Source organism: Xylophilus sp. PBN-3R (genome assembly GCF_057747805.1).
In genome coordinates, this window is the sequence record NZ_CM173225.1 from 1,227,931 (window position 1) to 1,285,601 (window position 57,671).

Consider the following 57,671-nt stretch of genomic DNA (forward strand, 5'->3'; position numbering starts at 1 on the left):
TCACGCCGATGCTGAGGACTGCCAGCGTGTATTCGCCCTTGGTGGGAATGACCCGGTCATAGACCTGCATCGAGAAAAGCGATGTGACCAAGGCCAGCATGCCGATGAACGCAGACGCCAGGAAGGCTTCGGCCATGCTGGAGTGAAACTGGCGTAAAGACGAGAAAAGCACGGAGGTAAAAGTGTCGGGTTCGCGGCTTGTGTTGCGGGCGCCCACCTGATCCAGCAAGGCGTTGCCCAGGCGCAGTTCGACGCACCGGTTGCGCAAGGCTTCACTCGACACCTTGCGGCTGGCCGAAGGCGAGTCGAGGCGCCAGAGACCGTCGGGTTCTCGGTCGACCAGGACACCCCAGCCGTGGTCGGGCAGCCACACGACCAGCGGCAGGTTTGCGCGATCGGGAAGCAGATGGCGCACCGAGGGTTCATAACCGAGCGCTGCCATCAGCTTGTCCAGGACGGCAGGGCCCTCGCGGGCATCCACCTTGGCAAGGCTTTCACGCAGGCGCATGGAATCGACCACGATGCCGTGGTGGCGCATGGCGGCAACCAGAGACCACCGGAGGCTCTCGTTGGTCGGCGCGTGGATGGGTGAGTTTGGGGGCGGTTGCACGACGAGGCTTTCAGCGTGAAGAGGAGGCATCGGGTGCCGCGGGCAAGATCGACAGCGCAGTGGAGAGCCTCAGCACCGGGTCCGGTATGTCCGCGGTTTCGGCACGGACATCCCGCATCGCCGCGCTGACCGACGTCGTGGTGTCCTTCTGATCGACCGCTGTGTCCTGGGCGACCTGCACGTCGACGGACGCCGGGTCGACGCGCAGTTGGAGCCGGTACAGGGCAGCGGCCTGCGCCGCGTTGGCATCCACCAGGGAGTAGGCGTTTTGTGCCACCTCGCGAACCGCGTTCATCAGGTCGATCCAGGTCTTGCGACCGGCGGTGAACTGCCGTTCGTAGGATTCGAAGACACGTTGTGCGCCCAGCACGGCGGAATCGAGCGATTGCGCCCTCAGACCCGCGTCACGCAGGTTGTCGCGGTCGAGATCCAGCGATTGCCTGGCATCGATCCTCGCGGCTTCCGTGATCTGCTCCAACGCCAGGGCGCGTGCAGCCAGTGCGCTTTCTTCGGCGAGATTGGAAAACCCGGCGCCGGGTGAATAACGCAGGCCCAGATACACGGCGGAGTCCCGCTGCCCGTTCATGGCGTGGTCGAACCGCGCATAGATCTGCGGACGCGATTGCGCAATCTTCGCGTTGATTCTTTCGCGACCTTGCTTCAGCTCTTCTTGTGCCCTGAGAACCGTGGGTTGGCGATCGGCGGCGGCGTCCCAGTCGATCTGGCCGAGCAGGCGGAACTGCGCTTCCATCCTGCTGCGTGGGGGCATGGGCGGGGGTGGGGCGAACCTGGCTTCGAGTTGCGGCAGGCCGGTGAGGTTCTGCAGCCGCGTGATGGCGAGTTGAACACCGGTCTGTGCCTGCGTCAGTTCGACCTGGCCCTGAAGGATGCGCGAGCGGACCAGATCGAGATCGACCCGGGTGGACAGTTCTCCGCTGACACGACGCATCATCATCGCCTCGTGCATCTGCAGCCTTTTGAGCATGGCGTCTGCCACACGGATGCGTCCGTAACTCGACAACAGCGTGCCCCACGCGTCGATCAGTTGAAGCCCGACGGTCTGCCGTTGCGTTTCGAGTGCGGCGCCCGCGATGTCGGCCGCACGTTCTGCCACATGGACATTGGCCGCGGTGAGGCCGAAGTCCCATACGGTCTGCTCGACCCGCAACAGCTGGGTGGGTGTCTGGAGTCTGTTGGGTGCACCGGATTCGACCAGTGCGGACGGCGTCGGCCAGTATTGGCGGCGCGCCACGGTGACGTCTTCGTTGGCGGCATTGACGCCCTGGCGGGCCGCCCGAATAGTGGGGTGATTATCGGAGGCGGCCTGCAGCAACTCCGGCAAGGTCACGGCTCGGGCACCGGAGACGAGGCTGATGGATATTGTCAGCACCATGAGCCTGGAGTTCCGCCGAATATGCTTGCGCAGAGATTCCATCATGGGTGTTATTCGGAAGGGTTTCCCCCACTGGCGCGAAATACGCAATTTGACGACTGCCAAAGGTCGTCAATTGGTAATGGTCCCAGGATGTGTTTGGGAAGGTGCGAACCCACACGATGGTGGAATGAACCGGCCCACGTCTCTCAGGGGGCGGCATGCGCAATTGCCGGCCCCAATAGAAAATGCCCCGCATTGCGGGGCATTTCTTTTCCTACTTTTCTTTTACGCTGCAGCGCACCCGGTGCAAACGGCGGAAGGCTTCAGAAGCCTTCCGGGCTTGCCTGACCTGATGGGTCAGGCGGCGGCTTGAGCGGTAGCCAGGGCCTTGACCTTGGCGGCCAGGCGGCTCTTGTCGCGGGAGGCCTTGTTCTTGTGGAAGATGCCCTTGTCGGCAACGGTGTCGACCACGCTCTGGGCGCGGGCGAAGGCTTCTGCAGCCTTGACCTTGTCGCCGGCCAGAACTGCCTTTTCGACGTTCTTGACAGCGGTGCGGTACTTGGAACGCAGCGAGGTGTTCGCAGCGTTCAGCTTGATGTCCTGGCGGACGCGTTTACGGCCCGACGCGAGACGGGGGTTCTTTTTCTTCGGCTTGGTTGCCATGATGTATTCCTTGAGTTGTCTGAGGATGTTGCAGCGGAAAAGCCCTCGATTATAGCCCGACGGACAGACAGGTCCAAATCAGCGCTGGCGGCCGCTGGCGTCCCACTACACTCCCGGCCGTGTCCCTATTCAAATCCGCCTCCATCGTTTCCCTGCTGACCCTGGCCTCACGCATCACCGGCCTGGCCCGCGAACTGCTGATGGCCTCCGTCTTCGGGGTGTCCGCGATCACCGACGCTTTCAACGTCGCGTTCCGAATTCCAAACCTGTTCCGCCGCGTGTTCGGCGAAGGCGCCTTCAGCCAGGCATTCGTACCGGTGCTGGCTGCCACCCGGGTGGAGCGGGGAGACGCGGGCGCACAGGCATTGATCGATCACGTCGCCACCCTGCTGGCCTGGGTGCTGCTGCTGGTGTGCGTGGCCGGCGTGCTCGGCGCGCCGGTGATGGTATGGGCCATGGCCAGCGGCCTGAAGCAGACGCCCGAAGGATACGACTCGGCGATCCACATGACCCGCTGGATGTTCCCCTACATCGGCTTCATGTCGATGGTGGCGCTCGCGGGCGGCATATTGAATACCTGGAAACGTTTCGCCGTGCCGGCCGCGTCGCCGGTATTGCTGAACATGTGCCTCATCCTGTCCATCGTGTGGGGTGCGCCGTGGTTCAGGGACCATGGCATCGAGCCGATCTATGCGCAGTGCGTGGGTGTGATGGTCGGCGGCCTGCTGCAGCTGACGCTTCAGGTGCCGGCCCTGTTGCGCCTGGGCCTGTTGCCCCGCATCGGCCTGACCTGGCGGGCGATCCGCCAGGCCTGGGCCGATCCGACGACACGCGGCGTGGCGCGGCTGATGCTGCCCGCGCTGCTGGGCGTCAGCGTGGCGCAGGTGTCGCTGCTGATCAACACTCAGATCGCCTCGCATCTGGCGCCGGGCAGTGTCAGCTGGATCGTCTATGCCGACCGTCTGATGGAGTTTCCGACGGCCATGCTGGGCGTCGCGCTGGGCGTGGTGCTGATGCCGCAGTTGGCCGCGGCCCGCGCGGCCAAGGATGAGATCCGCTACTCCGACATGCTCGACTGGGGCCTGCGGATCGTGGTCGTGCTTTCGATTCCATGTGTGGTGGGACTGCTGGTTTTTGCGCGTCCGCTGGTAGCGGTGCTTTATCACTATGGCCTGTTCAGCGAACGGGATGTGCAGCAGACCACGGTCGCCCTGATGGGTTACGGCTGCGGGCTGCTGGGCATCGTGGCGGTGAAGGTGCTGGCGCCCGGGTTCTACGCCCGGCACGACATGCGCACGCCCATGCGTATCGCGGTGTGCGTGCTGATCCTCACGCAGATCCTCAATTACCTGCTGGTCCCGCACCTGCAGCACGCGGCGCTGACGCTCTCGATCGGCATCGGCGCCCTGATCAATGCGGCATGGCTCCTGACCGGCCTGATCCGGCGCGGCACCTACCGGCCGCTGCCGGGTTGGGGCCTGTATCTGCTGCAGGTTCTGGCGGCCAGCGCGGTGCTGGCGATCTTCCTGGTCTGGATGGCCAACCGCTTCGACTGGACGGCACTGCGCGCCGAGCCCGTGCGGCGAATGCTGCTGCTGGCCGGTGTGATGGTGGCGTCGGCCTTCCTGTATTTTTCAGCCGCCTGGCTGGCAGGACTGAAGCTGATGCGACTGCTGCGGCGTTGAACCGTTTTGCCAGCCCGCCACGACTTTTTCACACTTGACGCTCGCGCGGCCGCACCGCCAGAATGTTCCATGGAAATCCAATTTTCCGCCCCCTCTCCGTTGCAGTATTTCGCGGCCCTGGTGGGCGACGACGAAGACATCCCGTTGTTCGAGGCCGCCACCAGCCTGGCGCATGACGAATATCCTGACCTCGATGTGCAGCAGGTCATGGGTGACGTCGATCAGTTGCTGGCCCGCGTCAGGCGCCGCCTGCCTGCCGATGCGCCGGCCCTTCAGAGGCTGCGCATCCTGAACCAGTTCTTCTTCAACGAACTGGGTTTCGGCGGCAACATCAACAACTTCTACGACCCGGACAACAGCTACCTGAATGCGGTGCTGCGCACGCGGCGCGGCATTCCGATTTCGCTGGCGGTGCTGTGGATGGAGCTGGCCCACGGGCTGTCCCTGCATGTGCGCGGCGTGGCCTTCCCCGGGCATTTCATGGTGAAGATCAACCTGCCCAAGGGACAGGTGGTCATCGACCCCTTCAACGGGCATTCGCTTTCGCGCGATGAACTCAGTGAAAGGCTCGAGCCGTTCAAGCGCCGTGACGGAATGGTCGATGAATTCGAAGTTCCGCTCGGCCTCTATCTGCAGGCCGCCACATCGCGCGACATCCTCGCTCGTATGCTGCGCAACCTGAAGGAAATCCATCAGTCGCAACAGGATTGGCAACGCCTGACGGCGGTGCTGGACCGGCTGATCGTGCTGCTGCCTGAAGCATGGGCCGAATACCGCGACCGTGGCTTGGCCCTCGCCGAGCAGGCGCGTACCGCCGAGGCGGTGCAGGACCTCGAGGCCTATCTGGCCAACGCCACCGACGCGCTCGATCGTGACCTGGTGGCCGAGCGCCTGGCAGAGCTTCGGCGTGTCAGCTGAGCCTTGGTGGGTTCTTCACGAAAAAGTCTGCCTCCGCGCGGCATAAAATCGCGCTTTTCCTGTTTGTGACAGGCGCATGCCGCTTGCGGTACCGAACCCTTTGACTATTCAACCGATGCAGCAGATTGCGCTCGACATCGGCTTGCCGACTGTCCCCACGCTGGCCGGATTCTGGCCCGGCAGCAACGCCGACGTCTTGTCGCATCTGCGGCTGTGGGCCGAGTCGGCCAGCATTTCCACGCGCGCGCCGGTGCCGACCTACCTTTGGGGTGAGTCCGGTAGCGGCAAGACGCATTTGCTCAAGGCCGTCCAGGAAGCCCTGCACAGCCAGGGTTCGCGCTGTGGATTTTTGAGCGCCGCCGACCGCGATCCGCCCGAGTTCGACGAACGCTGGGATTGCGTGCTGATGGACGACGTTCAGCTGTACGACGCCACGCAGCAACATGCGGCATTTGCCTGGTTCGTCAACGCGCTCACGCCGTCGGACGCCCGGCCGCGCTGGGTGGTCGCGGCCGGCACCTTGCCGCCGGCCGACCTGCAACTGCGCGAAGACCTGCGCACCCGGCTCGGCTGGGGCCATGTTTTCCACGTGCAGGTGCCCAACGAAGCCGAACGCCGAGCGGTGCTGCGTCAGGCGGCGGACGCCCGCGGGCTGTTCCTGGGCGACGAGGTGATGGACTTCATGCTCAGCCGTTTCAGTCGCGACCTGGGCAGCCTGATGGAACTGCTGGAAAAGCTCGACAACTTCGCGCTGCGCACGCAGCGCGCCCTCACCATTCCGCTGGTTCGCGCCATGCTCGAATCCGAATGACACAACAAGAAGAAACCAAGACCGGCGTCCGACGCCGACTGGCCCTGTTCGACCTGGACCACACGCTGCTGCCGCTGGATTCCGATCATTCGTGGGGCGTGTTCACCACGACCCTCGGCTGGACCGACCAGGTCGAATTCAACCGCCGAAACGACGAGTTCTTCGCGCATTACCGCGCCGGCACGCTGGACATCCACGACTACGTGCGTTTCGCCACCGATGCGGTGCGCCTGCGCGGTGCCGAAGCCGCTGCCGCCGCCCACCTGCGTTTCATGGACGAGGTAATCCGTCCCGCCATCCTGCCTGCCGCGCAGGGCCTGGTGGAACGCCACCGTGCAGCGGGTGACCAGTTGATCATCGTCACCGCCACCAATGCCTTCGTCACCCGGCCCATCGCCGACGCCCTCGGCATCGACGAGTTGATCGCGGTCGACCTGGTGCGTGGCGACGACGGCTGGATCACCGGCGCCATCGACGGCATTCCGTCGGCGCGCGAAGGCAAGGTGGCCCGGATGGACGCCTGGCTGGCAGCGCACGGCCTGGGCTGGGACGATGTGGAAACCACTTTCTACAGCGACTCGCTCAACGACCTCGCGCTGCTCGAAAGGGTGGATCATCCGGTCGCCACCAACCCCGATGAGCGCCTGCGTGCGCTGGCCGCCGAGCGCGGCTGGCAAATCCTGGATCTTTTTTCGCAAGCTGACGCCTGACCTGGGCACACCATGATCAAGAAATTCATCGACAAACTCCTGGGCAAACCCTCCACCGGGTCCGCTGCGAAAAAACCGTCCTTCGGCAAACGCACCGAAGTGCCGCCGTCCGTCCACAAGATCGATCCGACGCTGGTCGACCGTCGTGCGGTCGACGTGGTTCGCACCCTGCAAGAGGCCGGCTTCGAAGCCTATGTGGTGGGCGGTGCGGTGCGCGACCTGCTGCTGGGCCTGCGGCCCAAGGACTTCGACGTTGCCACCACCGCCACGCCCGAGCAGGTCAAGGCGCTGTTCCGGCGCGCCTTCATCATCGGACGGCGTTTCCGCATCGTGCACGTGGTGTACGGCCGGGGCCGCGAACACGAAGTGATCGAGGTCTCGACCTTCCGCGCCTACCTCGACAACGCCGCCGCCGAACAGGTGGCCGGCAACGAACGCACCAGCAAAAGCGAACTGTCGGGCATGACCCATGCCGTCGATTCGACCGGCCGTGTGCTGCGCGACAACGTCTGGGGCCCGCAAGACGAGGACGCCACCCGCCGCGACTTCACCGTCAACGCCATGTACTACGACCCGCAGACGCAGATCTTGGTCGACTACCACGGCGGCATGAAAGACGCGCAAAAACGCACACTGCGCATGATCGGCGACCCGGCGACGCGTTACCGCGAAGACCCGGTGCGCATCATCCGCGCGGTGCGTTTCGCGGCCAAACTCAGCTCGCTGGGTTTCTCCATCGATCCCAAGACAGCCGCGCCGCTGGTCGCCTCGCAGGCGCTGTTGGCCGATGTGCCGCAAAGCCGCATGTTCGATGAAATGCTGAAGCTGCTGCAAACCGGCCATTCCATCGCCAGCATCGAGCAGCTGCGCAAGCTGGGGCTCGAGAAAGGCATCTATCCGCTGCTCGACATCGTGGTCAAACATGCCGACGAGCCCTTCATCAAGGCCGCGCTGCTCGACACCGACCGCCGTGTCGGCGAAGGCAAGCCGGTGGCGCCGTCTTTCCTGCTGGCCGCCGTGCTGTGGGAAGACGTGCGTTCGGTATGGCAACGCAAGACCGAGAAAGAGCGTGCCCATTCGGTGCCGGCGCTGCACGAAGCCATCGACGAAGTGTTCGACAAACGCATCGGCGACGTTTCGGGGCGCGGCAAGCTGGCCGCCGACATGCGCGAGATCTGGGTGATGCAGCCGCGCTTCGAGAAACGCACCGGCAGCGCACCTTTCGGCCTGGCCGAGCAGCCGCGGTTCCGTGCAGGTTTCGACTTCATGCGCCTGCGTTCGGACATCGGCGAGATCGACGAAGTGCTGGCCGACTGGTGGCAGGAATTCAGCACTGCCGACGACATGCGCCGGCAGGATCTGGTCGACCAGGTGCGCGACGAGCAGAAGAGCCGCCCGCGCCCCGCCCGTGCCGCCAGGCCGGCCGAAGGTGATGCGCCGCCGGCCCGCAAGCCGCGTGCACCGCGTGCCGCCACACCGGCACTTTCGGGTGACGAGGGCGAGGTGGGCGCGCAGGCGCAGTCACCGTCCGCCAACGAGCCGGAGACCGAGGGCGACTCTGCCGCTGCGCCTCGCAAGCGCCGCCGTCGCCGCAAGCCTTCCGGCGCAAGGGGTGAGGGCAGCGCCCAGGGCAATCAGGATGGCGGCGGCTCCGCCGAGTGATCAGCAGCCGGCGCCAGTCGATGGGGTTGTGACGGCCTACATCGGCATCGGCGCCAATCTGGGTGACGCAGCTGCGGCGGTGCGCACCGCTTTCCACGGACTCGCGGCCTTGCCTGCCACCACGCTGGTGCGGTGTTCGTCGCTGTACCGCAGCGCTCCTGTCGGCACCGACGGCCCGGAGTATTTCAACGCGGTGGCAGCCATTGCCACCCGTCTCGCGCCGCTGGATCTGCTGGCCGCACTGCAGCAGATCGAAAACGCCGCCGGTCGCACGCGGCCCTGGCGCTGGGCTCCCCGTACGCTCGACCTGGATCTGCTCTTCTACGGTGATGAGCAACTGGACCTGCCCACTCTCGTGGTGCCCCACCCCCGCATCCTGGAGCGCGCGTTCGTGCTGATGCCGCTCGCCGAACTGGCGCCCGACAGAGTTCCGGCCGCCGCGTTGGCCGCAGTTTCCGAGCAGGCCATCGAACGCCTCTGAGCCGGCCGGAAGGGCCTTTTCGTCCCTGCAGGTTTTCCCTCACATGTAACTTCTCGGCATGCTTTTTGCGGAGCCTGTCGGCGCTTGCCTACGTGGTGACAACGGTTTATCTGTCGGGAGTGTGTTGCGTTGCAGCAGACACTCGGTAACAGCCAATCAATGGCACAACAAGAGACCCCAGCAACCATGACATTGCGCGCCGCCGCCGACAGTTCCTCCGTGCCGCAAAAACGGACCCTGGCCCAGACGCCGGACCGTGCGTTGCATGCAGCGCCGCACCATCGCATCTTCGAGGCGCTTGGTGCGCATCTGTCGGAGCGGAAGGGCCAGGTCGGAGTCTCCTTCTGTGTCTGGGCGCCGAATGCGCGTGAAGTCGCGGTGATCGGCGACTTCAATGGGTGGCAGCCCCAGGCCATGCAGTCCCACCAAGACGGCAGCGGTAGGTGGAGTCTGTTCGTCGCAGGTGCGGCCGAAGGCGATTGCTACAAATATCGGGTCCAGCCACAACACGGCGAAGCGGTTGAAAAGGCCGACCCGATGGCGTTCGCAGCGGAATGCCCGCCCAGCACCGCGTCCCGTGTCGCATCGCTCGGCTACGAGTGGAACGACAGCGACTGGATGGCCGCCCGGGCGCGCCGGCAGGCAATGGACCAGCCGATGTCCATCTACGAAGTTCACCTGGGTTCGTGGCAACGTGCCGAGGATGGCACCTACCTGAATTACCGCGAAATCGGCAATCGGCTGGCGGCCCACTGCGAAGCGATGGGCTTCACCCACGTCGAACTGATGCCGGTCTCCGAACATCCTTTCTATGGCTCCTGGGGCTACCAGGTGTCAGGCTATTACGCAGCCACCGCCCGATATGGGTCTCCGCAAGACCTCATGGCGTTGGTTGATACGCTGCATCAGCGTGGCTTCGGTGTGCTGCTCGACTGGGTGCCCTCGCATTTCCCGTCCGATGCTCACAGCCTGGCTACTTTCGACGGCACCCATCTGTATGAACATCAGGACCCGCGCCTGGGATTCCATCCGCAGTGGAACAGCCTGATCTTCAATTACGGCCGCTATGAAGTGCGCGATTTCCTCATCGCGAACGCTTTGTTCTGGCTGCAGTACTACCACTTCGACGGCCTGCGGGTGGACGCAGTGGCGAGCATGCTGTACCTGGACTTCGCACGCGAGGACGGTCAGTGGTTGCCCAACGAACACGGCGGCAACCAGAACCTGCCGGCGGTGAAGTTCCTGCGGGAGCTCAACACGGCGGTTTACCGCGCTTTCCCCGACGTGCACATGATTGCCGAGGAGTCGTCCAGCTGGTCCGGCGTATCGCGCCCGGTCGAGATGGGCGGCCTGGGTTTCGGCATGAAATGGAACATGGGCTGGATGAACGACACGTTGCGTTATGTCGAGCGCGCCCACTTCTACCGCGAGTACCACCAGGACGAGCTGAAGTTCAGTTTCTGGTACGCCTTCAACGAGAACTTCGTGCTGCCGCTGTCTCACGACGAAGTCGTCTATGGCAAGGGCAGCCTCTATGAAAAGCAGCCCGGCGACGACTGGCAACGCGCTGCCGGCCTGCGCGGCATGCTCGGTTTCATGTGGGGCCACCCCGGCAAAAAGATGCTGTTCATGGGTGGTGAATTCGGCCAGGTGCAGGAATGGCACCACGAGCGCACCCTCGACTGGCACCTCTGGGCGCAGCCACAGCACGCTGGAATCGCCCGCTGGGTGGCCGACCTCAACCGCGCCTATCGGGCCCTGCCGGCGCTGTATCGCCATGATTTCGATGCCCGCGGTTTTTCATGGGCTCACCTCGGCCAGGAAAGCCGCACTGTGCTGGCCTTCTGGCGCCATCCAGGTGATGGTGACGGCAATGTACTGGTGCTCTGCAACATGACGCCTGCTCCCGTCGGCGGTTTGCAGGTCGGTGTCAACGGCAGCGGCTTCTGGCACGAAATCCTGAACAGCGATGCGGCGACCTACGGTGGAAGCGGCATTGGAAACCTGGGTGGCGTCCACGCCCAGGCACAAGCGTGTGGCGGTTTCAGCCACAGCCTGCAACTGACCTTGCCGCCGCTGGCGGTGGTGTTCCTGTCGGATCGACCCCTTCTCGCGATTTCCTGATTTTTCAACTTCCCAACTCACCCTGCTGCATTCGGAGACGGCCATGCCCAGCAACAAGAATGTTCTCGCTTTCGTGATGGCCGGTGGAGAAGGCTCGCGCCTTCACCCCCTGACCGCAGACCGCTGCAAACCTGCAGTGCCCTTCAACGGCAAGCACCGTGTCGTCGACTTCGTGCTTTCGAATCTCATCAACTCGGAGATCTTCTCGATCTACCTGCTGGTGCAGTACAAGAGCCAGTCGCTCATCGAACATGTGCGCACCGCCTGGACGCTGCCGCGTTTCGGCCCCGACCATTTCGTGACGGTGGTGCCGCCGCAGATGCGCAACGGTCCGGAATGGTTTCAGGGCACGGCCGACTCGGTCTACCAGAACATCCACCTGATCGAGAATTTCCAGCCCGAATACGTCTGCGTGTTCGGCGCCGATCACATCTATCGCATGGATGTGCGCCAGATGATCGAGTTCCACAAGGCCACCAACGCCGACGTGAGTGTGGCGACCCTGCCGGTCGCGCTGGAGCATTGCGACCAGTTCGGTGTGGTCGAGATCGACGAAAACCATCGCATCACCGATTTCAAGGAAAAGCCCAAGTCGGTCAAACCCATGCCTGGCAGCGACAAGTTTGCGCTGGCCTCGATGGGCAACTACATCTTCAAGGCAGATGTACTGCTGGCGGCATTGAAAAAGGCGCATGCCACCGGCGAAAGCGATTTCGGCAAACATATCCTGCCGAAGATGGTCGAGAGCCACAAACTGGTGGCCTACGACTTCGCCACCAACGAAATCCCGGGCACCGCACCGTTCGAGGAACATGGTTACTGGCGCGATGTCGGCACCATAGACGCGTACTTCGATGCCCATTTCGACACCCTCGGCGCGGCACCCAAATTCCGCATGACCAACCGGCAATGGCCGATCTATGCCAGCCCCGATCCGTCCGAATCGGCACAGATCGAAAACGGCGCCATCAACCGCTCCGTCGTGGGTTCCGGTTGCATCGTCGACGGTGCGATCCTCGACCATGCGATGCTGCGCCGCGCAGTCACCGTGCACCGTGATGCCAGGCTGGAACATTGCATCGTCATGGAGCGTTCGGTCATCGGGAAGGGTGCGCAGATCCGGCGCGCCATCGTCGACCAGGACAACCATATTCCACCGGGTGAACGCATCGGTCACGACCTGGAAAGCGACCGCAAACGTTTCCACGTGACCGACAGCGGCATCGTGGTGGTGCCGGCTGGCTACTTCTCGTCGGTGCAGCAACTGTCTTCTTCGCGCCTGACCGCCGATCCCGTTCCCAATTCCGAAGTCGCACAGGCCAAGACCGTGGCCGAGGCCCACCCATGAGCGCTGATCCATCGATGCCGGTTTCTTCCGAGCTGCTTTTTTCACGTGCCGAACGCGGCAGCGCCGTCCGCCTCGGCGCTCACTGGGACGGGCAGGGCACCAACTTCGCCCTGCATTCGGTGCCGGCCGAACGCATCGAGCTTTGTCTCTATGCCGCCGATGGCGCCACCGAAGTGGCCCGTGTCGACATGGCCGACCGCACCGGCGACACCTGGCATGTGTATCTTCGCGACTGCAAGCCCGGCACCCGCTACGGCTACCGCGTATACGGTGACTACAACCCTGAAGAGGGTCAGCGTTTCAACCCTTGCAAGCTGCTGATCGACCCCTATGCCCAGGCGCTCGACCGGCCGGTCGTCGGCAACCCTGGCCAATATGCATATGTGCTGGATGCGGAAGACCAGGACCTGACCATCGATGAAACCGACAATGGCACCGACATGCCCAAGTCGGTTGTGATCGACAACACCTTCGACTGGGGCGACGACAGGCACCCCAACGTGCCGTGGCACGAAACCATCTTCTACGAGGTGCATGTCAAGGGCTTCACCCAGCAGCACCCGGAGATCGGCGAACACGTGCGCGGCCGCTATGCCGGCATGGCATCGGACGCTGCGGTGGCCCACCTCAAGCGGCTGGGCATCACATCGGTTGAATTGCTTCCGGTGCACGCCTTCGTCGACGACGAGCGACTGGTGCAGGAAGACCTGCACAACTATTGGGGCTACAACACCATCGGCTTCCTTGCGCCCGAACCGCGATACGGCATGGAAGGCAATAGTCCGCAGGCCACCATCGACGAGTTCAAGGGCATGGTCAAGGCCCTGCATGCGCAAGGCATCGAGGTCATTCTCGACGTCGTCTACAACCATACGGCCGAAGGCAACCACCTCGGCCCGACACTGTCTTTCAAGGGCATCGACCACGCCGGTTACTACCGCCTGAGTCCGGAGGACCGTCGTTTCTGCGTCGATTACACCGGCACCGGGAACACGCTCGACAGCAGCAGCCCCGTCGTGCTGCGTCTGCTGATGGACAGCCTTCGTTACTGGGTCGAAGAGATGCATGTCGACGGCTTCCGGTTCGACCTGGCCTCCACGCTGGCTCGGGGTGCCAACGACTTCGACCAGCGCTCCGCCTTCTTCTCGGTGATCCAGCAAGATCCTGTGCTGGCCCGCGTCAAACTCATCGCCGAGCCGTGGGACATCGGCCCGACCGGTTATCAAGTGGGGGGGTTCCCTGCGCCCTGGGCGGAGTGGAACGGCAAATACCGCGATGCCATCCGCGACTTCTGGCGAGGCGAAGACGGTGCCTTGCCCGAATTCGCCGCCCGCATCTGCGGCTCGGCCGATGTCTTCGGCTGGTCGCGTCGCGGCCCGGGTGCCAGTGTGAACGTGGTGACGGTGCATGACGGCTTCACGCTGCACGACTTGGTCAGCTACAACGAAAAACACAACGACGCCAACCACGAGGACAACCGCGACGGCGAAAGCCACAACCGCAGCTGGAACTGTGGTGCGGAAGGCGACACCGATGACGCCGAGATCATCGCGCTGCGTGACCGCCAGAAACGCAATCTGCTGACCACCCTCTTCATGTCACAGGGCGTGCCCTTGCTGCTGGGCGGCGACGAGATGTCTCGCACCCAGGGCGGCAACAACAACGGGTATTGCCAGGACAGCGAGATTAGCTGGTTCGACTGGAACGAAGACCGGCGCAACGATCCGCTGGCCGCTTTCGTTCGTCGCCTCACCGCTTTCCGCAAGTCGCAACCGGTGCTTCGCCGTTCCCGGTTCTTCAGCGGCCAGGCAGACGAGACCGGCCGTCGCGACATCTGCTGGTTCAATGTCTGGGGCCACGAGATGACGCAGGAAGAATGGGACGCACCGGACGTGCGCATGGTCGCCGCATTGCTTGATGGCGGCCTGACCGGCGAGGTTGCGCAGGACGGCGGCGAGGTCACCGGCGATTCGGTGCTCATGTTGATCAACGCATCGCATGAGGAAGCCACGTTCACGGTGCCCGAAAGTGCCTCGGCACCCGGCGGCTGGACGGCGCGCATCGACACCGCCACGCTCGACGGCCAGCCGGTTTCGGGCGTCGACGAAGACGAGTCCGTGGCCGACATATCGCCCTGGCATGCGGGCGAACAGCATGTGTTGCCGGCGCATTCCATGGTGGTGCTCACGCAGTCCTGCTGCCCCTGATTCCGCTGCTTCGGTAACCGGGCGAGCCTGCTACCCGGTAGTCATTCAAAAAACGCAGATCACCGATGCAACAGAAAGTCCAAGCCAGCCATGTCTGGCCCATCGCCTTCGGCTCTTCCCTGATCGCCGAAGGTGGCGTGAGTTTTCGCCTCTGGGCACCCGAGGCCAGGCAGGTCGAACTGGTGGTGCACCGGCAGGGCACCCAGTCCGTCCACCCGGCTGAAAAGCAGAAAAAAGGCTGGTATGAGACCCGGCTGGCCGATGCCGGCGCGGGCACCCTCTACCAGTGGAAGATCAACGGCGAAACCACCGTGCCCGATCCGGCGTCGCGCTTCAATCCCGACGGCCCGCACGGCCCCAGCCAGGTGGTCGATCCCGAGCTTTTCGCCTGGGACACCGACTGGAAAGGACGGCCTTGGGCCGAGGTGGTGCTTTATGAAATGCACATCGGCACCTTCACCAGCGAAGGCACCTATGCGGCGGCCGAAGCCCGGCTCGACGAGCTGGTCGAAACCGGCATCACCGCCATCGAGCTGATGCCCCTGTCGGACTTTCCGGGCCGCTTCGGCTGGGGTTATGACGGTGTGCTGCCCTATGCGCCCCATGCACCATATGGCTCGCCGGACGAACTCAAGCACCTGATCCAGGCAGCACACCGCAAAGGGCTGATGGTGTTCCTGGACGTGGTCTACAACCACTTCGGCCCGGACGGCAACTACCTGGGGCTTTACGCGCCGCAGTTCTTTTCGAAGGTGCACACCAACCCGTGGGGCAACTCGCTCAATTTCGATCGGGCAGGCAGCGACACGGTGCGGGACTTCTTCGTGCAGAACGCGCTCTACTGGCTGCAGGAATACCGTTTCGACGGCCTGCGGCTGGATGCGATCCACGCCATCGTCGATGACAGCGCACTCGACGTCGTCGACGAACTTGCATTGAAGGTGCACCAGGCCATTACCGACCGCCATGTGCATCTGGTGCTGGAAAACGAGAACAATGGCTACCAGCGCCTGCCCGGCGACGGCCGTTACGACGCGCAGTGGAATGACGACTTCCACCATGTCATGTATGTCGCGCTGTCGGGTGATACCGCCGGTTATTACCAGGACTTCGGCAACCAGCCGGTCGCATTGCTGGCCCGCTCGCTGACCCACGGTTTTCTGTGGGAAGGCGCCCGCCGCAGTGCCGAGGGCGCACGGCTGAAATTGAAAGAGGCGCCGGCGCAACCGCTGGGTGCCATGGTCAACTTTCTCAACAACCACGACCAGAGCGGCAACCGCGCGTTCGGCGAACGATTCAACGAACTCGTGCCGGCCGAGTCGCTGCCCCTGGCCACCGCGCTGACCTTGCTGTCGCCGGCCGTGCCCATGCTGTTCGCGGGTGAGGAATACGGCGCCCGTTCGCCGTTCCTGTATTTCGCCGACTGGGAGGGAGACCTCCGGCAGGCGGTGTGCGAAGGGCGGCTGCGCGATTTCGGCCACTTTGCCAAACGCGCCGACGGCAGCACCGACGCTCCGCCGCCGCCCTGCGACGAGGCTACCTTCGCGGCCAGCCGGCTCGACTGGCAACATGCCGCCGCCGAAGATTCGCGTGCCTGGCGCAGCTTCGTCCAGCAGGCGCTGGCGGTACGCCGCCAGTGGTTCGTGCCCCGGCTCGACCGGTTGATCCAGGGTGCCCATGTGGCTCACATGCTCGACGAACGCACCTTCGTATTGCGCTGGCGTTATGAAGACGCCGAGACCATTGAGCTTCAGGTGCGGCTGGCCGACCGGTCGCTCGACGCTCCGGCGGCAGACGCCATGCCGTGGAAGCCGCTGGTCGAGCCGCAACTTATTTTTGCCACCGGCAACATGACGGAAACGTCGTGGGAGCCATGGTCGGCGCGCTGGATATTCGGCCGCGAAGTCGGCTGACGACCCCGCCAGAACACAACATCGAAAAAGGGATCCCGACGTGTCCGACAACCACCCCGCCGACGCCGGCTCCCACACCGCCACCGGCATCACCGACGACCGGCAGGCGCTGCATGCGCTGGCCGGCCAGGTCGGCCTGGCCGCCAGTTATCACGACTTCTTCGGCGCCACCCGCGACGTGCCGGACGAAACCCTGCGCAGCGCCCTGCATGCCATGGGCATTCCGGCGGCCGACGACGAACAGGTGCACAGTTCGCTGTCTTCGCACCAGGAATCCGGTGAACACCAGTCGCTGCCCTCGGTCATCGTGCTGCGCGAGGGCGCACCCGAACACGGCGTGGTGCTTTCACGCGGCACGCAGGACGGCAGCACCTGGCGCCTGACGCTGGAAGGCGGCGCGGTACAGGAACTCATCAGCCATACCGGCGGCAACGGCAAACCGTACGCGGTGCTGCCGCCCGGGCTGCCGCTGGGCTATCACCGGCTGGACGGTCCGACCGAGGACGGCGGTTATTGCGCGGTCATCGTCACCCCGGTCCGCTGCTGGATCCCGCCGCCGCTGCAGACCGGCGAGCGCTGGTGGGGGCCGTGCGTGCAGCTCTATGCCCTGCGTTCGGTGCGTAACTGGGGCATCGGCGATTTCAGCGACCTGCGCGTGCTGGTCGAGGCGATGGCGCAGCAGGGTGCGTCGTTCGTGGGCCTCAACCCGCTGCATGCTTTGTTCCCGCATCGGCCCGAGGTCGCCAGCCCGTACAGCCCGTCGAGCCGCAACATGCTCAACCCGGTGTACCTGGATGTCGAGGCGGTGGCCGAATACCGCGAATGCGACGCCGCCCGCCGCATGGTGGATGCAGAGGACTTCCAGCGTCGTCTGCAGCAGTTGCGGGCCACCGAAATGGTCGATTACGCCCAGGTGGCAGCGACCAAGGTCAGCGTGCTGGAACTGCTGTGGACCCATTTCCGTGAGCAGCACCTGACCCCGATCACCGCGCGCGGCGAGGCTTTCCACGCCTTCCTGTCCGCACGTGGCGAAGGGCTGCGCAGCCATGCGCTGTTCGAGGCCTTGCAGGCACATTTCTACGCGCTCGACCCGACCACCTGGGGCTGGCCTGCCTGGCCCGAGGCCTATCGCGCACCACAGGCCGAAGCGGTTGCGCAGTTCGCCCGCGAGAACGAGGAAAGGGTCGGTTTCTACGCCTGGCTGCAATGGCTGTGCGAACTGCAGCTGCAGGACGCCCAGCAGCGAGCGCTGTCCATCGGCATGGGCCTGGGCCTGTACCGCGACCTGGCCGTGGGCGTGAACGAAGGCGGCTCCGAAACCTGGACCGAACCCGCTTCCTATGCACTCGGCATGCATGTCGGTGCACCGCCGGACGCACTCAACGCGCTGGGCCAGAACTGGGGCCTGCCGCCGCTCAACCCGGCCCGCCTGATGGCAGGCCGCTACCAGCCCTTCATCGAGACTCTGCGTGCCAACATGCGCAACGCCGGCGCGCTGCGGCTGGACCATGTGATGGGCCTGATGCGCCTGTTCTGGATCTCGCCGGCCGGCGGTTCGTATGTGTCCTATCCGCTGGACGACCTGCTGGGTGTGCTGGCACTCGAAAGCCATCGCCACCGCTGCATGGTCATCGGCGAAGACCTGGGCAACGTGGCGCCGCGCATGCGCGAGGCCATGCATGAAAGGGCGCTGCTGTCGTACCGTCCCCTGTTCTTCGAGCGCACGGCCGACGGCGCCTTCCGGCCGCCGCAGGAATGGCCGCAGGAAGCGCTGGCCGTGGTCAGCACGCACGACCTGCCGACGCTGCGCGGTTTCTGGAGCGGCGACGACATCGAACTGCAGGCGAAACTCAAGCTCTATCCAAGCGCCGAGGTGCATGCCCAGCAGGTGCTGGCGCGCTCGGGGGACCGGGTGCAGCTGCTGCTGGCGCTTGACCGCGAAAACCTGCTGCCGCCCGGCGTCACGGTGCACAGCACCTCGCTGCCCGAAAGCACGCCCGCCTTCGCCGACGCGGTCTATGCCTTCCTGGCGCGCACACCCACGCTGCTGGTCGGTGTGCAACTGGAAGACGTCACCCAGCAACTGCTGCAGGTCAACGTGCCGGGCACGGGCGAAGACGTGTTCCCCAACTGGCGCCGCAAGCTGTCGGTGGAGGTCGACGACCTGGCAGCCGACGCCCGCCTGCTGTCGGTTGCCGCCGTACTGCGCCATCGCCGCTCCGGCCCGGCGCCGCGCCAGCTGCCCAGGCAGGGGGAACTGCCGGCGCTGGACACCGCGCGGGTGCCGCTGTCGACCTATCGGGTGCAGTTCCACGCCGGTTTCACTTTCGACCAGGCCACCGCTGTAGTGCCCTACCTGCATGCCATGGGCATCAGCCACCTCTATGCATCGCCCTACCTCAAGGCGCGTGGCGGCAGCACCCACGGCTACGACATCGTCGACCACAACGCACTCAACCCCGAGGTGGGCGACGAGGCGGCCTTCGACCGCATGTGCCAGACCCTGCGCGACCACGGCATGCGCCAGATGCTGGACATCGTGCCCAACCACATGGGCGTGCTGGAAGCCGACAACAGCTGGTGGCTCGACGTGCTCGAAAACGGCCCGGCCGCGGTGCATGCGGGTTTCTTCGACATCGAATGGGAACCCGCCGCCCCCGAGATGGCCGGCCGTGTGCTGTTGCCGGTGCTGGGTGACCACTACGGCCGGGTGCTGGAAGCCGGCGACCTGAAACTGGTCTTCGAACCAGAAGCCGGCGAGTTCTGGCTGCACTATTACGAACACCGTTTCCCTATCGACCCGCGCGACTATCCGTCGGTGCTCGCCGCATTGCCCATGCCGGCGCCGCTGGGCGAAGATCAGCGTGATGCGCAGGCGGTGGTGCAATCGCTGCTGCATGCCTTCGGCAACCTGCCGTCCCGCGACGACCTGAGCGAAGCCTGCCGCCAGGCCCGCGAGCGTGACCGTCCGCTGCACAAACGTTCGCTGGCCCGCCTGGCGCAGCGCCAGCCCTGGCTGGAAGCCTGGTTGCAGGCCTGCCTGAAGGTGATCAACGGCAACCCCGCGAACCCCGAAAGCTTCGATGCGCTGGACGCCCTGGTGCGACGACAAGCCTACCGGCTGGCGTATTGGCGAGTGGCGGGCGACGACATCAACTACCGCCGGTTCTTCGATGTGAACACCCTGGCCGGCATGCGCATGGAGCGACCGGAAGTGTTCGAGGCCACCCATCGCCGCATCCTGCGCTGGCTGCACAGCGACCGGGTGTCGGCGTTGCGCATCGACCATCCCGACGGCCTGTCAGACCCACGCGAATATTTCGAACGGTTGCAGGGCCGTTATGCCGCACAGGCCGACACGGCCGGCCGGCAACGGCGTGCGCTGTACCTGGTGGTCGAGAAGATCCTTGACATCGACGAAGACCTGCCTGCCGAATGGCCGGTGCACGGCGGCACCGGCTACCGTTTTTCGGGCCTGGTCAACGGGCTGTTCGTGCAGGGGGACAACGAGGCGCAGTTCGACAGCCTCTATCGCGACTTCAGCGGCGAACACGAACGTTTCGGCGACATCCTGTTCGACGCCAAGATCCATGTCATCGAAAACGGCCTGTCGAGCGAACTCGGCTGGCTGACCGAGACTCTCTACCGCATCACCCGCAGCGATCGGCGCACCTGCGACTTCACCCGCAACCGCCTCCGCCGCGCCCTGATGGTGGTGGCCGCCTGTCATCCGGTGTACCGCACCTATATCCGGGCGCAGGACGATGCGCCCAGCGCAGCCGACCGGGCGGTCATCGACCGCGCGACCACCTCGGCCCGCCGGCGCAGCGAGGGCGAAGAGCTGACCGTGATCGACCACCTGCGCCAGGTGCTGCTGCAGGCCTGCGAAATGGAGCAGGGCCCGCGCCGGGAAGCGGTCATGCGTTTCATCGCACGCTGGCAGCAATTCACCGCGCCGGTCACCGCCAAGGCGATGGAAGACACCGCTTTCTATCGCTACAACCGGCTCGTTTCGCTGAACGACGTGGGTGGCGACCCGCGCCGTTTCGGCACTTCGCCGGCCCATTTCCACGCGGTCAACTCGGACGATTCGGAACACAGGCCGCACTGGTTGCTGGGCACCTCGACCCACGACAGCAAACGTTCGGAAGACCTGCGCACCCGGCTCGACGTGCTGTCCGAAATCCCCGACGCCTGGGGCCAGGCCATCGAACGCTGGAGCAATTTCGCCGACTCGCTGCATGCGGTGGTCGACGGCGCGCCGGCCCCGAGCCGCAACGACGAATACCTGCTGTGGCAGACGCTGGTCGGCGCATGGCCGCTCAACGGGCTGAACGACGACAGCACCGAAGACCTGCGCGAACGAGTGCAGGCCTACATGCTCAAGGCGGTTCGCGAGGCCAAGCAGCACACCAGCTGGCTCAACCCGAGCGAGCCCTATGAAAAGGCGCTCGCCGCCTTCGTCGACGGCGTGCTGGACCGCGAATCCAGCCCGGGCCTGCTGGACGACATCGCGGCTTTCGTGGCGCATATCGCACCTTACGGATGCATCAACAGCCTGTCGCTGGTGGCGCTCAAGCTCACCTCGCCGGGCGTGCCCGACATCTACCACGGCTGCGAACAATGGAACTTCAGCCTGGTCGATCCGGACAACCGGCGGCCGGTGGATTTCACCCGGCTCGCCGACTCCCTGACCGGGCTGCAGGCGATGTACGCCAACGGTTTTCCGACGGTCGCCCAGTGGCAGGAACTGCGGCAAAACTGGACCGACGGCCGAATCAAGCAGCTGGTGACCTGGCGGCTGCTGCAACTGCGCCAGGCCCACCCAGAGGTGTTCCGTTCCGGCGGGTACCGGCCGCTGGAAGGCGAGGGCGCGCTTCGTTCCAGGATGGTGGCGTTTGCGCGCGGCCACGGTCTGAACGGCGTGATCACCGTCGCGGCACGCCTGCTGCGCGGAGCCACCGACCATCTTCCGCCGGATCCGCAGGGCATGGCGGCCCTGTGGCAGGGCACCTTGCTGCCGCTGCCGGCGGACGACGACGCGGTGTCGTGGGTGGACTGGTTCACCGGTGCGCCGGCGCGCCTGATGCCGTCGGGCTCCGGTGCGCCCTCGCTCGACGTGGGGCCGGCCTTGTCACTGCTGCCGGTGGCCGTGCTGGTGCCGGCGGCCTGGATCGGGGCAGATTGAGAACTTGTCCTGCGTGTCGGCATGGCGGCGGCGGGCATGATGGTTGCTCCGGCTGTCACGCCTGCATCCGTCCATTACGCCCCGATGAAGATACTGTTCGCCACTCCTGAATTCGCTCCCTGGGTCAAGACGGGCGGCCTGGGCGATGTCAGCGGGGCCCTGCCGGCTGCACTGGCCGCCCTGGGCCATGACGTCCATGTGCTGATACCGGCCTACGACAGTTTTGCGCTGCTGCCGGATCGCCGCGAAGTCATGCAATGGCCGGCCGCCGACGGTTGGCCGGCCGCCCGGCTCAGCACTGCGGTGCAGCCGGGCGGTGTCACCCTGCTGCTGCTCGAATGCCCCGAGCTCTATTCCCACGGCGGCGGTCCTTATATCGACAGCGTCGGCAACGACCATCCCTACAACGCCCGGCGCTTCGGTTTCCTGGCCTGGGTGGCGGCCAGGCTGGCCGGCCCCCAGTCGCCGTGGCGGGCCTGGCAGCCCGAGGTGCTGCACTGTCACGACTGGACACTGGGCCTGGCGCCCTTTTATCTCTACCTGGCGCGGCTGGCCGCCGGTTTCGACCTGCCTGCCGCGTCCAGCGTGATGACCATCCACAACCTGGCCTTCCAGGGCGTGTTCCCGATGTGGGATGCCGACATGCTGCAGATTCCGCCGCTTTACCGCGGCGTGCAGGGCGTCGAATACTGGGGCCAGATCTCCATGCTCAAGGCCGGCCTGTCGTTCTGCGATGCCATCACTACCGTCAGCCCGACCTATGCCCGCGAAATCTGCACCGAGTCGCTGGGCATGGGCCTGCACGGCGTGATGCAGGCGCGGGCCAGCCACCTGCGGGGCATCCTGAACGGCGTCGACACCGACATCTGGAATCCGTCCACCGACCCATTGCTGCCACAGAACTACAGCGCCGCCAGCCTTGGCGGCAAGGCGGCCTGCAAGGCCGCGCTGCAACGCGAGTTCGGCCTGACAGAGCGGCCCGACATCCTGCTGCTCTCGCTGGTCGGCAGGCTGACCGAACAGAAGGGCATCGACCTGGTGGTAGCCGCGCTGCCCTGGATTCTCGAACAAGGTGCACAGCTGGTGGTGTTGGGGCAGGGGGACCAGCGCCTGCAACGCGCGCTCACCGAAGCCGCCGCGGCGCATCCCACGCAGGTCAGCATCAACATCGGTTTTTCGGAAACCCAGGCCCACCGCATCGAGGCCGGCGCCGATGCCTTCCTCATGCCTTCGCGTTTCGAGCCCTGTGGACTGAATCAGATGTACAGCCAGCTCTACGGAACCGTGCCGCTGGTGCACGCCACCGGCGGATTGGCCGATTCGGTGACCGACCTGGCCGCCGGTGCAGACAGCGCGACCGGCGTAGTCATCGACCAGGCGACACCCGCCGCGCTGATGCTGGGCCTGCAACGGCTCAGCTCGGCATTCGCCGACAGGCAGGTATGGACGGCGCTGCAGCACAACGGCATGCGGGCCGGTTTCGGCTGGCAGGACAGCGCACGCGCCTATGACGCTCTCTATCGGGGATTACGGACCGATACCTGAGCGACAGCCGTTATTGATTCCCGCCTGCTGAAGGGACACTGTCCGACAAGGGACTCCATCCGGCCTGATCACGCTGCAGCGCTGAATCAACCAATCATGGAGTCATGCATGAGCGAAGAAGATTTCGACAAGGACAGCCGTCACGGTGAACCCAACCCTGTAGTCAATGCCCTGTCCAATGCGGTCGCGGCATTGCGGGCAGACGACGACCAACTGGCGGTGGCCAAGGCCTTCGACGGCTTGCACCCCAAGGCCATCGAGAAACTGGACGCGGCCGAGGCGCGCAGGCAACCCACCGCCGCCGATGCGGTCAGGGCCTTGCTGGAACAACAGGGCCGGCCGACCGACCCGACCCTGCTGGTGCCTGGCGTCCGCCACCGCGACGCCACGGTGCGCGGTGCGACCGGTGAGCTGCCCGCACGAATCTTCACGCCGGAAGGTCAGGGCCCGTTTCCGCTGATCGTCTATTTCCACGGCGGCGGCTGGGTGATCGCCGACAAGAACGTCTACGACGCCGGCGCCCGCGGCCTGGCGAAGGAAGCGCACGCGGTGGTGGTGTCCGTCGATTACCGGCAGGCCCCCGAATTCAAGTTTCCTGCGGCCTGGGAGGACGCCGTGGCGGCCTACCAGTTCGTGGTGGAGAACGCAGCCACCTTCGATGGCGATCCATCGCGTGTGGCGCTGGCCGGCGAAAGCGCGGGCGGCAATCTGGCCGTTGCGACCGCCATCGCGGCACGCGACGCCGGGCTGCCCTTGCCGGTCCATGTGCTGTCGGTCTACCCGGTCGCCCAGACCAGCCTGAATACCGAGTCTTACATCGAGAACGCCATCGCCAAGCCGCTGAACCGCGCCATGGTCAAGTGGTTCGTCGACCATTTGGTGCGTTCGGAGGACGATCTTCAGGACACCCGCTTGCAACTCATCGAGGCGGACCTGCGCGGCCTGCCGCCGGTCACCATCATCAACGCCCGCCTCGACCCCCTGCGCAGCGACGGAGCCAAGCTGAACGATGCACTCGAAGATGCCGGCGTTGAGGTCGAACGCCGCGAATACGAAGGCGTGGCGCACGAGTTCTTCGGTGGCGCCGCGGTGCTGAAGAAGGCACGCGATGCGCAGGCGTTTGCCGGCGAGCGCCTGCGAGAGGCATTCGTCACATCGCGCTGACCACTTGAAATCGGCCTGCGGGACGCCAGTTGGACCGCAGGAGATTTCAAAGTCATGCGAACCGACAAACTCACCACCAAATTTCAGGAAGCGCTTTCCGACGCGCAAAGCCTGGCCCTGGCCAACGACAACGGTTATATCGAGCCGGCTCACCTGTTGTCTGCTCTCACCACTCAGGACGATGGCCCGCGGGCACTGCTGGAGCGGGCAGGCGTCAATGTCAACGCCTTGTCCCAGGCGGCCGATGGCGCCATCAAGAAGCTGGCCCAGGTGCAGGGGCAGGACGTCACGGTCGGCCGTGACCTGGCCAGCCTGCTGCAGGCCACCGAAAAGGAGGCGCTCAAGCGCAACGACCAGTTCATCTCGGGTGAACTGTTCCTGCTGGCGCTGACTGACGCCAAGACCGACCTGGGCGAATCCGCCCGCAAGGCCGGCCTGACCCGCAAGTCGCTCGAAGCTGCTATCGAGGCGGTGCGCGGCGGCCAGAAGATGGACAGCGCAGATGCCGAAGGCCAGCGCGGAGCCCTCAAGAAATACACGCTCGACCTGACGGAACGTGCACGTATGGGCAAGCTCGATCCGGTCATCGGCCGCGACGAGGAAATCCGCCGCGCCATCCAGGTGCTGCAGCGCCGCAGCAAGAACAATCCGGTGCTGATCGGCGAGCCGGGCGTTGGCAAGACCGCCATCGTCGAAGGACTGGCGCAGCGCATCGTCGCCGGAGAAGTGCCTGAATCGCTCAAGGGCAAACGGGTCCTGTCACTCGACATGGCCGCGCTGCTGGCCGGCGCCAAATACCGCGGCGAGTTCGAGGAGCGCCTGAAGGCCGTGCTGAACGAACTGGCGAAGGACGAGGGGCAGACCATCGTCTTCATCGACGAACTGCACACCATGGTCGGCGCCGGCAAGGCCGAAGGCGCAATGGACGCCGGCAACATGCTCAAGCCCGCGCTGGCCCGTGGCGAACTGCACTGCGTGGGCGCGACGACCCTCGATGAATACCGCAAGTACATCGAGAAGGACGCTGCGCTGGAGCGCCGTTTTCAGAAGATCCTGGTGGGCGAGCCCAGCGTGGAAGCCACCATCGCGATCCTGCGCGGCCTGAAGGAGCGTTATGCCACCCACCACGGCGTGCAGATCACCGACCCGGCCATCGTGGCTGCGGCCGAGCTCAGCCATCGCTACATCACCGACCGTTTTCTGCCCGACAAGGCCATCGACCTGATCGACGAGGCCGCGGCGCGGGTCAGCATCGAGCGTGATTCCAAACCCGAGGTGATGGACCGCCTGGACCGTCGTCTGATCCAGCTGCAGATCGAGCGTGAAGCCGTCCGCAAGGAAACGGACGAGTCTTCGCAGAAACGGTTTGCCCTCATCGAAGAAGAGATCGGCCGCCTGCAGAAGGAAATTGCCGATTACGACGAGATCTGGCAGGCCGAGAAGGCAGCGGCGCAGGGCTCCAAACATGTGATGGAAGAGATCGAGAAGATCCGTTTCCAGATCGCCGAATCGACCCAGAAGGGCGACTTCAACAAGGTCGCCGAACTGCAGTACGGCAAGTTGCCGGCGCTCGAAAAGAAGTTGAAGGAAGCCGAGCAGATCGAACTGACCAAGGGCGCGTCGGCCAAACCCACACTGCTGCGCACCCAGGTCGGCGCCGAAGAGATCGCCGAAGTCGTGTCCCGCACCACCGGCATCCCGGTCAGCAAGATGCTGCAGGGCGAACGCGAAAAGCTGCTGCAGATGGAAGGCAAGCTGCACCAGCGGGTGGTGGGGCAGGACGAGGCCGTGCGTGCCGTTTCCGACGCCATCCGGCGCTCGCGTTCAGGCCTTTCCGACCCCAACCGGCCCACCGGCAGCTTTTTGTTCCTGGGCCCCACCGGTGTCGGCAAGACCGAGCTGTGCAAGGCGCTGGCCGGTTTTCTGTTCGACAGCGAAGACCACCTGATCCGCATCGACATGAGCGAGTTCATGGAGAAACATTCGGTCGCCCGGCTGATCGGCGCGCCGCCCGGTTATGTGGGTTACGACGAAGGCGGCTACCTCACCGAAGCAGTGCGCCGCAAACCCTACAGCGTGGTGCTGCTGGACGAGGTCGAGAAGGCCCATCCGGACGTCTTCAACGTGCTGCTGCAGGTGCTGGACGACGGTCGACTGACTGACGGTCAGGGACGCACCGTGGATTTCAAGAACGTGGTCATCGTGATGACCAGCAACATCGGCTCGCCGATCATCCAGGCCATGGTCGGCAGCGACCAGTCCGAGATCAAGGAAGCGGTGTGGGACGAACTGAAGAACCATTTCCGGCCCGAGTTCCTGAACCGCATCGACGAGACGGTGGTGTTCCACGGTCTGGACGCGGCCAACATCGCTTCCATCGCGGCCATCCAGCTGAAGGTGCTGCAGGCGCGGCTGGCCAAGATGGACCTGCAACTGGAGGTCAGCGATGCTGCTCTGGCCGAGCTGGCCAAGGTCGGATTCGATCCCGTGTTCGGCGCGCGGCCTTTGAAGCGTGCCATCCAGCAGCGCATCGAGAATCCGTTGTCGAAGCTGCTGCTGCAGGGCCGTTTCCCACCGAAGAGCGTGATTCCGGTGTCGGTGGATCCGGTCCTGGAGCCGGGTGTGTTCTCGTTCGGTGATGCTGCGCCGCTGGCGGAGGAGTCGGATATTGGGTGAGGTTTCCTTGCTTCAGCGATTCATGCTTCTGGTGCTGCGGCTGTTGCTGGTGGCGGTGGGCGCCGTGCTGGCGCTTGCCGTTCTCTGTGGGGTGTTTGCCCTGTTCCTGGTCTGGTTGGGCAAACGCACCTGGGCACGGTTGACGGGCCGGCCCGTGGCGCCCTGGGTTCTGCGCGCCGACCCCTTGGCGATATGGCGGCAGACCGCCGGGTTCCGGCGGGGCGCATCTGCGTCGCAGGAGCCATCAGCTGCCGCACCGCCCGGGCAGAAAAGAAGCCTGGGAGACGTGACGGACGTCACACCCAAGTAGATGTCGTGAAAAAGGCCGCTGAGCGGCCTTTTTCACGACAGTAACGATGTCTCAGACCGGCGGCCGCGGGGGTGCCTTGGCATCCATCACGAGTTCGGGCTCCTGGGCTTCGACCCAGGTCTCGTTGTTGAGGCCGGCGTGCAGCCGTTTTTCGTCCAATTCGTTGGTCCACTTGGCAACCACGATGGTGGCGACGCCGTTGCCGACCAGATTGGTCAAGGCCCGAGCTTCCGACATGAACCGGTCTATGCCCAGAATCAACGCCAGGCCGGCCACCGGAACATGTCCGACAGCCGACAGCGTGGCCGCCAGCACGATGAATCCGCTGCCCGTGACACCGGCGGCACCCTTCGAGGTCAGCAGCAGCACGGCCAGCAGCGTAAGTTCCTGCATCAGAGTCATGTCCGTGTTGGTTGCCTGCGCAATGAACACGGCTGCCATCGTCAGGTAGATCGACGTTCCATCGAGGTTGAACGAATAACCGGTAGGAATCACCAGGCCCACGCAGGTCTTCTTGGCGCCGAGGTTCTCCATCTTCTCCATCATCCGAGGCAGCACCGATTCGGAAGAGGAGGTGCCCAGCACGATGAGCAGTTCTTCCTTGATGTACTTGACGAACTTCCAGATGCTGAACCCGTGAAAACGGGCAATGGCACCCAAAACCACGAAAACGAACAGCAGGCAGGTGAGATAGAAGACCCCCATCAGCTTGCCTAGCGAGAACAAGGACGCGATGCCGTACTTGCCGATGGTGAAGGACATGGCACCGAAGGCACCGATGGGCGCCAGCTTCATGATCATGTTCACGATCCCGAACAGCACGTGCGAGCCCTTCTCGATCACGTCGAAGATCAGCGTGCCGCGGCCACCGAACTTGTGCAGGGCGAAACCGAACAGCACCGCCACCAGCAGCACCTGCAGCACTTCGCCCTTGGCGAAGGCATCGACGACGGTGTTGGGAATGACGTGCAGCAGGAAGTCGACCGTGCCTTCCATCTTGCCGGGGCCGGTGTAGGCAGCGATGGACTTGGTGTCGATGGTGGCCGGGTCGATGTTCATGCCGGCGCCCGGCTTCAGCACATTGACCAGCACCAGGCCGACGATCAGGGCGATGGTGCTGACGACTTCGAAGTAAAGCAACGCCAGGCCGCCGGTCTTGCCGACCTTCTTCATGTCTTCCATGCCGGCGATGCCGATGACCACGGTGCAGAAGATGATCGGCGCGATGATCATCTTGATGAGCTTGATGAATCCGTCACCCAGCGGTTTCATGCTCTCGCCGACGGACGGATAGAAGTGCCCGAGGAGCACGCCGATGATCAGCGCGGTGATCACCTGGAGGTAGAGCGATTTGTATAAGGGCTTCTTGGCCGCTGTCGAAGTGGACGGAGTCACGGGGAACCTCGGTTTTTCAAAAATTCGGTGGGGGCGATTGTGCGGTCAAAGGCGTTCTGCGAGTTGTTCGGCCAGCGTGGGGCGCGAGGCGGCCAGCCACAGCACGCCGAGTTCGAAATGGGGCAGGCTGTCGCCGTCACGCAGTTCGACGAACTGCACGCCGCGGTGGGCCAGCACGGCGGCCGATTGCGGCAACAGCGATGCGCCCAGGCCGGCTGCCACGCAGGACAGCACGGTGAGCGAGCGGTTGGCTTCCTGTACGAAACGTGGCTCCAGGCCGGCGCGTTGCAGGGCCTGGACGATGCCGGCGCGGGCCGCCGGCAGCTGTTTTTCGGGAAACCACACCAGGCCGAGGGCGGCGATGTCTGCCAGCGCGATGCGGCCGTCCGCACCCAGCGGGTGACCCGCCGGAACCACGCCCAGGAAACGCTCGCGCCGCACCAGCTTCATTCGCACCCGGCCGGTCAGCGGCATGGGCGTGTGCAGGAGTGCCAGGTCGATGTCTCCCTGTTCGAGCGCGTCGAGCTGGTCGGCGTTGCTCATCTCGGACAGCACGATCTCGACGCCCGGAAAATCGGCCTTCAGCAGGCGCAGGGCGGATGGCAATGCGTCGTATACGGCATGGGTGACAAACCCGATATGCAGCCGGCCGGCGCGCCCTCCGGCGATGTCGCGTGCGCGGCGGGTGGCCGATTCGGCCAGTGCCAGGCTGGCGCGCACGTCGTCGATGATGGCGCGGCCGGCGTCGGTCATCACCGCACCGCGGCGCGAGCGTTCGAACAGACGAACGCCCAGGTCTTCCTCCAGCCGCTTGAGCGCCTGGCTCAGCGCCGGCTGGGCGACACCCAGCGCCTCGGCCGCATGGGTGAGGCTGCCGGCGTCGGCGACGGCCAGCAGGTAGCGCATCAGCCGTGTGTCGAGCACGCCGCCCGACTTGCCGCCGGTGTCGCCGTTCGAACTCACTCGTCCTTCATGCCGGTCGCGGTGACGACCGCACCCAGGCGGGCACGTTCGTCGGCGACGAACTTGGTGAATGAGGCACGGGTGCCGCCGATGGGTTCGATGCCGATGGTCTTCAGGTGTTCGGCGGTGGTCGGATCCTTCATGGCGGCGTCGATGGCGGCGGCCATCTTGTCGAGGATGTCGGCAGGCACGCCGGCCGGTGCATGCACACCGCACCAGTGGGCGATCTGCATGTCGGGGAAACCCTGCTCGACTGCGGTGCTCAGCTGCGGATAGGCCGAGATTCGCGAGGTCCAGGTGTCGGCCAGGCCCTTGAGTTTGCCGCTCTTGATGTAGGGCAGGGCGACGATGCTGGCCTCCGACGTCGCTTCGACCTGTTTGCCCAGCACCGCGGTGATCGACTCGGAACCGCTCTTGTAGGGAACGATGTCCAGCTTGGCGCCGTACTTGGTCTCGAGGACGCCCGAGACGAAGTGCGGCGTGCTGCCGGTGCCGGCGGTGGCCCAGTGGAAACCGAGGCCCTGCTTGCTGGCGGCGATGAATTCCTTCAGGTTGTTGTAGGGCGCATCGGCCGGCACCAGGATCACCGATGGCGCCAGGCCGACCATGGCGACCGGGGTCAGTTCGCTGTCTTTGTATGGCAGCGATTTCTTGATCATGCTGTTGGAGATGACACCTGCCGCGCTGATCAGGAAGGTGTAGCCGTCGGGCTTCTGCTGGGCCACGTAGGCGGCGCCGAGGCTGGTCGAGCCGCCGGGTTTGTTCTCGATGACGATGGGCTGGCCGAGGCGTTTGGACGCACCTTCGGCTGCGGCGCGGGCCATCAGGTCGTTCGCGCCACCGGCCGAGAACGGCACGATGAAACGGATGGGATGGTTGGGCCAGCCGGCGGACTGTGCCATGGCGGGCAGGGCGACCGCTGCGGCTGCACAGGCCAGGGCCGAAACGGCGGTGCGGCGAAGGATGTTTTTCATGGTGTCTCTTTCTGAAGTTCTGAAGTTTTTGATGGCGAGTGATGAAAGGCGTGGATTCTGCGACCGAAGTGTTATTCGAGCTCGATATGCGCCTGGCGGGCCAAATGGGTCCAGCGCTCTATTTCGTTGCGACGGAAGCGCTCCAGTTCGGCCGGGGTGGAGCCGATGACCTCGGCGCCCAGGGCGATCAGGCGGGCGTTGACTTCACGGTCGGCCAGCACCGCGGCGATGTCGCGCGACACCTGGTCGACGATGGCCTGCGGCGTGGCGGCCGGAGCCAGCACCGCGTTCCACTCGGAGCTTTCGTATCCGGGCACGCCGGACTCGGCGACGGTCGGCACGTCCGGCAGCACCGGGCTGCGTTTCAGGCCGGCGATGGCCACCGGGCTGAGCTTGCCGGACTTGATGTACGGCAGTGCCGAGGCCACGCTGGCGAAGAACACCGGCACCTGGCCGGCCATCACGTCGACCATCGCAGGGCCGCCGCCACGGTAGGCGACGTGGGTCATCTGCGTCCTGGTCATCACGTTGAACAGCTCGCCGGCCAGGTGCTGGGCCGAGCCGTTGCCGGACGATGCGTAGTTGATCTGGCCGGGCCTGGCCTTGGCCAGCGCGATCAGTGCCTTGACGGTGTGCGCCTCGAACTGCGGATTGACCACCAGCACGTTGGGCACCTTCACCAGCAGCGAGACCGGCTTCAGGTCGCGCTGGGTGTCGAAGGGCATGTTCTTCTTGAGGGCCGGGTTCTGCGCCTGGTTGGAGGCGTCGAACAGCAGGGTGTAGCCGTCGGCCGGAGCCTTCACCACGATGTCGCCGCCGATCAGGCCGCCGCCGCCGGCGCGGTTGTCGATGATGACCGGCTGGCCCCAGCGCAGCGAAAGTTTGGGGCCGACGATGCGGGCCACCGCGTCCACCGTGCCACCTGGCGGATAAGTGACGACGAGGCGCACCGGCTTCTGCGGAAACGTGGGCGGCGGGCTTGTCTGGCCTGTCTGGGCAATGGCCGCAATGCCGGCCAGGCCCATCGCGGCGGCCAGCAGCGTGCGGCGAAAAATGGTCTTCATGGTGTCGTCTCTTTGTGTTCTTTGTCCTGCCGGATGACCGTGCGCTGGAACCCGAACAGTTCGGCCGGCGTTTCCACCAGGATGCGGCGGCGCTGGGCGGCGTCCGGCACCCAGTCGTCGAGCAGCGCACGGCTGCCGGCGAAATCGATGAGATCCTGGTGCTGGGTATGCGGCCAGTCGCTGCCCCAGACCAGCCTTTCAGGGCCGAAGGCGGCGAGCAGTGCCGCAACCGTCCGGCGGGCCTGGTTCGCATCCTGTTCGGCCAGTGCGGGTGTGCGGGCTGCGGTGTCGGCCCGCGGCGATTGAGCGGTCCGGTAGGCACCCGACAACTTGACCCATACCCGGCCGGTGTCGGCGGCGTGCAGCACTGCGGCAAAACCGGCGTCGGCGGTGCCGAGCAAGGGGTCGGGCCGGCCCAGGTGATCGATTACCAGCCGGCAGCCACTGGGCAGCAAGGCCGCCAGCAATGCAGGAAAGTCACGCGCATCACGGTGGATTTCGACGTGCCAGCCCAGGCCGCGCACCCGGTCCAGCAGGGTTCGCCACTGTTTGCCGGAAAAGTCCGGAATCGCCAGTCCGACCAGATTCAGCCGGATGCCCACCGCGCCTCGTGCCGCCAGTTGTTCCAGCGCCTCGGACGTGATGGAAGGATCGACCACCGCCACGCCCCGGAGCCGCCCCGGATGGCGGGAGATGGCGTCCAGCAGGTAATGGTTGTCGGTTCCCAGAAAACTCGGCTGCACCAGCACGCCGTGCGAGATGTCGCGGCTGTCGAGCAGGCCCAGGTAATCGGCCAGCAGTGCGTCGTAGTCGGGCGCATGGCGACGCTGCGCCGCCAGCGGCAGGCCGCGCTCGAACACATGGGCATGGCAGTCGATGCCGGTGATCTCCGGCCGATCAGCTGCCGGCATATTTTTCGTCGAGCGAATCGAACAGCGGCTTCTGCACCAGCGACTGGCGTTCGGCGAAAGTGGCGACCAGCTGGGGGTCTTCCGGCAGTTCGCCGTCGCGCTGCAGTTGCTGCAGCGCGTTGGTCATGCCCCGTACCGCGCCTTGCAGTGCGGCGTTGGCATACAGCACCAGGCCGAAACCCATGGCGCCGAACTCGGCTGCGGGCAGTGCGGGCGTCTTGCCGCCGATGACGATGTTGACGATCTGCGGCACCGGCAGTTCGGCGGCGATGCGGCGGAGTTCGTCCACGCCGGTCGGCGCTTCGACGAAGGTGACGTCGGCACCGGCTTCGGCGAAGGCATGGGCGCGCTCGAGTGCGTCGTCCAGGCCGTGGATGGCACGGGCGTCGGTGCGCGCGATGATCAGAAAGTCGCCGTGCTGGCGGGCGTCCACCGCGGCCTTGATCTTGCCGACCATCTCGGCCTTGGGGATGACCGCCTTGCCGGAGAAATGACCGCACTTCTTCGGCATCACCTGGTCTTCGAGCTGGATGGCGTTGGCACCGGCGCGTTCCAGCGTTCGCACCGTGTGGCGCACGTTCAGCGCATTGCCGAAACCGGTGTCGGCATCGACGATCAGCGGCAGGGCGATGGCATCGCGGATGGCGGCGGTGTGGCGGGCGATGTCTTCCAGGCCCACGAAACCCAGGTCGGGCATGCCGTAGAAGTTGTTGGTCAGGCCTGCGCCGCTGAGGTAGACGGCTTCGAAACCCAGGCTTTCGATGACCCGCGCGGCGAGCGCGTTGCCGGCACCGGGCACCAGCAGGCCGCGGCGGGCGTCGAGCATGGCACGCAGCAGCGTGCCGGGATGTTGGGTGGTGTTCTTTTCCATGTCCGGGCCTTGTCTCGTTATGAGTCTTGTCGCCGTGCGGTGATCGCACGGCGGGCGCCAGTGTAGAAAGGTATTGCCGCCGCTTGCAGCGGGCATGCCCCCCTGTTTGTATAAGCGGGGCTTATGGAAACAGTTCGGCGTCAGTCGACGGCACGCACTCCGCACCAGCGCGCCATGAAGACCGCCAGCACCGACGTCACCTGCATCATGTCGGCGATGGAAACCCATTCGTCGATGCCGTGGATGTTGGCGCCGCCCGAGGGTCCATAACAAATGGCCGGGGTTTCGCCGTACAGGTTGAAGAACTTGGCGTCGGTCGTGCCGGTGAAGGCGATCGGCTCCAGCGCCTTGCCGACGATGTCCTGGTGGCATCGGCTCAGTTCGACCACCACCGGCGCATCGGCCGGCACCTCGCAGCCGTCGGCCTGGAAACCTTCGTAGACCAGCTTGTAGCTGAGCGCGTCGTGGGCCGGGTGCGCGGCATAGGCGGCGGCCAGCACCGCTTCGACCTCCGCCCTGGCCTTGGCGACCGACATGTCGGGGTAGAAACCGATGCGCACATCGGCCCGGCAGGCGGACGGTACGGACGAGGCCCATTCGCCACCGGAGATCTTGCCCAGGTTGAAGTTGATCGGATGGTGGTGATGGGCGAAGGAACGGTAGCGAGCGCTGGGGGCGTTCCACCGGTCTTCGAGTTTTTTGAGTTCGCCGAAAAGATAGAGCGTGAAATCGACCGCGCCCACGCCGGTGGTCGCCACCGATGCATGCACCGGTTTGCCCAGCACTTCGATGGCCAGCCACATCACACCCAGCTGGCAGGTCATGACACCGCCTTCGGAGATGGGTTCGGGGATGACGGCGGCATCGGCACGGTAGCCTTCCAGCAGGCAGGCCAGGGCGCCGTTGCCGGTGCATTCCTCTTCGATGACCGACTGGAAAAACACCGGCGATGCCGGCTCCAGGCCCAGCGAACGCAGTGCCTTGAAGGCCATGGTGTAGGCGACGATGCCGGCCTTCATGTCCGCCGCGCCGCGGCCGTACAGGCGGTCGCCCTCGACACGGCCGGAGAACGGCGAATGGGTCCACAGCACTTCGGCGCCGGTCGGCACCACGTCGATATGGCCGTTGAAGATCAGCGAACGCCCCGCCTGCGGGCCGCCGGGCTGGTGCACGCCCACCACGTTGGTGCGTCCGTCATAGGACACGATGGACGGCGAATAACCGGGATGGGTCCGCAGTTTTTCTTCGTCGATCTGGAACTGGTTGACCTGCAGGCCCAGCGATTCGAAGACTTCGGCCATGCGGTGCTGGGCGCTTTGTTCGTGACCCAGCAGCGACCGATGGCGCACCAGCTCGCTGAGCAGGGCGACGGCTTCGTCGCGCAGGCCATGGGCGGCGGCGACGATGGCTGCCTCGTCGGTACGAACGGGTTCCTGGACTTCCTGGAGTGACATGCTTTCAATCTCTTTCTGACGACGGGATTGGTGGACGGTGCAAGCAATTGCCGGGCCGGCAGAGGTTAGCGCCAACCTCCGGGATTGTCCGGATACAATGGGAATCATTCTCGTTATGCGGGTGCCGGTGACCAGAAATCACGGCTTGGCGCCCGACCCTTTCATGACCCAGGCACCCGCCCATCCTTCGACCGCCGCCCGCCAGGCCGACGTTTCGTCTTCCACCCGCCACCGCTGGTTGCCCGTCAATCGTGAAGGCCTGCTGTACCGCGGTGGTGTCGCCGTCCGGGCGCTGGCCGCCATCGTCGGCGGTTACCTGCTGTCGGCACTCATCGCGGCGGTGCTGGCGTTGTACCTGCCGACAGACCGCCTCGAAGCCTCGCTCACCGGGACCATGGTGGCGGTGGCCGTCTACCCCTGCGTGGCGATGTGGATGTTCGCCGCCGGCAGTGCCGGCCGGGCCGTCGCAGGCCTGTTGTTGCCTTGCGCCGTGCTGGGCGTGGTGGTGCTGGTGCATTTCTACTGGGGAGCCGCGGCATGAAGGAAGGTTTTCGCCAGTCGATGGCCTGGCTGCATACCTGGTCGGGACTGCTGGTCGGTTGGGTGCTGTTTCTGGTTTTCTGCGGCGGCACCGCGTCGTATTTCAAGGAAGAAATCACTTTCTGGATGAAACCGGAGCTGCACCAGGCGGCCGGCAAACCCGTTCCCACGGTGCTGGCGGCGGAACGTGCCATCGCCTATGTGCAAAACCACGGGGGAGACGATTCGCCGCGCTGGTTCATCACCCTGCCATCGGAACGCCAGCCGATGGCCAACCTGTTCTGGTCGCTCAAACCGAAGCCGGTCGAGCCCGGTGCCGAGAAACCCAAACGCGCGCGTTTCGAAACCGCCCTGATCGACCCCGCCACCGGCCGTAAGGCCGACGGCGCGCGGGCCACGCGCGGCGGCGAGTTCCTCTACCGCCTGCATTACGACCTGCACTACATCAACGCCATCTGGGCGCGCTGGATCGTGAGTTTCTGCGCGCTGTTCATGCTCACTGCGATCCTGAGCGGCATCGTCACCCACCGGCGCATCTTCAAGGACTTCTTCACCTTCAGGCCCGGGAAGGGCCAGCGCAGCTGGCTGGACGCCCACAACGCCACGGCCGTGCTGGCGCTGCCGTACCACCTGATGATCACCTACACCGGCCTGGTGACGCTGATGCTGATGTGGATGCCGTGGGGACCGCAGGCTGCGTACAAGGGTGACGCCAATGCCTTCATCGCGGAGATGTTCCCCGACTCCGCCAGCCGTGGCGCCAAGGTGCCGCCGGGTGTCGTGCCGCTGACGCCGGTGCGGCCGCTCATGGAGCAGGCGGTGCGCCACTGGGGCGAGGGTTCGGCCGTCGGCCGGGTCATCGTCAGCAACCCCAACACACCCGCAGCGACCATCGTGCTCAACCGGCGTGACGGCGGCGACCTGTCCAGCAACGAGCCGGCCATGACCTTCAACGGCGTGACCGGTGCGCTGATGTCGACATCGGGCGATGCGCCCAAGACGGCCGCCGAGACGCGCGGCGTGCTCTACGGCCTGCACCTGGCGCATTTCTCGAACCCCTTCCTGCGGGCGCTGTTCTTCGTGTCGGGCCTGGCCGGATGCGTGATGGTGGCCACCGGCCTGCTGTTGTGGGGCGTGAAGGAGCGGCAGAAATACGCCAAGGCGCTCAAGCACGGCGGCCGGATCGGCTTCGGACTGCGCCTGGTGGAAGGACTGAACGTCGCCGCCATCGCCGGCCTGCCGATCGCCTTCGCCACCTATTTCTGGGCCAACCGCCTGCTGCCGTTCGCCCTGGAAGGCCGGGCGCAGGCGGAAATCACCTGTTTCTTCGCTGCCTGGGGCACCGCTGCCGTGGCAGGGCTGGCGTGGCCGGCCCGACGCATGTGGCAGATCCAGCTTTGGATCGGCGCGGCGCTGTTCTGTGGCGTGCCGTTGATGAACGCGCTGACCACCCGGTCGAACCTGCTGTTCAGCATCCGTGCCGGCATGTGGGACCTGGCCGGATTCGAACTGGTCTGCGTCGCGCTGGGTCTGTGCCTGGCCGGTGCGGCCTGGCATGTGGGCAAACGCAAGCCGGCGGCCAAGGCCCGGCCCGCTGCGCAGCCCGCTGCGAACAACGCCCGGCTGGAGACCGCACGATGAGCCCGATGTTGCTGCCCCTGGCCGCGCTGGCCGCCGCGCTGGGCGGTTTCTATGCCCTGAGCCTGGCGATGGACCGCCATTACGAAGACAGCTTCGGCCGGGGCAGGTCGCCGGGCCGTGCGCGCCGCTGGCTGCAGGCGGCCGGCAGCGTGGCCCTGCTGCTGTCGATGCTCCTGTGTTTCAACCTGAAGGGCGGCGGCCAGGGCACCGTGTTGTGGTGCGGCCTGCTGACCGTGGCGGCCCTGCTCGTTTCGCTGACGCTGAGCTATGCGCCGCGCCATGCGATGCGGCTCATGTTCGGTTCTGGTGGATTGACGCTGCTGGCGCTGGTGGCTGGAGTGGTTTGACGGGCGGGTCGGGCTGGTTATCCCGCTTTGCTCTGTTTCTTTTCTTCTGCTCACCCCTACGGAGTAGTAGAAGAAGAAAACAGAGCGAAGCGCAGATAACCGATAACAAAACCCTCACCGCAGCATCGAAGACATCGCCGAGCAGCAATTCAGCATCCGCACCGCGCCTTCGACCGTCTCGGCGGTGAAGCTCAGCGTCACACCGTCTATCCGCTCGAACGAGGGCCACTGGCAGAACAGGTCGGCCATGGCCGGCGACTGGGTCCGAAGCGTCACCTTTTGCGGTCCGCTCAGCACCAGCGGCCGGGCCTTCGCGCCGTCCCGCAAGGCCGCATGGACTCCCGCACGGATGGCCGCACGGGATTGCTCCGGCGACAGCGAAACACCGCTGCCGAAACCGGTGGCCTGTTTGGTTTCGACAAACACGGTGTCAGGAAACAAGGGACGGTTTTCGGCGATGAAGACATCGTCGCCGCTGGCCATCACCACCGGCGCGCCGTATTCACCCGCCAGTGCGCCGTAAAGCCCGGCTTCGCCCAGTTCCAGGTCGTTCAGCCAGATACCGGCGAAGGCAAAACTGTTGATGGTGTGCGCCAGGATGCCCCGGCCGCGTGCCATCGAGTGGTAGCCGATCATGCAGACGGCGTCCACGCCCGACTCCACGCCGGCGACCATGCTCAGGTAACGCGGCTTGCCCTGGACGACTTGCGCCCGCGGGTCCAGCACGTCCGGCGGCATGTTGCGGAATCCACCGTGCGAGTCGTTCACCAGCACCTGCGTGGCACCGGCCTCGAACGCGCCTTCGATGGCCGCATTGGCCTCGCGCGCCATCAGCAGGCGGGCGCGTTCGAACTCGGGATTGCCGGCCCGCACCTGTTCGGCGTGGTAGACGCCGGCGACGCCTTCGATGTCGGTGGAAATCAGGACTTTCATGGGCGCAGGCTCGGGTTCGGAGATGGGTTCAGAAGGAAAGGAGTTCGGCCAGCGCCGGGCGGTGGTGGCCGTCGCGGCCGGTGACGGCGGTGGCGTTCAGCAAGGCGTTGACGATGGCTTGTTCGGTGCTGTCGGCCGCGGCCTGGAACAGCGGATCGATGCGGTTCTCGTGCAGAAACGTGACGGCGGGCATCGGCCGTTCGGGTCTGTCGGGCACGGTGAAGGCAGTCGAGAACGCCAGGGCGATGTCGCCGCTGCCGTGGCCGAAGACCGATCCGGTGCGGGCCAGTCCAGCCCCCGCGCGGGTGGCCAGGCGGCGCAGTTGGCGGGCGTCGAGTGGAGCGTCGGTGGCCAGCAACATGATGATCGAGCCCTTTTCGGGGTCGTCCTTCGCCTGGAGCTTTTCCAGCAGTTCGCCGCCGCGCGACCGGCCGGCCAGCACCAGCTGTTCAGGCTTGCCGTAGTTGGACAACACCAGCGCTCCGACGGTATACGACTGCCCGTCGATGCGTACCTGTCGCGACGCGCTGCCGATGCCTCCCTTGGCCTGGAAACTCGACATGCCGCGGCCCGCGCCGACGGCGCCCTGCTCGAAATCTTCGGTTGCGGATCCGAGCGCCAGCCGGTAGTCGGCCTCGCTCACCGCCATGCGCTGAATGTCGTTCAGGAAGCCGTCGAAGCACTCGAACACCAATGGATTGACCGTCGGTTGACTGCGTCCGCATTCGGGGTTGCCGGCGACGCAGTCGCGGATCTGCGCGGTGGCGATGCAGCCGACCGAGAAGGTGTTGGTCAGCGCAATCGGTGTTTCGAGCACGCCCAGTTCGGCCAGCTGCACCAGGCCGACGCTCTTGCCGAAACCGTTGATGACCACCGCCGCGGCCGGCACCTTGTCGCGGAAGAGATCGCCAGCATGCGGGCGGATGACGGTGACACCGGTCTGGACTTCGCCGTCTGCCAGGGTGCGGTGGCCGACCGTGACGCCGGCCACGTCGGTGATGCTGTTGCGCGGCCCGGCGGGCAGCCGGCCGATCACCGGGAACTCACGCAAGGCCGGCATCAGCTGCGGTCCATCTTCGGGTCGAGTGCGTCGCGCAGGGCATCGCCGAGCAGGTTGAAAGCCAGCACGGTGAAGAAGATCGCCAGGCTCGGGAACAGTGCGACGTGCGGCGACGTGACCATGTCGGCGCGAGCCTCGTTCAGCATGGCGCCCCATTCGGGTGTCGGCGGCTGGGCGCCCATGCCCAGGAAGGACAGGCTGGCGGCGGTGATGATCGAAGTGCCGACCCGCATCGAGAAATACACCACGATGGACGAGATGGTGCCCGGCAGGATGTGCCTGACCATGATGGTCCAGTCCGACGCGCCGATGCTGCGCTCGGCCTCGATATACGTCTGCTGCTTGATGACCAGCGTGTTGCCTCGCACCAGGCGGGCGAACGCCGGCACGCTGAACACGGCCACGGCGACCACCACGTTGGTCATGCTGCTGCCCAGGATGGCCACCACTCCCAGCGCCAGCAGGATGCCCGGGAAGGCGAACAGCACGTCGGATATGCGCATGACGATGCGGTCCCACCAGCCTTCGTAGTAACCGGCGAGCAGGCCCAGCGCGGTGCCGATGGCGCCGCCCACCAGCACCGACAGGAAACCCGCGGCCAGCGAAATGCGGGTGCCCGCCAGGATGCGGCTGAAGATGTCGCGGCCCAGCGGGTCGACGCCGAACCAGTGGGTCGCCGACGGACCGCTGTTGAGCATGTCGTAGTCGAAATAGTTCTCGGCGTCGAAGGGCGTGATCCATGGCGCGAACACCGCGACGAAGACCAGCAGCAGCACGAAGAAGGCGGCGACGATGCCGACCGGCTGCTTCTTGAAGCGGCGCCAGCATTCGCCCCAGGGCGTGCGGACCTTGCCGGCGTTTTCAGTGATGACGGCGCTCATTTATTTGTACCGGATGGTCGGGTTGATGTAGCCGTACAGAACGTCGACGACCAGGTTGATCAGGATGAATTCCAGCGAGAACAGCAGCACCAGGGTCTGGATGACCGGGTAGTCGCGCATCTGCACCGAATCCACCAGCAGCCGGCCCAGACCGGGCCAGTTGAAGACGGCTTCCACCACGATGGAGCCGCCCAGAAGAAAACCGAACTGCAGGCCCATCATGGTCACGACCGGGATGAGCGCATTGCGCAGCGTGTGTTTGAAGATGACGGTCTTTTCGTTCACGCCCTTGGCGCGCGCGGTGCGCACGAAGTCTTCCTGGATCACTTCCACGAAGGACGACCGGGTGAAACGAGCCATCACCGCCGCCACTGCCGCACCGAGTGTGAGCGAGGGCAGGATGTAGTGTTTCCAGGTGGCTGCGCCCACGGTGGGCAGCCAGCCGAGCTGCACCGAGAAGATCTGCATCAGCAGCATGCCGAGCGCGAATGCCGGGAAAGAGATGCCCGACACCGCCAGCGTCATGCCCAGGCGATCCGGCCAGCGGTTGCGGTACACCGCCGAGACGATGCCGATGCCCATGCCGAAGATGACGGCCCACACCATGCTGGTGATGGTCAGCATGACGGTCGGGCCGAAACGTTCGGCGATCTCGGTGGAAACCGGCCGGCGGGTGCGGATCGAGGTGCCGAAGTCACCGGTCAGCATGTGGCCGAAGAAGGTGACGAACTGGGTCGGCAGCGGTTTGTCCAGGCCCAGTTCGGCGCGGACCACGGCCACGGTCTTGTCATCGGCTTCCTGGCCGGCAGCCAGCCGGGCGGGGTCGCCCGGCAGCATGTGGACGAACAGGAACACCAGCACCGCCACGATGAGCAGCGTGGGCACCAGGCCCATCAGTCGTTTCAGGAAATAGTTCAGCATGGGGTGCGGGGTGTCTCTGTGCGCGTCGGTTACTTGACTGCGATTTCGTCCGAGTTGATGTTGCCGTCAGGCATGACGAACACACCGCTCAGACGCTTCGATTGGGCGGCCAGGTTCTCTTCGGTGACCAGCGGCAGGCGTGGCAGATCCTTGCGGATCTGTTCCTGGGCGGTCTTGTAGAGGGCTTCCTTCTCCTTCTCGTCGACCGTGACCAACGCCTTGGCGATGGCCGCATCGACCACGTCGTTCTTGTAGTACGACATGTTGTTCAGCTTGGGAGCCCAGGCTTCGGAAGCGAACAGCGGACGCAGCGCCCAGTCGGCTTCACCGGTCGACGACGACCAGCCGGTGTAGTACATGCGGACCGGTGCGGTCGCCGGGTCGGCCCAGGTGTCGACCTTCTCGGCGCGCTGGCCCACTTCCAGTGCCTGCACCTGCAGCTTGATGCCGACTTGCGCCAGCTGCTGCTGCACGAACTGGATCACCTTCTGGCTGGTCGTGTTGTTGTAGGCGCTCCACAGGGTGGACTCGAACCCGTTGGGGTAACCGGCTTCGGCCAGCAGGGCCTTGGCCTTCTTGATGTCGTAGGGCACCGGGGCCATCTTCACCGCGTAGCCGACGCCTTGCGGCACGATGCCTTGCGCGGGGATCGCGTAGCCGCTGAAGGCGACCTTGGACAGCGCATCCTTGTTGATCGCATAGCCGATGGCTTCACGAACCTTGGGGTTGTCGTACGGTTTCTGCAGCACGTTGAAGCTCAGGAAACGCGTGATGATCGACGGCGAGGTGACGACGCTCAGCTTGTCGCTGTTCTTCAGCAGGGCCGCCTGTTCGTAGGGGATCGGGAAGGCGAAATCGGCCTCGCCGGTCTGCAGCATGGCGGCGCGGGTGTTGTTCTCCAGCACCGGCTTCCAGGCGATGGTGTCGACCTTCGGGTAGCCCTTCTTCCAGTAGCCCTCGAACTTCTTGCCGCGCACGGCTTCGGTCTGTTTCCATTCGACGAATTCGAACGGGCCGGTGCCGACCGGGTGGAAGGCGATGTCCTTGTTGCCCCACTTCTTCAGCGCGGTGGGCGAGATCATCGCGGCCGACGCGTGGGCCAGCGAGTTGATGAAGGGGCCGAAGGGCTCCTTCAGGGTGATGCGCAGGTAGGTCGGGGTCAGCGCGTCGATCTTGGCGACACGGTTGAACTGGTTGTAGCGCAGCAGCTTGTTGTTCTGGTCGAGGACACGCTCCAGCACGAACTTGGCGGCTTCCGCGTTGAAGTCGGTGCCGTCGTGGAACTTGACGCCCGACCGCAGCTTGAAGGTGTAGACCAGGCCGTCCTTCGACACGTCGTAGCTTTCGGCCAGGACCGGCTGGACCTTCAGGTCCTTGTCGAACTTGAACAGGCCTTCGTAGAAGGTCTTGGTGACGGCCGTTGTGATGGTCGTGTTGGTGTTGTACGGGTCCAGGGTCTCCGGCTGGAAACCGATGGACAACACCACGTCCTTGGCGGCGAATGCCGCACCGGAAGCTGCCAGAGCGGCGACGCCCAGCACGACGGAAGAAAACGAAAGTTTCATGGGAACAACTCCAGTCAAGGGAAAACGAACAGCTCGGGAAAAAACAGGATCGAAAAAAATCAGAAAGCACCGCCGATGGCGTGCCGGGCCACGAAATGCCCCGGCGCCACCTGCACCAGCGGCGGCACGTCCGGCTCGTCGCCGACCGCGCGGATGGGGCTGGGGATCTCGCCTTCCAGCAGCGCACGCGGCTTGTGGCGGCGCGACGGGTCGGCCACCGGCACCGCGGCCATCAGCTTGCGGGTATAGGCATGCTGCGGGTTCTCGAACACCGCGCGGCGCGGGCCGATCTCGACGATCTGGCCGAGGTACATCACGGCCACCCGGTGGCTCACCCGTTCCACCACCGCCATGTCGTGCGAGATGAACAGGAAGGCCACGCCCAGTTCTCGTTGCAGGTCGAGCATCAGGTTGACGATCTGCGCCTGGATGGACACGTCCAGCGCCGACACCGATTCGTCGGCCACCACCACCTTGGGGTTGAGCGCCAGGGCTCGCGCGATGGCGATGCGCTGGCGCTGGCCGCCGGAAAACTCGTGCGGATAACGCTGCGCCACCTCGGGCGGCAGGCCGACCTTGTCCAGCAGCCAGTCGACCCGTTTCTGGGCTTCGGCGCCGGATGCGATCTTGTGGATCAGCAGCGGTTCCATGATGGAGAAACCGACGGTCACCCGCGGGTCCAGCGATGCGAACGGGTCCTGGAAGATGAACTGGATGTCGCGGCGCAGCGACTGCAGTTCTCGCGTGGGCAGTTCGCGGATGTTGCGGCCGCCGAACTCGATGGCGCCGCTCTGGCTTTCGACCAGGCGCAGCAGCGAACGGCCGGTGGTCGACTTGCCGCAGCCGGATTCGCCGACCAGCGCCAGCGTCTCGCCGGGGTACAGGTCGAAGCTGATCTTCTCGACCGCATGCACCCGGCGCGTCACCTTGCCGAACACGCCGGTCCGCACGTCGAAACGCGTGACCAGGTCACGCACGCTGAGGATGGGCGTGGCGTCTTCGCGGATGGTGTCCTGCGGGCGGCTCGGCTCGACCGGCGTGGTGTCGCCTTCGGTGCGCAGCAGCTCGAACTTGGCCGGCAGGTCGGTGCCGGTCATGGCGCCCAGTTTGGGCACGGCCGACAGCAGGGCGCGGGTGTAGGGGTGCTGGGGCGATGCAAAAACCGTGTCGGAGCTACCGGCCTCGACCTTGTCGCCGCGGTACATCACCAGCACCCGGTCGGCGATCTCGGCCACCACACCCATGTCGTGGGTGATGAACAGCACGCCCATCTGCATTTCCTTCTGCAGCTCGCGGATGAGCTGGAGGATCTGCGCCTGGATGGTCACGTCCAGCGCGGTGGTCGGCTCGTCGGCGATCAGCAGTTGCGGTTTGCACGACAGCGCCATGGCGATCATCACCCGCTGGCGCATGCCGCCCGACAGCTGATGCGGGAAGCGGTCCAGCACGTTGCGCGCCTCGGGGATACGCACCAGTTCGAGCATGCGCAGCGCCTCGGCGCGGGCGGCGGCATTGCTCTTGCCCTGGTGGATACGGATGGCCTCGGCGATCTGGTCCCCGGCGGTGAACACCGGGTTCAGCGAGGTCATCGGCTCCTGGAAAATCATCGCGATGTCGGCGCCACGGATGCCGCGCATGGTGCCGTCGCGTGCCTGCGCCAGGTCGAGCACCTCGCCGTTGCGGCGGCGGAACGCCATCGATCCGTTGACGATGCGTCCGCCGCCGTGTTCCACCAGCCGCATCAGCGCCAGCGAGGTGACCGACTTGCCGGAACCCGACTCGCCCACCACCGCCAGCGTTTCGCCGTGGTCGACGTGGAAGGTCAGGTGCTTCACCGCGTCCACGGTGCGTTCGGAGCTCTGGAAACGCACGGTCAGGTCATCGACGGCGAGGACGCGGCCCGGGGGCAAATTAGGGATGGACATGGGCGGGTTCGAACAGGAAATAGGGTCAGGCGAAGATGGCGGTGTGCGGCGTTTCGTCGCCTCTTGCATGGCCGCGGTACATGCCTTCGGTGTTGAAGGCCAGGCTCAGGTTGCCGTGACGGTCGACCGCGATCAGGCCGCCGGTGCCGCCGATCTCGGGCAGCGACTGGTGGACGACGGCACGGGTGGCGGTCGACAGCGTCACGCCGCCATAGGCCATGCGGGCGCATACGTCGTGGGCGGCGGCGACGCGGATGAACATCTCGCCGCTGCCGGTGCACGACACCGCGGCGGTGCGGTCGTCGGCATAGGTGCCGGCTCCGATGAGGGGCGAATCGCCGATGCGACCGACCCGCTTGTTGGTCATGCCGCCGGTCGAAGTGGCGGCGGCCAGGTGGCCGGACATGTCGAGCGCGACCGCGCCGACGGTGCCGAACTTGCGGTCTTCGTCGATAGGCGTCGCGGGCGCTTTTGGGGCCGAAGCCAGCGCCGCGCCCTCGTGGTCCAGCACCACGCGGCCGGTGTCGCGCACCCGGTACAGCTGCTGGCGACGGGCTTCGGTCGAGAAGAAACCGGGCGTCACCATTTCCAGGCCGTGCGCCTGGGCAAAGGCTTCGGCCCCAGCGCCCGCCAGCAGCACATGGGCGCCGTCGTCCAGCAGCGCCCGGGCGGCGCGCACCGGGCGGCGGATGTGGCTGACACCTGCTACGGCACCGGCCGCCAGGGTGGCACCGTCCATCACGGCGGCATCCAGCTCATGGGTTTCGTCGTGGGTGAAAACCGCGCCGTGGCCGGCGTTGAACAGCGGGTTTTCTTCCAGCAGTTCGACCGCGCGGCAGGTGGCGTCGAGCGCGGACGCGCCTTCGAGCAGCATCTTCTGGGCGGCGGCCACGATGGCGAACAGCGCGTCGTGATAAGCCTGGGTCTGCTTCGCGTCGGTGGTGGCCGCGCTGATGACACCGGCGCCGCCGTGGATGGCGATCACCGGAGTGGTGTGGTTCTGTCTCATACCGGAGTCTTTTGGAACTGCTGTTGCTGCTGTTGTTGCGGCGGCAGCTGGTGGTGTTGTTTGTCTTCCTGGCGGGGCAGGGCGGCTTGCGCGCCGACCAGCCAGGGCCGCAGCGCCTGCAATATGCGGCCGGCCGAAGCCACCGCATCGGGCATGCGCAGGGCGACCGCGCTGATCAGCGCTTCGATCAGCGCCAGCACGGTGGTTTCGTTGTTGGAGCGGAAGCTGGTCTCTGTCTGGCAATAGAGGCTGACATCGGCCAGCGGCGCGACCGGCGAACTGGGTTTGTCGGTAATGGCCAGCACCGGGCAGCCGCGTTCACGGGCGATCTGGGTCAGCGCCACCGTGTCGTTCAGGTAACGCGGGAAGGTGATGACGATGAACAAATCCTGCGGGCCGGCATGCAGCAGCACCCGAGCGGACTGGGTGATGCCGCCGGGCATGGAAAGCAGGCGCACGTCGGGGCAACTGGCGTCCAGGCCGTGTTGCAGCAGGCCGGCCAGCCAGGCGCTGGCGCCGAACCCGCCGATGAAGACCGAGCGCGCCTGGACGATGCGCTGCACCGCGTCTTCGCAGGCGGCGTAGTCGAGGCTCTGGCGGGTGAGTTCGATGTTGCGGCGGCTTTCGTCCAGGGCCGCGGCGAAGACCTCCGGCACCGAGCCGGGTTTTTCGAGTTTTCCGCGGAGGCGTTCGAGGGGCGCGACCAGGGGTTCGAAGCCTCGAACCAGCTCGGCGCGGAAGGCTGCGTAGCCGTCGAATTCGAGGGCTCTCGCAAAGCGGTTCGCCGTTGCGATGGAGACGCCTGCGGCTGTCGCCAGTTCGTCGATGGGCAGCGTTGCGACCTGGAGGGGGAACTTCAGCACGTAGTCAGCGACCTGCCGATGCGACCGGCTCAGGCGTGGGAGCGCCTGGGCGATGCGCTGCGCCACGGTGGTGCTGACGGGGACTGATGGGGTGTTCACGGTGGTGCGTTTGTGCAGGCTCGAACGCTGCTTTATGTAAATAAGTTTACAGAAATTGGTTGCTGGTAAGAATTTTTTCTCATTTTCGCTGAGTGAAGCAAGGAGCGGACCAGGGGTTGTGCCGAGAGCGTAATCCCTCGACTCATGTGAGTGTGCGCATGCTTTCTTTTCTGCGTTTCCTGCCTTGCAGGCTTGAACCGCTTGCGCATGGAGCGATCACCGCAATCGGAAAGTCATTGCACGAGATTTGGGACGCTGATTCGCCAAAAGCTTCATGCTCTGCTAATCGGTCATATTGGATTAACGCCGCCAATAGGATCGGTCATGGGCGTGAGTCCAGATATTCGTTCCGGCGCAAAGCGGTTTTTTAAACAAGCCGTCCACCTGTTCCCGCGCCATCCAGCGGACGATCCCCGGTGTCCGCCAAAATAGAAACAGACGCCAAACCCAATATTGGAAAAATAAAGGCCCCGGCTCACACCGGGCTGGCGTAACGGACCATCAGGGATAAACCGGCGGGGTGCAAAGCCCTCTTACGCGAGCCGCCATAGAATGGGTCGATAAAAAAAGGCCGCGCTTACCTATGCGGTGACAGCGGCCCTGGCCGATGGATTCCCGACGGGACGCCGATCCCGATCGCGGTTTCGGCGCGGCGCCCGAACGCTGCCCAAGCCCTCAGCGCGCCCGCGCCAGGATCGCGTGCAGCAGGACGTCCGTGCCAGCCGCCAGATCCGACTGTTTGGCAAACTCGATCTCGTTGTGCGAAATCCCATCCTTGCAAGGCACAAAAATCATCGCGGCAGGCGCCTTGTCAGCGACATAAACCGCGTCGTGCCCAGCCCCGCTGACGACCTCCATGTGACTCAAACCAAGAGTCTCCGCAGCGGATCGAACGGCGGAAACCAGTTCCTCCGCAAACCGGCAAGGCGGGAAATAAACCACCTGCTCGATCAGTACCGAAGCCCCGTGCTCGGCCGCGATCTCCGCGCACCGGGTCCGCAGCGCGGCATCCATCGCCTGCAGACCCGAGTCGTCCAGGTTGCGGAAATCAACCGAGAACTTCACCGTGCCGGGAATGGTGTTCCGCGAGTTCGGCATGACCTTCATGAAACCCACCGTCCCCCGCCCATGCGGCGCTTGCGACATCGCGATTTGATTGACCTGAACAACCATGCGTGAAGCCGCCAGCAAGGCGTCGTGGCGCAGGGCCATCGGCGTAGGGCCGGCATGCGCCTCCTGCCCGGTCACTGTCACATCGAACCAGCGCTGGCCCAAGGCACCGGGCACCACGCCGATGGTGACGTCGTGCGCTTCCAGCACCGGCCCCTGCTCGATATGCGCCTCGAAATAGGCCGCGAACATGCCGCCCGGCACGTCTCCGGCCGGATGCGAACCGGCGTAGCCGATACGGGCCAGTTCGTCACCGACGGAAACACCGTCCAGGTCCACCGCCTGGTGCGCCGTCTCGGCCGTAAAGGCACCGGAGAAAACGCCTGAACCCATCATCACCGGCACGAAACGCGAGCCTTCCTCGTTGGTCCAGGCAATGACCTCGATGGGAGCCGCCGTCTCGATGCCGTTGGCGTTCAGCGTGCGCACCACTTCCAGCCCGGCCAGCACCCCGAAGTTGCCGTCGAACTTGCCGCCGGTCGGCTGGGTGTCGATATGGCTGCCGGTGGCCACCGCCGCACGGTTAGGGTCGGTGCCGGCACGTCGGGCGAATATGTTGCCGATGACGTCCACCCGCACGTCCATGCCCTCGGCCTTGCACCAAGACACGAAGAGGTCGCGGCCCTGCTTGTCCAGGTCGGTCAAGGCCAGACGGCAGACGCCACCCTTGTCGGTGGCGCCGATTTGCGCCAGTTCCATCAGGGATTGCCAAAGGCGGTCGGAATCGGTGCGCAATGTCATGAAGGGTTCGGAACTCGGATGATGTTGGAAAGGGATGCCGAGAGGTCGATCAGCGCACGGTCGCTGCCGGGCGGACCCATCAGCGACAGGCCCAAGGGCGCACCGTCGACGGTCATCAGCGGCAACGAGATCTGCGGGAAACCGGTCAGGCCCGACAGGCACAACATGCGGATCGACCGGTTGCGGTAGTCGTCGAGGCTGTCTTCCGGCGCGACACGCAACGGGGCGATGTCGGGCATGGTGGGCATGACCAGGACGCCGTCGTCGCCCAGCAGCATGCCCAGGCGTTCGCGCAGGTCGCGTTGCACCGCGTGGTGTCGGCCGATTTCAGTCGGCGCGACATCGCGCGACCAGGCAAAACGGTCCATCACGCCAGGACCGAGTTGCAGGCCGTGCCTCTCGATGTTCGCGCCGTGGTTTTCCCAGGCTTCCACACCCTGCAGATGGCGGAAGCCCCAATAGAGGGTGTCGAAGGGGATGCCGCAGTTGGCGCGCACCCGCTCGGGGTTGCCGAACACAGACTTGAATTTTTCGAGCGTTTCGGTGAAGACGGCCAGTACGTTTGGAACGACCAGTTCCAGCACGTCTTCGGGCAACAGCCAGCGCGGTTTCCCGAAATGCGACGGGTCTTCGCCCAGCAGCACCTCGCCGATGCGGCTGAAGCTGGCGATGTCGCGGGCGAACCAGCCGCAGGTGTCGAAACGCGGGGCCAGCGGCATGCAGCCGGCCAGCGAAATACGGTCGTGTGTGGGCCGCAGTCCGACCAGCGCGCAGTGGCTGGCGGGTGCCCGCACCGACCCGCCGGTGTCCGAGCCGACGGCGAAGTCGACCAGTCCGTTGGATACGACGGAGGCCGAGCCCGAACTGGATCCGCCGGTGATGCGGTTCGGGGCCGCGCCGTTGCGGGGTGCGCCGAAATGCGCGTTGTTGCCGTTCATCGAGAAGGCCAGCTCGTCGGTGATGACCTTGCCGACGAACTCCGCGCCCGCCGCCAGCAGCTGGTCCATCACCGGTGCCGACGCGGTCTTGATGCCCGACAGCGCCAGCATGTGCGGGTTGCCGCAGCCGGTGGGGTAGCCGGCGACGTCGTAGATGTCCTTCATGGCAAAACGCAGGCCGGCCAACGGACCGTCGGCGGTGTGCGGGTTGCCGGCGGCCGGCGCGGGGTAGGGGATGAAGGCCTGTTCGGCGGTCGGGACGGCGGGGCGCAGGGGATTGCTCATGGCGTCATTTGAAATCAGGCGACCGCTTCGGCCTGCGGGCGCACTGCATCGACCACGTCCAGGCGTAGGCACCTGGCGCTGTGGCCGTCCCCGAGCGGCACTTCCGGCGGCTGGACGGTGCGGCACTGCTCCTGCACCCAGCCGCAGCGTTCGGCGAATGCGCAACCCGGCGGCAGCTTCGACAGGTCGGGCGGCGATCCGGCGATCGTCAGCAGCCGTTTGCCCTTCTGCATGGCGCCGTGGCTGCGGCTCTGCAGCAATGCCAGGGTGTACGGGTGGCGCGGACGGGTCAGCAGTTCGGCGGCGGTGCCCTGTTCCACGATGCGGCCGGCATACATCACCGCCATGCGGTCGGCCACCTCTGCGGCGGCACCGATGTCGTGGGTCACGAAAACGATGGACAGGCCCATCTCCTGCTGCAGTTCACGCAGCAGCAGCAGGATCTGGATCTGCACCGTCGCGTCGAGTGCGGTGGTGGGCTCGTCGGCCAGCAGCACCTGGGGACGGCAGGCCAGCGCCAGGGCGATCATGGCGCGCTGGCGCATGCCGCCGGACATCTCGTGGGCATAGGCGGCCAGCCGGCGTTCGGGGCTGGGGATGCGCACCCGATCGAACAGCGCCAATGCACGGGAATGGGCCTCGGCGCGGCTGACGTTCTCGTGGCGGCGGATGGCTTCGACGATCTGCGCGCCGACCGGGTAGACCGGGTCCAGGGCCAGCAGGGGCTCCTGGAAGATCATGGCGACCTTCTTGCCGCGCAGGCCGGAAAGTCCGGCTTTCGACAGCGCCAGCACGTCGACATCCGCCACTTCGAGCGTACCGGTGATGCGGGTGCTGCGTTCGGCATGCAGCCGCATGATGGCGCGCAGGGTGACGCTCTTGCCCGAACCGGATTCGCCGATGAGCGCGACCACCTCGCCCTGTTTCAGTTCCAGGTCGACGCCGTTGACAGCCTCGATCTTTTTACCGGGTGCGTGGAATTCGACCTTGAGGTTTTGCAGGCGAACAGCAGGCTTGTCATCCATGGCGGGCCTCCGGGAAGTTTTCCAAAGCGGGGAAGGATGCGAGCACGTCTTCACGCGACGGAGTCGAGGGCGGGAAGTCCGGACCGACCACATAACCCGATTCGGGCTGCCAGCGCAGGCAGGCGACGCCGTGGCCCGGCACCGGTTCGACGAACTTCGGCATCTGCTGGCTGCACACCGCCTGGGCAAAGGCGCAGCGGGTGTGGAAACGGCAGCCGGACGGCGGGTCGATGGGGTTCGGGGGGTCGCCGGACAGCGGCGCCTCGGTCGTGCGGCGCAGCGGGTCCGAGCTGGGCATCGACTGCAGCAGGGCGCGGGTGTAGGGGTGGCGCGGCGCATCGAAAACCTGTTCCGACGGGCCGACCTCGACCACCTGGCCGAGGTACATCACCAGCACCCGGTCGCTGACATAACGCACCACATGCAGGTCGTGGCTGATGAAAAGATAGGTGAGTCCGAAGTCCTGTTTCAGGTCTTGCAGCAGGTTGAGGACCTGGGCTTCGACCGACTTGTCGAGGGCCGACACGGCTTCGTCGAGGATGACCAGGCGCGGCTCCAGGGCCAGGGCGCGGGCGATGTTCACCCGCTGGCGCTGGCCGCCCGACAGCTCGTGCGGATAACGGCCGGCGAACCTTGCCGGGTCCAGGCCCACACGCGCCAGCAGGTCGTGCGCACGGGCCAGCGCGGCCCTGGCGGATACGCCGTGGACGGTGGGACCGAAGGCGACCGAATCCTCGATCGTCATGCGCGGGTTGAGCGACGAATAACTGTCCTGGAAAACCATCTGCGTCTGCCGGCGGAATTCACGCAGTGGCAGGGCGCGCGAACCCACTTGCTGGCCGTCGAAGACCAGCTCGCCCTTGTCCTGCAGGGTGAGCTGCATCAGCAGTCGCGCGGTGGTCGATTTGCCGCAGCCGGACTCGCCCACCACACCCAGGGTCTCGCCCTTGCGGATGTCGAAACTGACGTCGTCCACCGCCCGCACGGCGGGGCGCGGACCCGTCAGTCCCTTGCGCTTGAGGGGAAAGTGCTTTTGCAGGTGCTGCACCCGCAGCAAGGGCTGGCGCGGACCGCCCAGGTCGCGCGGGTCGGTGTGGTGGGCAGGGGTGATGTCGGGGACAAAACTCATTGCTTGACCTCCATGGCCGAACGCAGGCCGTCGGCCAGCAGGTTGAAGGAAACGGATGTGATGAAGATCAGCACGCCGGGCAGGGCGGCGATCAGCGGCTGGCTGTAGATGGCGGTGCGCAGCGTGTTGAGCATCAGGCCCCATTCGGGCTGCGGAGGTTTCACGCCCAGGCCCAGGAAGGACAGGCCGGACGCCAGGATCATCGCGACGGAGATCAGGCTGGTCGAATAGACGAAGATCGGCCCGATCACGTTGCCCAGCACGTGTCTGCGCACGATGGTGAAGGCGCCGGCGCCCGATGCCCTGGCGGCGTCCACGTAGTCGCTGCGGCGCACCTGGGTGGTGACGCTTTCGGCGATGCGGGCGATCTGCGGCACGAACACCACCGTCAGCGAGATCAGCGCGTTGGTGATGCCGGCCCCCAGCGCGCCCGACAGGGCGATGGCCAGCAGCACCGACGGAAACGCATACAGCACGTCGATGCAACGCATGATTACCGTGTTGACCTTGCCGCCCGCGTAGCCGGCAAAGACACCCAGGGCACTGCCGATGACAAAGGCCATGATGACCGGCGCGATGCCCATGAAAAGCGACAGCCGGCCGCCCAGCATCAGGCGCGACAGCAGGTCGCGGCCCAGTTCGTCGGTGCCCAGCAGGTAACCCGGCGTGCCGACCGGCCTCAGGCGCTTGAACATGCTCGTGGCAAAGGGGTCGGCCGGCGAGATCCACGGTGCCAGGACGGCGACCAGCACCAGCAGCAATATGACCGCGGCGGCGCCCATGGCGACCGGGTTGCGCAGCAGGCGCCGCAGCACGTTGGCGCCGTGCCCGCGTGAACGCTGCACCACGACGATGGGAGCGGACGGCGTGCCGCCCGGGTTCAGGATGGCAGCCATTTCAGCCCCTTTCGATGCGTGGGTCGAGCGTGGTTTGCAGCACGTCGACCAGCAGGTTGAGCGCCACGAAGAACAGGGCCAGCACCAGGATGGTTCCCTGCAGCAGCGGCAGGTCGCGCTGGAAGATGGCCTGGTTCAGCAGGAAGCCGGTGCCGGGCCAGGAAAATACCGTCTCGATGAGGATCGAGCCGCCCAGCAGGTAGCCGAGTTGCAGGCCCATCACCGCCAGGGCAGTGGGCGCGCAGTTCTTGACCACATGCCTGAACACGCCGAATTCGCCCAGGCCGCGGGCCCGCAGTCCGATGACGAATTCCTGCGACAGGATGTCGGCCACCAGCGCACGCACGGTGCGCGCCACGATGCCCATCGGAATGAAGGACATGGTGACGGCCGGCATCAGCATGTACTTGACGTGTTCGAAGTCCCAGACCCATGAGCCCGAACCGTCCGGCCCCGCGCCGGTGGCGGGCAGCCATTGCAGCTGGGCGGAAAAGATGATCACCAGCACCATGCCCAGCCAGTAGTGGGGCACGCTGACGCCGATGATCGACAGGAAGGACGCCGCCTTGTCGGCCCAGGAGTTGCGGAAGTAGCCCGCGACGAAACCGAAGAGCGAGCCGAAGAAGAAACCGATCAGCGTGGCCATGATGGCCAGCATGAAGGTGTTGCCGACCGCCTTCAGCACCTCGCCGGCGACCGGCCGGCTCGTGGCGATGGAGGTGCCCAGGTCGCCGTGCAGCGCCCGCCACAGCCAGTGGAAGAACTGCTCGGGCAGGGGCTTGTCGAAGCCGTACAGCTTCATCATCTGGGCCTGCAGTTCGGCCGAGGCGTCCGACGGCAATATCGCCACCAGCGGGTCGCCCGGCGCGATGTGCACCAGCATGAAACACAGGAAGGACACGCCCAGCATGATGGGTAACGCATACCCGGCGCGGCGAAAGAGGTAGGCGATCATCGTGGGCGTGGCCTTCTTGTTCTATTGCTCGGTCAGTCCATCGTCATCGTGGCGATGTCGATGAACCAGCTCTTGGGTTGAACCACGTTTTTCACCTTGGCCGACATCGCACGCGGGCCGACGTCGTGCGCCACGAACAGGAACGGCGCCTCGTCGATGATGCGGGCCTGCAACTGCGCCAGGTAGGCGTCGCGCTGCTTGTCGTCGAAGGTGGTGCGGGCCTTTTCGATGATGGCGTCGGTCTCTGCGTTGCTGTAGTAACCCCAGTTGTTCGACACCGGCGGCTGGGCCTTGGTGCTGACGAAACGCACCATCGCGAAGAACGGGTCCATGGTGGCTGCGCTGACGTTGGTGGCATGCGCGCCGTGGGCCGCAGGGTCCTTGGCACCCAGGCGCCAGCTGGAGAACAGGGTGTTCCACTCGACCACGTCGAACTGCACGTCGAAGTAGCAGTCCTTCAGGCTTTGTTGGATGAATTCGTTCATCGGCAACGGCTGCATCTGGCCGGATCCCGAAGCGGAGGTCTGCACCTTCACCTTCACCGGCTTGGCGGCCGAGTAGCCGGCTTCCGTCATCAGCTTCTGTGCAGTGGGCACGTCGTACTTGATCTGGAAGGTGGGGTTGCCGCGCCACGGATCGCCCGGCTCGGCGATGCCGGTGGCCTCGACCATCAGGCCGCCCAGCAGTTCTTTCATGGCGGTGCGGTTCAGGCACAGGTTGGCGGCCTGGCGCACCTTCTTGTCCTTGAAGGGCGAGTCCGGCAGCATCGAGAACTGCCACGGCCACAGGTGCGGTTGCAGGTTGCTGTACAGCTTGAAGCCACGCGACTTGATTGCGTCGAGCGCGTCGGGCGCGGGTGCTTCGATCCAGTCGACCTGGCCGGACAGCAGGGCGGCGCTGCGGGCGCTGGCTTCGGGCAGCGGCAGCATCACCACGCGGTCGATCCTGGGGCGGCGCCTGGCGTCCCAGTAATCGACGTTCTTCACCACTTCGAGGCGCTCTCGCGGCACGAACTTCGATTGCTTGAACGGGCCGGTGCCGGCGGGGTCGGCGGCAAAGGCTGACCACGCCTGCTTGCTGCGCTCGGCCTTGTCGGCCACCGATGCCGGCACGGCGGCGAGCTTCTTGCCCCACTGCGCGGGCGAGGCCATGAACAGGTTGGTCAGGTTGATCGGCAGGAAGGAATCGGGCTCGGAGGTGGTCAGCTCGACGGTCAGGTCGTCGATCTTGCGGGCGCTGCGCAGCGTGGGCATGCGCGATGCGGTGACGCCGATCTGGGCCGGGTCGAATTGCGGGGAATCCTTGTCCAGCACCTTGCCGACGTTCCACACCACCGCGTCGGCGTTGAAGGGCGTGCCGTCATGGAACTTGACGCCCGGGCGCAGCTTGAAGATCCACTTGGTCTTGTCGGCATCGACCACCGCCCAGGACACGGCCAGGTCGGGAATCACCACGCTGGCCTTGGTGGCCGAGCTGAGGTCCCACTGGGTGAGGCCGTCATACATGGGGATGCCGGTGAACCGGTTGCCCTCGTAACCCTGGTCGGGCTGGCCCGAGGTGCGGGGTATGTCGCCGGCGGTCATGGCGATACGCAGGACTTTTTCCTGCGCCTGCGCGGCGGACATTCCGGCGCCGAGCAGGCATGCCAGAACGATGGCGGTGGGCTTGACGATCTTCATGGGCTTTCCTGGGAGGAGGGTGACAAAACGAAGGGAACAAACAAGGCGGGGAACCGGCGTTCAAGGCTCGACAAAGTCGAGCCCCAGCGTTCGGGCCGAACTGCGCAGGTGGTTCTGCATGGCGGTGCGGGCGCCTTCTGCGTCGCCCAGCGAAATGGCGGCGGCGATGGCGCGGTGTTCACGCAGTACGTCGTGTATGCGGTCGGTCTCGGCGAAGGGCAACTGCACCGCGCGGCCGATCTCGGAATCGAAGCTCCACATCAGCCGCTGCAGATGCTGGTTGCCCGACAGCTCGGCGACGAGGCGATGGAAGTCCAGGTCGGCAGCCGAGGCGCTCACCATGTCTCGGGTGATGGCGATGTCTTCCATGCGCGCCTGCAGGCCCCACAGCCGCGGCGCCTGGTCCGCCGGCATGTTGCGCGCAGCCAGTGCGGCGCTGGCCGGTTCCATGCAGAAACGAAACTGCCACAACTGCTGCAGATCGGGTGCATCGCGGCGTTCGGCCGGGGCGCTGCCGGGTTGCTCGGTGCCACGGGTGACCAGCGTGCCCTTGCCCGGCACCGACCGCACGAAACCCAGTGCCTCCAGCATCGACAGCGCCTCGCGCAGCGAGGCTCGGCTGATGCCCATCGAGTCTGCCAGTTCGCGCTGACCCGGCAACATGCTGCCGGGCTGGTAGGTGCCGCAGAAGATCTGCCTCTGCAGGGTTTGCGCGACGAGGCTGGTCATGCTCATCGTGGGCTGAAACCGTGGCGTCTGGTTGGACTGGTCATACCAGTGCAAAGCAAAGCATGTGCCAACCTTGGCCGCCCATTGCGGTGCGGCAGGCGCATAAAAAAAGGGCCGCTTGTGAGCGGCCCTTTCTGTCGGCAATCGGATCTTGTGGAATTAGTGTCCCTACTCGTCCCCCAGTCTCTTCCTGCACAACACGTTGAAGCTGCTTCCAGCTGTTGGTGGCGGACACGGTGGCGGTGAATCGAAAGCCGGTCCGGTCAGCGTTATCGGTGCAGCGGTCAGGCTTCCTCGACACGTCGCGAACCAAATGTCACAGATTGGCGGCAACGCCTCAATAGTCCGTTAGGGTCCTTATCCAAAGCGAGCATGGGCCCCACAGGAGTGTCCGTTTGTGCCCGAGGGCTTGTGCTGCCACCTAAACTAGGGTTTTCCCTGTGTTTGCGAATCGTTTTTCCTCATGCCTTCTTCTCGTCCCAGTGCAGGCAACAGCCAGTTGTCCATCGTGATCCTGGCCATCGTCGCCTTTGTGATCGTCTCGACAGAATTTCTCATCGTAGGTTTGTTGCCGGGCATTGCAACCGACCTGAATGTGTCAGTCGCACTTGCCGGGCAGCTGGTCACCCTGTTTGCCTTCACGGTGATGTTGTTCGGCCCGCCGCTGACCCTGCTGTTGTCGCACCTCGACAGGAAGAAACTTTTCATCACGATCATGGTGGTGTTCGCGCTGGCCAACGGCCTGGCCGCCGTGGCGCCCAACCTGTGGGTTCTGGGCATTGCACGGTTCATACCGGCGCTGCTGCTGCCGGTGTTCTGGGGGACGGCCAGCGAAACCGCCACGCGGCTTGTCAGGCCGGACGCGGCTGGCAGCGCGGTGGCGCGGGTGTACCTGGGGATTTCCGGCGCGCTGCTGTTCGGCATCCCGATCGGCACGCTGGCGGCCGGCACGGTCGGCTGGCGCGGCGCCTTTTGGGGATTCGCCGCCCTGTCCCTGTTGTCGGCGGTGATGCTGGCGATGTTCATGCCGGCGTTGCAGAAGCCCGAGCGGCTGCGCATCGGACACCAGTTCGCCATCCTGCGCGACGGACGTTTCCTGATGCAGGTGCTGCTGTCGGTGCTGGTGTTCAGCGCCATGTTCACCGCCTACACCTACCTGGCGGAGACGCTGGAGCGCCTGGCGGGCGTGCCGGCGGCGCAGGTCGGCTGGTGGCTGATGGCGTTCGGTGCGGTCGGCCTGGTGGGCAACACGCTGGGGGGGCGCATGACCAACCGTTCGCCGCTGGACGCCACCTTGCTTTTCACGGTGTTGCTGGGC

General features: G+C 65.4%; 44 protein-coding genes and 1 pseudogene (2 of these 45 only partly in view). 19 read left to right on the forward strand and 26 right to left on the reverse strand.

The features are described 5' to 3' along the window. From AC3ANW_RS05570 to rpsT, 3 genes are all read right to left on the reverse strand, one after another. Nucleotides 1–610, reverse strand: partial view of an ATP-binding cassette domain-containing protein gene (locus tag AC3ANW_RS05570; protein ID WP_488344209.1) — the start only. It extends 1,565 nt beyond the left edge of the window; only the first 610 of its 2,175 coding nucleotides appear in the window; its start codon is at nt 608–610; its stop codon lies beyond the left edge, outside the window. Nucleotides 611–620: 10 nt separating this feature from the next. Then, entirely contained in the window at nt 621–2,003 is a 1,383-nt protein-coding gene (locus AC3ANW_RS05575) for a TolC family protein (RefSeq protein ID WP_488344210.1), read from the reverse strand. 339 nt (nt 2,004–2,342) lie between these two features. Then, nucleotides 2,343–2,648, reverse strand: a complete 306-nt coding sequence (gene rpsT / locus AC3ANW_RS05580; protein WP_488344211.1) for a 30S ribosomal protein S20 — start codon at nt 2,646–2,648, stop codon at nt 2,343–2,345. A 119-nt stretch (nt 2,649–2,767) separates the two neighbouring features. On the opposite strand from rpsT, the gene murJ reads away from it, so the two are divergent. The 15 genes and pseudogenes from murJ (at nt 2,768) to AC3ANW_RS05655 (ending at nt 27,390) form a co-directional block, all read left to right on the forward strand. Beyond that, on the forward strand, nt 2,768–4,333 hold the full coding sequence (gene murJ / locus AC3ANW_RS05585) for a murein biosynthesis integral membrane protein MurJ (RefSeq protein WP_488344212.1): 1,566 nt from the start codon (nt 2,768–2,770) through the stop codon (nt 4,331–4,333). A gap of 69 nt (nt 4,334–4,402) precedes the next feature. Then, a complete protein-coding gene (locus tag AC3ANW_RS05590) occupies nt 4,403–5,251 on the forward strand; it encodes a SirB1 family protein (RefSeq protein WP_488344213.1) in 849 nt (282 codons plus the stop codon). Between the two features lie 115 nt (nt 5,252–5,366). Further along, on the forward strand, nt 5,367–6,062 hold the full coding sequence (gene hda / locus AC3ANW_RS05595) for a DnaA regulatory inactivator Hda (RefSeq protein ID WP_488344214.1): 696 nt from the start codon (nt 5,367–5,369) through the stop codon (nt 6,060–6,062). Next, nucleotides 6,059–6,772: an HAD family hydrolase gene (locus tag AC3ANW_RS05600; RefSeq protein WP_488344215.1), complete on the forward strand. Its 714-nt coding sequence runs from the start codon at nt 6,059–6,061 to the stop codon at nt 6,770–6,772. The genes hda and AC3ANW_RS05600 overlap by 4 nt, the downstream gene beginning before the upstream one ends. Nucleotides 6,773–6,784: 12 nt before the next feature. After that, nucleotides 6,785–8,434, forward strand: coding sequence for a polynucleotide adenylyltransferase PcnB (gene pcnB / locus AC3ANW_RS05605; protein WP_488344216.1), 1,650 nt, complete (start codon nt 6,785–6,787; stop codon nt 8,432–8,434). Then, nucleotides 8,412–8,915 (forward strand): 2-amino-4-hydroxy-6-hydroxymethyldihydropteridine diphosphokinase, encoded by a 504-nt coding sequence (gene folK / locus AC3ANW_RS05610; RefSeq protein WP_488344217.1) that lies wholly within the window; start codon nt 8,412–8,414, stop codon nt 8,913–8,915. Before pcnB ends, folK begins: the two co-directional genes overlap by 23 nt. Nucleotides 8,916–9,101: 186 nt before the next feature. Next, nucleotides 9,102–11,039 carry a 1,4-alpha-glucan branching protein GlgB gene (gene glgB, locus AC3ANW_RS05615; RefSeq protein ID WP_488344218.1) on the forward strand — a complete coding sequence of 646 codons (1,938 nt, stop codon included), beginning with the start codon at nt 9,102–9,104 and terminating at the stop codon, nt 11,037–11,039. Nucleotides 11,040–11,082: 43 nt separating this feature from the next. Beyond that, on the forward strand, nt 11,083–12,387 hold the full coding sequence (gene glgC / locus AC3ANW_RS05620) for a glucose-1-phosphate adenylyltransferase (protein WP_488344219.1): 1,305 nt from the start codon (nt 11,083–11,085) through the stop codon (nt 12,385–12,387). Further along, a complete protein-coding gene (glgX, locus tag AC3ANW_RS05625) occupies nt 12,384–14,594 on the forward strand; it encodes a glycogen debranching protein GlgX (RefSeq protein WP_488344220.1) in 2,211 nt (736 codons plus the stop codon). The genes glgC and glgX overlap by 4 nt, the downstream gene beginning before the upstream one ends. Before the next feature lie 65 nt (nt 14,595–14,659). Beyond that, nucleotides 14,660–16,507, forward strand: coding sequence for a malto-oligosyltrehalose trehalohydrolase (gene treZ, locus AC3ANW_RS05630; RefSeq protein WP_488344221.1), 1,848 nt, complete (start codon nt 14,660–14,662; stop codon nt 16,505–16,507). A 40-nt stretch (nt 16,508–16,547) separates the two neighbouring features. Next, nucleotides 16,548–21,695, forward strand: coding sequence for a malto-oligosyltrehalose synthase (locus tag AC3ANW_RS05635; protein ID WP_488344222.1), 5,148 nt, complete (start codon nt 16,548–16,550; stop codon nt 21,693–21,695). Between the two features lie 84 nt (nt 21,696–21,779). Beyond that, a pseudogene (glgA, locus tag AC3ANW_RS05640) lies at nt 21,780–23,168 on the forward strand (glycogen synthase GlgA); the annotation flags it as partial. Nucleotides 23,169–23,348: 180 nt separating this feature from the next. Further along, entirely contained in the window at nt 23,349–24,404 is a 1,056-nt protein-coding gene (locus AC3ANW_RS05645; protein WP_488344223.1) for an alpha/beta hydrolase, read from the forward strand. A 54-nt stretch (nt 24,405–24,458) separates the two neighbouring features. After that, complete coding sequence (clpB, locus tag AC3ANW_RS05650) at nt 24,459–27,080, forward strand: ATP-dependent chaperone ClpB (protein WP_488344224.1); 2,622 nt, start codon at nt 24,459–24,461, stop codon at nt 27,078–27,080. 7 nt (nt 27,081–27,087) lie between these two features. Continuing rightward, entirely contained in the window at nt 27,088–27,390 is a 303-nt protein-coding gene (locus AC3ANW_RS05655) for a hypothetical protein (protein ID WP_488344225.1), read from the forward strand. 51 nt (nt 27,391–27,441) lie between these two features. Here the strand turns inward: AC3ANW_RS05655 and AC3ANW_RS05660 are convergent, their stop codons facing one another. From AC3ANW_RS05660 to AC3ANW_RS05690, 7 genes are all read right to left on the reverse strand, one after another. Then, nucleotides 27,442–28,785, reverse strand: coding sequence for a dicarboxylate/amino acid:cation symporter (locus tag AC3ANW_RS05660; RefSeq protein WP_488344226.1), 1,344 nt, complete (start codon nt 28,783–28,785; stop codon nt 27,442–27,444). Between the two features lie 45 nt (nt 28,786–28,830). Continuing rightward, nucleotides 28,831–29,691, reverse strand: a complete 861-nt coding sequence (locus AC3ANW_RS05665; RefSeq protein WP_488345359.1) for a LysR family transcriptional regulator — start codon at nt 29,689–29,691, stop codon at nt 28,831–28,833. Nucleotides 29,692–29,744: 53 nt separating this feature from the next. After that, complete coding sequence (locus AC3ANW_RS05670; protein WP_488344227.1) at nt 29,745–30,722, reverse strand: tripartite tricarboxylate transporter substrate binding protein; 978 nt, start codon at nt 30,720–30,722, stop codon at nt 29,745–29,747. Between the two features lie 71 nt (nt 30,723–30,793). Then, nucleotides 30,794–31,786: a tripartite tricarboxylate transporter substrate binding protein gene (locus tag AC3ANW_RS05675; protein WP_488344228.1), complete on the reverse strand. Its 993-nt coding sequence runs from the start codon at nt 31,784–31,786 to the stop codon at nt 30,794–30,796. After that, a complete protein-coding gene (locus AC3ANW_RS05680) occupies nt 31,783–32,697 on the reverse strand; it encodes an amidohydrolase family protein (RefSeq protein ID WP_488344229.1) in 915 nt (304 codons plus the stop codon). Before AC3ANW_RS05680 ends, AC3ANW_RS05675 begins: the two co-directional genes overlap by 4 nt. Next, on the reverse strand, nt 32,684–33,568 hold the full coding sequence (locus AC3ANW_RS05685; RefSeq protein ID WP_488344230.1) for an isocitrate lyase/PEP mutase family protein: 885 nt from the start codon (nt 33,566–33,568) through the stop codon (nt 32,684–32,686). Before AC3ANW_RS05685 ends, AC3ANW_RS05680 begins: the two co-directional genes overlap by 14 nt. A 140-nt stretch (nt 33,569–33,708) precedes the next feature. Beyond that, on the reverse strand, nt 33,709–35,022 hold the full coding sequence (locus tag AC3ANW_RS05690) for an ArgE/DapE family deacylase (protein WP_488344231.1): 1,314 nt from the start codon (nt 35,020–35,022) through the stop codon (nt 33,709–33,711). A gap of 145 nt (nt 35,023–35,167) precedes the next feature. Here AC3ANW_RS05690 and AC3ANW_RS05695 point away from each other — a divergent pair, with 145 nt between their 5' ends. The 3 genes from AC3ANW_RS05695 to AC3ANW_RS05705 are packed head-to-tail and all read left to right on the forward strand — an operon-like array spanning nt 35,168 to nt 37,550. After that, nucleotides 35,168–35,563 (forward strand): hypothetical protein, encoded by a 396-nt coding sequence (locus AC3ANW_RS05695; RefSeq protein WP_488344232.1) that lies wholly within the window; start codon nt 35,168–35,170, stop codon nt 35,561–35,563. After that, nucleotides 35,560–37,203 carry a PepSY-associated TM helix domain-containing protein gene (locus tag AC3ANW_RS05700; RefSeq protein ID WP_488344233.1) on the forward strand — a complete coding sequence of 548 codons (1,644 nt, stop codon included), beginning with the start codon at nt 35,560–35,562 and terminating at the stop codon, nt 37,201–37,203. The genes AC3ANW_RS05695 and AC3ANW_RS05700 overlap by 4 nt, the downstream gene beginning before the upstream one ends. Further along, nucleotides 37,200–37,550 carry a DUF3325 domain-containing protein gene (locus AC3ANW_RS05705; RefSeq protein WP_488344234.1) on the forward strand — a complete coding sequence of 117 codons (351 nt, stop codon included), beginning with the start codon at nt 37,200–37,202 and terminating at the stop codon, nt 37,548–37,550. Before AC3ANW_RS05700 ends, AC3ANW_RS05705 begins: the two co-directional genes overlap by 4 nt. A 114-nt stretch (nt 37,551–37,664) precedes the next feature. On the opposite strand, the gene AC3ANW_RS05710 is transcribed toward AC3ANW_RS05705, so the two are convergent. The 16 genes from AC3ANW_RS05710 to AC3ANW_RS05785 form a co-directional block, all read right to left on the reverse strand. Continuing rightward, nucleotides 37,665–38,483 (reverse strand): M55 family metallopeptidase, encoded by an 819-nt coding sequence (locus AC3ANW_RS05710; RefSeq protein WP_488344235.1) that lies wholly within the window; start codon nt 38,481–38,483, stop codon nt 37,665–37,667. A 28-nt stretch (nt 38,484–38,511) separates the two neighbouring features. Then, nucleotides 38,512–39,543 (reverse strand): DmpA family aminopeptidase, encoded by a 1,032-nt coding sequence (locus AC3ANW_RS05715; RefSeq protein ID WP_488344236.1) that lies wholly within the window; start codon nt 39,541–39,543, stop codon nt 38,512–38,514. Continuing rightward, the gene (gene gsiD / locus AC3ANW_RS05720; RefSeq protein ID WP_488344237.1) at nt 39,543–40,424 is read right to left on the reverse strand and encodes a glutathione ABC transporter permease GsiD; all 882 of its coding nucleotides are present in this window, start codon (nt 40,422–40,424) and stop codon (nt 39,543–39,545) included. Before gsiD ends, AC3ANW_RS05715 begins: the two co-directional genes overlap by 1 nt. Continuing rightward, the gene (gene gsiC, locus AC3ANW_RS05725) at nt 40,425–41,345 is read right to left on the reverse strand and encodes a glutathione ABC transporter permease GsiC (RefSeq protein ID WP_488344238.1); all 921 of its coding nucleotides are present in this window, start codon (nt 41,343–41,345) and stop codon (nt 40,425–40,427) included. Nucleotides 41,346–41,374: 29 nt separating this feature from the next. Further along, complete coding sequence (gene gsiB / locus AC3ANW_RS05730; RefSeq protein ID WP_488344239.1) at nt 41,375–42,910, reverse strand: glutathione ABC transporter substrate-binding protein GsiB; 1,536 nt, start codon at nt 42,908–42,910, stop codon at nt 41,375–41,377. 59 nt (nt 42,911–42,969) lie between these two features. Then, nucleotides 42,970–44,835 (reverse strand): dipeptide ABC transporter ATP-binding protein, encoded by a 1,866-nt coding sequence (locus AC3ANW_RS05735; RefSeq protein WP_488344240.1) that lies wholly within the window; start codon nt 44,833–44,835, stop codon nt 42,970–42,972. 25 nt (nt 44,836–44,860) lie between these two features. Then, nucleotides 44,861–45,844 (reverse strand): isoaspartyl peptidase/L-asparaginase family protein, encoded by a 984-nt coding sequence (locus AC3ANW_RS05740; RefSeq protein WP_488344241.1) that lies wholly within the window; start codon nt 45,842–45,844, stop codon nt 44,861–44,863. Continuing rightward, nucleotides 45,841–46,806: a MurR/RpiR family transcriptional regulator gene (locus tag AC3ANW_RS05745; protein ID WP_488344242.1), complete on the reverse strand. Its 966-nt coding sequence runs from the start codon at nt 46,804–46,806 to the stop codon at nt 45,841–45,843. The genes AC3ANW_RS05740 and AC3ANW_RS05745 overlap by 4 nt, the downstream gene beginning before the upstream one ends. A gap of 675 nt (nt 46,807–47,481) precedes the next feature. Then, nucleotides 47,482–48,717: a Zn-dependent hydrolase gene (locus tag AC3ANW_RS05750; protein WP_488344243.1), complete on the reverse strand. Its 1,236-nt coding sequence runs from the start codon at nt 48,715–48,717 to the stop codon at nt 47,482–47,484. Continuing rightward, complete coding sequence (locus AC3ANW_RS05755; RefSeq protein ID WP_488344244.1) at nt 48,714–49,940, reverse strand: amidase; 1,227 nt, start codon at nt 49,938–49,940, stop codon at nt 48,714–48,716. Before AC3ANW_RS05755 ends, AC3ANW_RS05750 begins: the two co-directional genes overlap by 4 nt. Nucleotides 49,941–49,954: 14 nt before the next feature. Beyond that, entirely contained in the window at nt 49,955–50,965 is a 1,011-nt protein-coding gene (locus AC3ANW_RS05760; protein WP_488344245.1) for an ABC transporter ATP-binding protein, read from the reverse strand. Further along, nucleotides 50,958–52,094 (reverse strand): ABC transporter ATP-binding protein, encoded by a 1,137-nt coding sequence (locus AC3ANW_RS05765; protein WP_488344246.1) that lies wholly within the window; start codon nt 52,092–52,094, stop codon nt 50,958–50,960. The genes AC3ANW_RS05760 and AC3ANW_RS05765 overlap by 8 nt, the downstream gene beginning before the upstream one ends. Beyond that, the gene (locus AC3ANW_RS05770; RefSeq protein ID WP_488344247.1) at nt 52,091–52,990 is read right to left on the reverse strand and encodes an ABC transporter permease; all 900 of its coding nucleotides are present in this window, start codon (nt 52,988–52,990) and stop codon (nt 52,091–52,093) included. The genes AC3ANW_RS05765 and AC3ANW_RS05770 overlap by 4 nt, the downstream gene beginning before the upstream one ends. A gap of 1 nt (nt 52,991) precedes the next feature. Further along, the gene (locus tag AC3ANW_RS05775; protein WP_488344248.1) at nt 52,992–53,945 is read right to left on the reverse strand and encodes an ABC transporter permease; all 954 of its coding nucleotides are present in this window, start codon (nt 53,943–53,945) and stop codon (nt 52,992–52,994) included. A gap of 32 nt (nt 53,946–53,977) precedes the next feature. Next, nucleotides 53,978–55,624, reverse strand: a complete 1,647-nt coding sequence (locus tag AC3ANW_RS05780) for an ABC transporter substrate-binding protein (RefSeq protein ID WP_488344249.1) — start codon at nt 55,622–55,624, stop codon at nt 53,978–53,980. Between the two features lie 60 nt (nt 55,625–55,684). Further along, complete coding sequence (locus AC3ANW_RS05785; RefSeq protein WP_488344250.1) at nt 55,685–56,359, reverse strand: FadR/GntR family transcriptional regulator; 675 nt, start codon at nt 56,357–56,359, stop codon at nt 55,685–55,687. A 457-nt stretch (nt 56,360–56,816) separates the two neighbouring features. On the opposite strand from AC3ANW_RS05785, the gene AC3ANW_RS05790 reads away from it, so the two are divergent. Beyond that, a protein-coding gene (locus AC3ANW_RS05790; RefSeq protein WP_488344251.1) for an MFS transporter crosses the window boundary here: on the forward strand, nt 56,817–57,671 show its 5' portion. The gene runs 333 nt beyond the window's last position; the window shows 855 of its 1,188 coding nt (coding positions 1–855); its start codon is at nt 56,817–56,819; the stop codon falls past the right edge of the window.

Excerpts from the sequence above, each read along its gene's own strand:
- AC3ANW_RS05575 (WP_488344210.1), bottom strand. The coding sequence starts at position 2,003 with ATGGTGCTGACAATATCCATCAGCCTCGTCTCCGGTGCCCGAGCCGTG.
- rpsT (WP_488344211.1), bottom strand. The coding sequence starts at position 2,648 with ATGGCAACCAAGCCGAAGAAAAAGAACCCCCGTCTCGCGTCGGGCCGT.
- AC3ANW_RS05590 (WP_488344213.1), top strand. The coding sequence starts at position 4,403 with ATGGAAATCCAATTTTCCGCCCCCTCTCCGTTGCAGTATTTCGCGGCC.
- hda (WP_488344214.1), top strand. The coding sequence starts at position 5,367 with ATGCAGCAGATTGCGCTCGACATCGGCTTGCCGACTGTCCCCACGCTG.
- AC3ANW_RS05600 (WP_488344215.1), top strand. The coding sequence starts at position 6,059 with ATGACACAACAAGAAGAAACCAAGACCGGCGTCCGACGCCGACTGGCC.
- pcnB (WP_488344216.1), top strand. The coding sequence starts at position 6,785 with ATGATCAAGAAATTCATCGACAAACTCCTGGGCAAACCCTCCACCGGG.
- folK (WP_488344217.1), top strand. The coding sequence starts at position 8,412 with ATGGCGGCGGCTCCGCCGAGTGATCAGCAGCCGGCGCCAGTCGATGGG.
- glgB (WP_488344218.1), top strand. The coding sequence starts at position 9,102 with ATGACATTGCGCGCCGCCGCCGACAGTTCCTCCGTGCCGCAAAAACGG.
- glgC (WP_488344219.1), top strand. The coding sequence starts at position 11,083 with ATGCCCAGCAACAAGAATGTTCTCGCTTTCGTGATGGCCGGTGGAGAA.
- glgX (WP_488344220.1), top strand. The coding sequence starts at position 12,384 with ATGAGCGCTGATCCATCGATGCCGGTTTCTTCCGAGCTGCTTTTTTCA.
- treZ (WP_488344221.1), top strand. The coding sequence starts at position 14,660 with ATGCAACAGAAAGTCCAAGCCAGCCATGTCTGGCCCATCGCCTTCGGC.
- AC3ANW_RS05645 (WP_488344223.1), top strand. The coding sequence starts at position 23,349 with ATGAGCGAAGAAGATTTCGACAAGGACAGCCGTCACGGTGAACCCAAC.
- clpB (WP_488344224.1), top strand. The coding sequence starts at position 24,459 with ATGCGAACCGACAAACTCACCACCAAATTTCAGGAAGCGCTTTCCGAC.
- AC3ANW_RS05665 (WP_488345359.1), bottom strand. The coding sequence starts at position 29,691 with ATGCGCTACCTGCTGGCCGTCGCCGACGCCGGCAGCCTCACCCATGCG.
- AC3ANW_RS05670 (WP_488344227.1), bottom strand. The coding sequence starts at position 30,722 with ATGAAAAACATCCTTCGCCGCACCGCCGTTTCGGCCCTGGCCTGTGCA.
- AC3ANW_RS05675 (WP_488344228.1), bottom strand. The coding sequence starts at position 31,786 with ATGAAGACCATTTTTCGCCGCACGCTGCTGGCCGCCGCGATGGGCCTG.
- AC3ANW_RS05680 (WP_488344229.1), bottom strand. The coding sequence starts at position 32,697 with ATGCCGGCAGCTGATCGGCCGGAGATCACCGGCATCGACTGCCATGCC.
- AC3ANW_RS05685 (WP_488344230.1), bottom strand. The coding sequence starts at position 33,568 with ATGGAAAAGAACACCACCCAACATCCCGGCACGCTGCTGCGTGCCATG.
- AC3ANW_RS05690 (WP_488344231.1), bottom strand. The coding sequence starts at position 35,022 with ATGTCACTCCAGGAAGTCCAGGAACCCGTTCGTACCGACGAGGCAGCC.
- AC3ANW_RS05700 (WP_488344233.1), top strand. The coding sequence starts at position 35,560 with ATGAAGGAAGGTTTTCGCCAGTCGATGGCCTGGCTGCATACCTGGTCG.
- AC3ANW_RS05705 (WP_488344234.1), top strand. The coding sequence starts at position 37,200 with ATGAGCCCGATGTTGCTGCCCCTGGCCGCGCTGGCCGCCGCGCTGGGC.
- AC3ANW_RS05710 (WP_488344235.1), bottom strand. The coding sequence starts at position 38,483 with ATGAAAGTCCTGATTTCCACCGACATCGAAGGCGTCGCCGGCGTCTAC.
- AC3ANW_RS05715 (WP_488344236.1), bottom strand. The coding sequence starts at position 39,543 with ATGCCGGCCTTGCGTGAGTTCCCGGTGATCGGCCGGCTGCCCGCCGGG.
- gsiD (WP_488344237.1), bottom strand. The coding sequence starts at position 40,424 with ATGAGCGCCGTCATCACTGAAAACGCCGGCAAGGTCCGCACGCCCTGG.
- gsiC (WP_488344238.1), bottom strand. The coding sequence starts at position 41,345 with ATGCTGAACTATTTCCTGAAACGACTGATGGGCCTGGTGCCCACGCTG.
- gsiB (WP_488344239.1), bottom strand. The coding sequence starts at position 42,910 with ATGAAACTTTCGTTTTCTTCCGTCGTGCTGGGCGTCGCCGCTCTGGCA.
- AC3ANW_RS05735 (WP_488344240.1), bottom strand. The coding sequence starts at position 44,835 with ATGTCCATCCCTAATTTGCCCCCGGGCCGCGTCCTCGCCGTCGATGAC.
- AC3ANW_RS05740 (WP_488344241.1), bottom strand. The coding sequence starts at position 45,844 with ATGAGACAGAACCACACCACTCCGGTGATCGCCATCCACGGCGGCGCC.
- AC3ANW_RS05750 (WP_488344243.1), bottom strand. The coding sequence starts at position 48,717 with ATGACATTGCGCACCGATTCCGACCGCCTTTGGCAATCCCTGATGGAA.
- AC3ANW_RS05755 (WP_488344244.1), bottom strand. The coding sequence starts at position 49,940 with ATGAGCAATCCCCTGCGCCCCGCCGTCCCGACCGCCGAACAGGCCTTC.
- AC3ANW_RS05760 (WP_488344245.1), bottom strand. The coding sequence starts at position 50,965 with ATGGATGACAAGCCTGCTGTTCGCCTGCAAAACCTCAAGGTCGAATTC.
- AC3ANW_RS05765 (WP_488344246.1), bottom strand. The coding sequence starts at position 52,094 with ATGAGTTTTGTCCCCGACATCACCCCTGCCCACCACACCGACCCGCGC.
- AC3ANW_RS05770 (WP_488344247.1), bottom strand. The coding sequence starts at position 52,990 with ATGGCTGCCATCCTGAACCCGGGCGGCACGCCGTCCGCTCCCATCGTC.
- AC3ANW_RS05775 (WP_488344248.1), bottom strand. The coding sequence starts at position 53,945 with ATGATCGCCTACCTCTTTCGCCGCGCCGGGTATGCGTTACCCATCATG.
- AC3ANW_RS05780 (WP_488344249.1), bottom strand. The coding sequence starts at position 55,624 with ATGAAGATCGTCAAGCCCACCGCCATCGTTCTGGCATGCCTGCTCGGC.
- AC3ANW_RS05785 (WP_488344250.1), bottom strand. The coding sequence starts at position 56,359 with ATGAGCATGACCAGCCTCGTCGCGCAAACCCTGCAGAGGCAGATCTTC.